We start from the raw sequence: 55,826 nt of genomic DNA, 5'->3' as shown, positions 1-55,826 counted from the left end.
GGATCAGAGGGCCGAGTTTGAGAACATCCCGGCCGATCCGACAACAGGGCTCGACGCCTTAGTGAGCAGGCGCGTCGTGTCGGCGACGTTGCCCCAGAGGATCGACCCAGTGCCGGCGCCCCCGTAGGCGGGCAGACAACCAATGCCCGACCAGTCGGTCACCCACTGGTAGCCGCCGGTCGAAATGGGCGTCAGCCTGTGCCCCTTGATCTGGACGCACGCGCCGCCAAGTGAATTCCCGTCGACGGTGACGGAGTACCCGGCCTTAGTTGTAGAGGTGGTTCCAATCAAGGAACACCCCGCGACCGACTGATTCCAGACGCCGTTGGCGGGCGCAACCCAGTTGGTCCACCCGGTGCACGAGGAGAGGGCCGCGCGTGACTGGGGTCGGCCTGCGGCGCTGTCGGTGGTGATGGAACCATCTGCTTCGATGACGCCGGTCTCCACGCCCTCGTCTGTGGCGATGACGACAGGTCCGCTTTCCGCGAAGCCAGGCATCACCGCGACGGGCACCTCTACACCGTCGATGATGAGGTGGTCCGCGACAGGTTCTTCGATGGGTGGGGCCGCCGCATCGTTGGCCAACGCGAGCGTCGCGGGGAAGAGGGCGAGACCTGCGCTCATCAGAGCAGCCAGGGAAAGGCGTGTGCGGCGTTGCATTAATCTCTCCAGTTCACATCGTGTGCATTCGGCTGAAGGCTTCTGTGTGGGTCTCTCGTGGACCCCAAACGCGCCTTCGCTACCGACCGTACGGAGACTCTTTGAGGGCAGCCACCGAATATAACCAGGAAGGAATTCTGCGACCGACCCGCGCGAAGTGTTTCGGCGCGATGCCTTCGACGGACGCCTATCGGCGGTCGACGACATTCTCGGTGTTGTCCGCGACGCCCCAGGAGCACGTTCCACCCGGGTGGCTGTCGCACTCATCGCGCTCCACCGGGCCCCGACGAGCATCGAGGGCTGATTGACGTTGACGTCAGATGCACCCAGTCCTAGGGCTCGGCGCGTTCGAGTTGTCGCTCGCCGCACCGCTTGTTGGGGTGCTTGTGCCATCGCGGCTAGCTTGGGCACATGCGAGGACGCAGAATCACATGGCGAATCGGTGGCATCGGACTAATCGCATGCGGAGTCGTCGGCGTCCTTCATGGGCCAATGCTCGGTGTCCCGCTCGCGGGGGCCGCCCTCTCACTTCTCGCCGATCTACTTTGGGCTGCCGCGATTCTCGTTCTTGCGATCGGCCTTCGCCCCGAGGGAAGCGTGGTGGCGCGTAGGCCCCTAGGCCTGGCCGCGGCAACGGTCGTCGCCCTTTGGCCAATGGTGGCGACCATCGTCAGCCGGCTAATCACACCGGAGGACGCGGCGGCCGCGTCCGTGGACGGCTGGTTATTCTGGTTGAACCTCTCTATCTTTCTGCCTGCGGCGGCAGGGCTGATCGCCGCAGTCCAAGTGGGCCGCGCGCGTGTGGTTCCAAGCCCGTGGAACTGGGCCCCCCTGTGGGTGATCGCGGCTCAGGCTGGAGCATGGGTCGCACCACAGCTGTTGAGCGTCGCTGCGCCGACGGTATTGACGGAGACACCCGGACTCTTCAGCACGTTCAGCACCCTCGCCTTCCTCGCTGGCACGCTCGGGATGGGAATCCTCGCTCTCGTGTTGGCCAGCCGTACTGCCGCCGGAACCGTCGCCGTCTTTGATTCGTCGGCGTCTGAAGACGCCTAGACGTGGTGCGGTCCCCCCGGGCCGAGGTGTGGGCAGTCACCCATCCGTGCAGCAGTCCCCACGACACCAGTCTCGGAGATTCAGTGCAACGGGCTCGGATGCTGGGTGGCGAAGACGCTCACTGTAGAGGCGGTAGTCGACTACCGCAGCCTGGGTGCAGGGAAGCTGACGTATGGGGTGGTGACGACGTACTGCGTCGGGGTCGCCGGTGCGTGCCCATCCTGGGTCAAGAACGCGATCAACGCCTGACACCAGAAGGCTGGGTCAATATGTCCGAGGGCACATTCCTATACCAACTGGCGCGCGTCGAGGCTGCAGTCGTGCCCGAAGGCATCATTGTCGAGCGCATCGAGTTCGAACCGGAACTGCAGGTCTCGAGACGTGGCCATTCCATGCTCGAGCTCGAGCTCGAGTGGTCGCGTTTCGAGCTTGCTGAGGCGTTCCGGCAGTCCTGGGGAGTGGAGATCGACGACTTACTCCTCCAACAGGAAGAGGAAGCGCCGACTGGCACCGGGCTTGCCGTGAGATGGCGGGAGCTCCATAGAGGACTCGTACTCGCGGGCCGGCTACAGCAGTTCGACCAAGAGGCACGACTGACCACGGTGGAACTTGACGCCGACGCCCTGAAAGCCCGCGTAACGGCTCGCTTCAGAGAGGGGCCCGTGACCGTGACGGTTTCGCTCGGAGATGAGACCGACCACTCGTGGGACACGGTGGAGATGCTCGTCGACGCCGGCCTGGCCCTCCCGCGGGACGACGACTAGTACCTGCTTGCGCAGGGGAACGGGTAAGGGTGGGCCGGCTGAGAGTCGCAGTCGGCCCACCCTTCCTTGATAGTCCGCTCGGAGCAATCGGCGCAGCGCGGCCGCGGGGGGCGCGTTCGCTAAACGATCGATGAGAAAACACTGGAGAGCGGAACCGGCGCTCCAAGCGACCCACAGCCCGTTGTATGAATCGGCCTGACTTTCGTTTCCGTTCTTCAAGCAAGGATGGAACTCGATGAACAGGAAGTACTCGCCGGAGATGGCGTGAGCGGGCGTTGCGGATGCTCGCGGAGGCGCGGCCGGAGCACGCGACGATGATGGCCGCGATCCGGCACGTCGCTGGGCTGCTCGGGATGAGCCCCGGAGACGCTGCGCCTGTGGCAGCGGCGCTACGAGGTCGACGCTGGCGTGAAGCCCGGTGGGCCGCGAGACGGATGTTGCACGTTCACCTGACAGCGTCGCCAGACACGGTCCATCTCATCCGACGAACGCGAAGGAGTTCACCCGCCCGAGAACGGTCGCACGCTGACTCGGCTCAGGGCGGCTCTCGACGACCATCGCGACGGCTAATGCGCTCGTCCCGCAAACCACGCCGTGGCCATCGCGCTCACCCGACGGGCAGCACCGAGACGTCGCACCGGAGCTGCTATCGGCGGGAAGGAGATCCCGACCTACGTTGGCGCGCGAGCCCACCGTAAGGAGAGTCGCCGACGTTGAGTTGGTCATCCTGGACGCCGACAGCTCCGCCGACTAACGCAGAATCCCGCGAATGCTGAGGGAAGTTCGCTCGGCCACTTTCCCGCCTGTGTGTGTCTCAGTTGGACGATCGAAGCGTGAACCGCTCCTGGAGCGTGGACCGATGTGGGCAAACGATGGTCAGAGCAAAAAGAAAACCCCTGCTGAACAGGGGTTTTCATGGCGGTGACGGTGGGATTTGAACCCACGGTAGGGGGTTACCCTACACAACTTTTCGAGAGTTGCACCTTCGGCCGCTCGGACACGTCACCGCCGACAAGCTTACGACACGTCGGCGGATGCCGCGAATCGGCGCCTCAGCCGCGCTCGATCGCGCCGCGGATGACGTCGACGACGCGCTCGGGCTCGTCCATGCCCACCGCGAACACGTACGTCGCGGTGAACCCGATCCCCTCCAGCGATTCGGCGATCCCGGCGAGCCCCTCGGCCGTCGACTCGGGCGTGATCGCCACCATCGCGGTCTTCTCGATGTCGTCGTAGTCGCGCCCGACGGCGTCGCAGTGCCCGCGCAGCACGTCGAGCTTGTGCGTGGGCAGTTCGTCGCGCACACCGAGGTTGCAGGCATCCGCATACTGGGCCACCAGCCGCAGGGTCTTCTTCTCGCCGCCGCCGCCGATGAGCAGGTACGGATGCGGGCGGGTGATCGCCTGCGGCGAGTCGAGCGTGCGCTCGAGCTGCCAGATCGCGCCTTCGTAGGGCTCCTCGGAGTCGGACCACATCTGCAGGCAGATCTGCAGTGTCTCCTCCAGCTCGCGGAACCGCTGTGCGACGGGTGGGAACGGGAATCCGAGTCCCCGGCACTCCTCCTCGTTCCACGCGGCGCCGATGCCGAGGCCGACGCGCCCGCCCGAGAGCACGTTGAGCGTCGTGACCTGCTTGGCCAGCAGCGACGGATGCCGGTAGATCACACCGCTGACCAGCGCGTGCAGCATCGCCTTCTCGGTGTGCGCCGCGATGAACCCCAGCGTGGCGTACGCCTCGAGCATCTCGTGCTCCACGGGTCCGAGACCCGGCAGCTGCCAGAAGTGGTCCATCACCGTGATGCGACGGATGCCGGCGGCCTCCGCGTTGCGCACGTGCCCCGCGAGCGCGGGCCCGAGCTGCGCGGCGCCGCTGCGCCAGGTGAAGTCCGCGATGTGAAGTCCGAAGTCCATCCGAGACACCCCGTTCCGTGCGGCTGGGTCCGCAGCAGTTCAGGCTAGTCGTGGCCCGCGGGATGGACCAGTGCGGGACCCGGATCGCCTTCTCCGACGATCGCGGCCCCGATGTCGCGAGGCGGGTCTAGCGTGGGGCAGGTGACCGATGACCCGTCCGTGCCGAAGACTCCCGCGCACGAGGCCGCGGTGCCCGCGAGCGCGACGGGCATGAGTACGACCCAGCGGTTCGTGCTGTGGATCGCGGTGCTCGGGTCGTTCGTGGCGTTCCTCGACGGCACCATCGTCAACGTCGCGCTCCCCGCCATCAGCGAAGAGCTCGGCGGGGGAATCACGACCCAGCAGTGGGTCGTCGACGCCTACCTCATCACGCTCGGGGCGCTGATCCTGGTGGCCGGATCGGTCAGCGACGCCTACGGGCGGGTGCTCGTCCTTCGCATCGGGCTCATCGGCTTCGGCATCGCCTCCATCGCGATCGCCGCGGCGCCGACCGCCGAGTTCCTCATCGTGGCCCGCGCTGTGCAGGGCGCCGCGGGTGCGTTCCTCGTCCCGAGCTCGCTCGCCCTCATCACCTCGAACTTCAGCGGGGCCGCGCAGAGTCGCGCGATCGGCATCTGGACGGCGATGACGACGTCGGCGATGATCGTCGGCCCGCTCCTGGGCGGCGTGCTCGTCGACCTGGCCTCCTGGCGCCTCGCCTTCCTCATCAACGTGCTGCCCATCGGCGCGACCCTCGTGCTGCTGGCGCGCGGCGGAATCCGCGACACCCGGCATCCGAACGCCTCCGTCGACTGGCTCGGCGCCGTCCTGTGCACGCTCGGACTCGGCGGCATGGTCTACGCCCTCATCGAACAGCCGAATCAAGGATGGTCGTCGCCCGCGATCTGGATGCCGCTCCTCGGCGGCGCCGCACTGTTCGCCGCCTTCCTCCTCCGGCAGCGCTCCGTGCGCAGCCCGATCCTGCCGCTCGACCTGTTCCGGGTGCGCAACTTCTGGACCGGCAACGTCGCCACCGCGTTCATCTACGGCGCGCTCGCGCTGAACGGCCTCGTGGTGGTCGTGTACCTCCAGGAAGGTGCAGGCCTCAAGGCGACCTTCGCGGGGCTGGCGAGCCTGCCGATGACGATCCTCATGATCCTGTTCAGCTCCCGCGTCGGCGCGCTCAGCGGAAAGTGGGGTCCGCGCTTGTTCATGACGGTCGGGCCGATCACGATGGGTCTCGGCGCCCTGCTGCTCCTGACGGTCGGCACCGAGTTCTCGTACTGGTGGCAGGTGCTGCCCAGCATGATCGTCATGGGCGCCGGTCTCGCGCTGACGGTCGCGCCGCTCACCTCGGCGATCCTCGGCGCCATCGGGCCGGAGCGCTCGGGCATCGCCTCCGCCGTGAACAACGCCGTCGCGCGTGTCGCCGGACTCATCACCATCGCCCTGCTCGCCACGATCGTCGGAGGCGAGCTCGACCTCGACGGGTTCCATCGCGCGGCCCTCGTCACGGCGGCCCTCATGATCGCCGGCGGCATCACCTCGTTCCTCGGCATCCGCAATCCCGAGCGCGACGCGACGGGTTCTCCCGGCGCATGACCCTGTCCTCGGGCACCGGTCCCCTGCCAGACTGACGGCATGGCCGTCATCGAGAACTCGAAAGTCACCGTCGTCGGAGCCGGCAGCGTCGGCTCGAGCGCCGCGTACGCGGCGCTCATCCGCGGCTCCGCCCGCCACGTCGCGCTCTACGACATCGCCACCCAGAAGGTCGAGGCCGAGGTGCTCGACCTGGCGCACGGCACGCAGTTCACCGGGGCGAGCGACATCATCGGCGGCAGCGACCTGTCGGTCGTCGAGGGTTCGCACGTGGTGGTCATCACCGCGGGCGCGAAGCAGGACCCGGGCCAGACGCGCATCGAGCTCGCGGGCGTGAACGCCCGCATCATGAAGACGATGATGCCGCAGCTGCTGAGCGTGGCACCCGACGCCATCTACGTCATCGTGACCAACCCCTGCGACGTGCTCACGGTGCTCGCGCAGGAGGAGACGGGCCTCCCGCCCGAGCGCATCTTCGCCTCGGGCACGGTGCTCGACACCTCCCGACTGCGCTGGAAGCTCGGCGAGCGTGCCGGCGTGTCGACCTCGAGCGTGCACGCCTACATCGTCGGCGAGCACGGCGACACCGAGTTCCCGCTGTGGTCGAAGGCGACGATCGGCACCGTCCCGATCCTCGAATGGGTCACCCCGCGCGGCGACCGCATGTCCGTCGAGGAGCTCGACCAGATCGCCATCGACGTGCGCGACGCCGCCTACAAGGTCATCCAGGGCAAGGGTGCCACCAACTACGCGATCGGGCTGTCCAGCGCCCGCATCATCGAGGCGATCCTCGGCGACCAGCACGCGGTGCTGCCCGTCTCGCCCGTGCTCCGCGACTTCCACGGGGTCGACGGCGTCGCCCTGTCGGTGCCGTCGGTCGTGAGCGCCGCCGGCGCGACGCCGATCCGCGAGACGCAGTTCGACACGCGTGAGCTCGAGCTCTTCCACGCCTCGGCCGACGCCCTGCGTCAGGTCGCGGACTCGCTGCGTGGCTGACTCTTGAAATGAGCGGATGCCGCGGCGCTCCGCTCCCCTGCTGAGCACGCACGGCCCGGCGCCGGGGCGGTGTCGGGTCCCCGCCGTACGCTGGGGACATGGCCGCAGCCCGACGCCCGACGCAGACCGCGCCCTATCGGTGCACCGAGTGCGGCTGGACCAGCATCAAGTGGGTCGGGCGCTGCGGCGAGTGCCAGCAGTGGGGCACCGTCGTCGAGTCGGTCGAGCAGACCGGCATCCTTCGTTCGGTGACCCCGGTCTCCCCCGGCGCCGCGCGCGCGGCGCAGCCCATCACTCACATCGACACATCCGACGCACCGCGCCGCACGACCGGCGTCGGCGAGTTCGACCGCGTGCTCGGCGGGGGCCTGGTCCCCGGCGCCGCGATCCTGCTCTCCGGCGAGCCCGGCGTCGGCAAGTCCACGCTCCTGCTCGAGGTGGCCGCCCAGTCGGCGCGCGAGGGCCGGCGCGTGCTGTACGCGAGCGCCGAGGAGTCCACCGCGCAGGTGCGGCTGCGTGCCGAGCGCACCGGCGCGCTGCACGACGAGCTCTACCTCGCGAGCGAGACCGACCTCGCGACGATCCTCGGCCACGTCGACGAGGTCCGGCCCGACCTCCTCATCGTCGACTCGGTGCAGACGGTGTCGTCCGCGCTCTCGGAGGGCATGGCGGGCCACCCGTCGCAGGTGCGCGAGGTCGCGGCCACCCTCATCCGCATCGCGAAGGAGCGCGGGCTGCCCACGATCATCGTCGGACACGTCACGAAAGACGGCTCGATCGCCGGTCCCCGCATCCTCGAGCACCTGGTCGACGTGGTCTGCCAGTTCGAGGGCGACCGGCAGACGTCGCTGCGCTTCGTGCGGGCGCTGAAGAACCGCTTCGGCCCGACGGACGAAGTCGGATGCTTCGACATGACCGGCGCCGGCATCGCCGAGGTGGCCGATCCCAGCGCCCTGTTCCTGGGCCACGGCAGCACCGAGCCGGGCACCTGCGTGGCCATCGCGCTCGAAGGCAAGCGGGCGCTCCCCGTCGAGGTGCAGGCGCTGACGATCGACAGCAAGTCGCCGAACCCGCGGCGCATCGTCAACGGCGTCGACGCGGCCCGCGTCGCGACGGTGCTCGCGGTGCTCGAGAAGCGCGTCGACATCCGCACGTCCGACAAGGACGTCTACGTCTCCACCGTCGGCGGCGTACGGTTCACCGAGCCTGCCGCCGACCTGGCGATCGCCCTCGCGGTCGCCGGCGCTGTCATGGGGTGGACGATCCCCCGGCACATCGCCGCCGTCGGCGAACTCAGCCTCGCGGGCGAGGTGCGCCCGGTCACGCAGGCCGCGCAGCGCCGCACCGAGGCCGCCCGTCTCGGCTATCGCGACCTCATCGACGACCGCTCCGGCCGCCTGCGCGGAGCGCTCGACGACGTCCGCACGCGATCCAAGGGTCGTCCCGGCGAAGACATCCCGGAGTTCTGAGCCCGATTCGTCCGCTCAGCGACGCCGCGGCCGCCGCCGCCGCGCGGTGTCGGTCAGCCCCAGTGCGATGGGGATGACGAGTCCGACCGCGCACACGATGCCCACGAGCAGGTAATCCACCCCGTGAGTCTGCCCCGCCGGTCCGCGGCCGGTCGGCTCCACTGCGGAGTGTCTGAAAGGTCCGCGGCCGGCTCTCGGGTCAGGCGTCGAGTGCGGCGATGAGGTCGGCGGGCGCCGCCTGCAGCGGGTGGGGGCCCGCGATGTCGAAGAAGACCGTCGTGATCTCGTCCTGGTGCGTGCCGAGGAACGCCCGCAGCCAGCCCGGCGACTGCAGGGCGACTCCCGGCGGCAGGGTCGCCGGCTTGTGCGCGGCGTCGCTGAACAGCAGCAGCGCGACATCCCCGGTGTTCGGGTCGCGGTAGGTCCACACCTCGCCCACGTCGAGCGGGTTGTCGCGGTGCCCCGGGCGCATCAGCGGCACGACCGTCGGGCCGTGGCGCAGCGCGAACGCGACGGCGGCCATGTCCTGCGTCTGCAAGGCGTCGCCCAGCTGCGTGTTGCGGAACTCCAGAGGTTCCTTCGCCTTCTTCACGCGCTTCTTGCCTGCCACCCGTCCAGCGTAACGGCCCGCGTCGTCCGTCCTTCAGGCCAGGAAGCCGCGCAGCAGGGCCTCGGATCCGGCCAGATGGTCGAGGATGGCCGCCTCGGCGGCATCCGGCCTCCCGGCGAGGATCGCCGTCACGATGTGCTCGTGCTGCGCGTTGGAGTGCTCGATGTTGCGCGGCAGCAGCGGGAACGTGTCGAGCCATTCGTTGACGCGCGCGCGGTTCTCGGCGGCGAGCGCGACCAGCGACGGGATGCCGGCGAGCTCGGCGATCGTCAGGTGCAGCAGCGTGTCGAGCCGGCGGTAGTCGACGGCGGATGCCTCCCCCACCGCTTCGTACCGCGCCCACAGCTCGTCGCGGGCCCCGGCGTCCAGGGCGCGGGCGGCGGCGGCCCGTGCGGCGCCCGCCTCGAGGACGCGGCGCAGCCCGAGGACGTCTTCGAGCTCGGCCTCGGAGACGTCGCGGGGATGCGGCGGTTGCGGCAGCGGATCGGCGACGAACGTGCCGCCGTAGCGACCGCGCCGGCGCACCAGGTAGCCGGTGTCGGCGAGCTCGCGGATCGCCTCGCGCACGGTGTCGCGGCTGACCGCGTACAGCACCGCCAGCTCGCGTTCAGAGGGCAGCGACTCCCCGGGCGCCACGACCCCCAGACGGATGGTCTGCACCAGGCGCGCCACGGTGTCTTCGAGCGCGTTGCCCTCGCGCACCGGCCGGTACACGGCCCGGCGCACCTCCTGCAGCGGGGCATCGGTCATAGCGCGACCTTACAGCGGCGTGACGTACGCGTTGGTGATGCCGCCGTCGACCACGAACGCGGTCGCGGTGATGAACGACGCGTCGTCCGAGGCGAGGAAGGCGACCGAGGCCGCGAGCTCCTCGGGCTCGGCGAACCGGCCCATCGGCACGTGCACGAGCCGGCGCTGCGCGCGCTCGGGGTCCTTGGCGAACAGCTCCTGCAGCAGCGGGGTGTTGACCGGTCCGGGGCACAGCGCGTTGACGCGGATGCCCTGACGTGCGAACTGCACGCCGAGCTCGCGGGTCATCGCGAGCACGCCGCCCTTGGAGGCGGTGTACGAGATCTGCGACGTCGCCGAGCCGAGCAGCGCCACGAACGACGCCGTGTTGATGATCGATCCCTTGCCCGCCGGCACCATGTGGCGCAGCGCCGCGCGCGAGCACAGGTACACGCTCTTGAGGTTGACGTCCTGCACGCGATCCCAGGCGGGCAGCTCCGTCGTTTCGATCGAGTCGTCGTCGGCGGGCGAGATGCCGGCGTTGTTGAACGCGATGTCGATCCTGCCGAACTCCGCGGCGACACCGTCGAAGACCTCGTCGACCTGGGCCTCGTCGGCGACGTTCACCTTGCGGAACACGCCCTCCACCTCGGCGGCGGCGCCCTCGCCGGTGACCGGGTCGAGGTCGGCGATCACGACCTTCGCGCCCTCCGCGGCGAACCGCCGCGCGGTGGCCAGACCGATCCCGGACGCGCCGCCCGTGATGATGGCGACCCGGTCCTTGAGTCGTTGCGTCAGATCCATGGCATTCCTCTCCCGTTCCCCGCTCATTCCGTCGCGAAGAACACGTTCTTGGTCTCGGTGAAGTGCTCGGCGGCGTCGGGGCCGAGCTCGCGGCCCAGGCCCGAGGCCTTCATGCCGCCGAACGGCGTCCAGTACCGCACCGACGAGTGCGAGTTGACCGACAGCACACCGCTCTTGACACCGCGCGACACCCGCACGGCGCGGCCGAGGTTCTCGGTCCAGATCGATCCGGCCAGGCCGTAGACCGTGTCGTTCGCGAGCCGGATCGCGTCCGCCTCGTCGTCGAACGGCAGCACCGCGACGACCGGACCGAAGACCTCCTCACGCGCGATGCGGTCGGTGCGGTCGGCGAGCACCACCGTCGGCGCGAACCAGAAGCCGTCGCCGTCGGGCGCCGACCCGCGGAAGGCGACATCCGCGCCGTCCAGGAAACCCGCGACGGTGGAGCGATGGGATGCCGAGATCAGCGGTCCCATCTCGGTCTCCACGTCTGCGGGGTCGCCGACGCGCCAGGCCCGCACCGCCGGTTCGAGCAGCTCGAGGAACCGGTCGTACACCGAGCGCTCGACGAGGATGCGGCTGCGCGCGCAGCAGTCCTGCCCCGCGTTGTCGAACACGGCACCGGGCGCGGATGCCGCGGCCTTCTCGAGGTCGGCGTCGGCGAAGACGATATTGGCGCTCTTGCCGCCGAGCTCCAGGGTCACGGGCTTGAGCTCGCGTGCGCAGCCGGCGGCGACATCCGTTCCCACCGAGGTGGACCCGGTGAACACGACCTTGCGCACGTCCGGGTGCGAGACGAACCGCTGCCCGACGACGGATCCGGAGCCTGTGACCACCTCGAACAGCCCGGCCGGGAGCCCGGCCTCGAGCGCGAGCTCGCCGAGCCGCATCGCGGTCAGCGGCGTGAGTTCGGCGGGCTTGAGCACGACGGCGTTGCCGGCGGCGAGCGCGGGGGCGAACCCCCACGAGGCGATCGTCATCGGGAAGTTCCACGGCACGATGATCCCGACGACCCCGTACGGCTCGTGGAACGTCACGTCCAGCCCGCCGGCGACCGGGATCTGCTGCCCGCTCAGCCGCTCGGGTGCCCCTGCGTAGAAGTTCAGCACCTGGGCGACGTGCGACGCCTCCCACCGGGCCGACCCGATCGGGTGCCCGGAGTTCAGCACCTCGAGCTGCGCGAGCTCCTCGACGTGCGCCTCGACGACGCGCGCGAACGACCGCAGCGCGTCGGCCCGCGCCACCGGTGGCAGTGCCGCCCACGACCGCTGCGCGACGACGGCGCGCGCGATCGCGGCATCCGTCTCGGCCACACCGGCCCGGGCGATCTCGCGGATCGGCTGCGCGGTCGTCGGGTTGATGACGGTGAAGGTGGCGCTCATGCGGGCTGCACTCCTCGGGACGCGTAGACGGATGCCTCGGCCACCAGGCCCTCGAACAGCCGGCGGTCCTCGTGGTTCTCCTCGGGGTGCCACTGCACGCCCACGAGGTAGCCGTCGCCGTCGGACTCGAACGCCTGCACCAGCCCGTCGTCGGTGCGAGCAGTGACCACGAGCCCCTCGCCCACCCGGTCGATGCCCTGGTGGTGGTAGCTGTGCACGCCGAACCCGCCGGGGCCGACCAGCCCCGCCAGCCGCGAGCCCTCCTCGACCTCGACCTCGTTGACCGCGAACTCGCCGCCGCCGATGCGGTAGCGCTCGGTGCCGAGCGCCTCGGGCAGGTGCTGGTGCAGGGTGCCGCCGCGGGCGACGTTGACGAGCTGGAGCCCGCGGCAGATCGCGAGCACCGGCATCCGTCGCTCCTCCGCGCCGCGGAACAGGGCGAGCTCCCACGCGTCACGGTCGGGCCGGGCGGGGTCGGTGAGCGGATGGCGCTCCGCCCCGTACAGCTCGGGCTGCACGTCGAGCCCCCCGGTGAGGATGAGACCGTCGAGCCCCTCGAGCACCGCCGCGGCCGCCGCGTCGGCGTCGGGCTGCGGCGGCAGCAGCACGGCGATGCCGCCGGACGCCGTCACGGCGTCGAAATACTGCTGCGGCAGGAACGCCGCGCGGACGTCCCACACCCCCTGCTTCGCCTGCTCGAGGTAGGTCGTCAGGCCGATCACCGGCTTGCGATGACGCTTCGTCTCGTCGCTGCGCTCCTCGCCCAGCGACCGGGAAGCCCCGGTCGCTGAGCGAGCGAAGCGAGACGAAACGCGGTCAGAGGCGTTCGAAGCCACGCACCCTCTCCCAATCGGTCACGGCGGCGTCGTAGGCCTCGACCTCGATGCGCGCCTGGTTCAGATAGTGCTCGACCATGTCGTCGCCGAAGGCGGCGCGCGCGATGGCCGACTCGTCGAAGAGCTGCGCCGCCTCGCGCAGCGTCGTGGGCAGGTGGTCGACGCCCGCGGTGTACGCGTTGCCGTCCAGCCGGTCGGGCAGCGGCAGTTCGTGTTCGATGCCGTGCAGCCCGCCCGCGATGATCGCCGAGATGCCGAGGTACGGGTTGACGTCACCACCGGGAACCCGGTTCTCCACGCGAAGCGAGTGCCCGTGACCGATCACGCGCAGCGCGCAGGTGCGGTTGTCGACGCCCCATGCGATGCCGGTCGGCGCGAACGAGCCCTTCGCGAACCGCTTGTACGAGTTGATGTTCGGCGCATACAGCAGGGTGAACTCGCGCATGGTGGCGAGGATGCCGGCGATCCAGTGCTCCATGAGCGGGCTGAAGCCGTTGTCGCCCTCGCCCGCCATGACCGCGTCGCCCGACTCGGAGCGCACCGAGAGGTGGATGTGGCAGCTGTTGCCCTCGCGCTCGTTGAACTTCGCCATGAAGGTCAGCGACTTGCCGTGATTCTCGGCGATCGCCTTCGCGCCGTTCTTGTAGATGGCATGCTGGTCGGCCGTCTCCTGCGCCTCGGCGTAGCGGAAGGCGATCTCCTGCTGACCGAGGTTGCACTCGCCCTTGACGCCCTCGGTGTAGAAGCCGGCCCTGTCCATCGACAGCCGGATGTCGCGCAGCAGCGGCTCGAGCCGCCCCGACGCGAGCAGGTCGTAGTCGACGTTGTAGTCGGTGGACGGCGTGAGGTTCCGGTAGCCCTTGGCCCAGGCATCCCGATACCCGTCGTCGAAGACGATGAACTCGAGCTCGGTGCCCGAGTAGGCGACCAGGCCGCGTTCGGCGAGCCGCTGCCGTTGGCGGTTCAGGATGTCGCGGGGCGACTGCACGACGGGGTCGCCGTTCTCCCACGTGAGGTCGGCGATCACCAGCGCCGAGCCCGGCAGCCACGGGATGCGGCGCAGCGTCGTGGGATCGGGGCGGAGCATCATGTCGCCGTAGCCGGTCTCCCAGCTCGACATCGCGTAGCCGTCGACGGTGTTCATGTCGACGTCGACCGAGAGCAGGTAGTTGCAGGCCTCGGCGCCGTGCGGCAGCACCTCCTCCTGGAACAGCCGCGCCGAGACGCGCTTTCCGACCAGGCGGCCCTGCGCATCGGCGAAGGCGACGACGACAGTGTCGATGTCCCCCGCGGCGATGGCGGCGGTCAGCTGCTCGACGGTGAGGTTGCCCGGCATCCGTCCTCCTCGTGTCCTCGACGTGCGGCGAGAGTGGTGAGCGCGGTCCAGCGAACCGCGCTCACGCGGACACTCTAACCAAATTCCGCTCCAAAGGTAGACACAGCCGACCAATAGGCGCCACAATCGGCGAAAAGCGCATGAGCGCGACCCGAGCGCACCTTCCTTCGTGAATCCTTGGAGAACCGATGTCCCAAGCGAGCAGTGCACCCCAGCCGGACTCTCCGGCATCATCCAACGGCGGCTCCGCCAAGGTCGCAGGAGCGACCTATACACGGGCCGGGCAGGACTACTTCGAGAAGCGCGGCCTGAAACGCAGCGCCGGCGTATGGGGCCTGTGGGGCCTCGCCGTCGCCGCCGTCATCTCGGGCGACTTCTCGGGGTGGAACTTCGGCATCGACTTCGCCGGCTTCGGCGGCATGCTGATCGCCTTCGTCATCCTCGTCGCCATGTACTACGGCATGATCTTCTCGATCGGCGAGATGGCCGCCGCCATGCCGCACACCGGCGGCGCCTACTCGTTCGCGCGTTCGGCGATGGGCCCGTGGGGAGGCCTGGTCACCGGCGCCGCCGAAACCATCGAGTACGTCGCGACCACCGCGGTGATCGTGTACTTCTCAGCCAGCTACGCCGACCACATCACGAGCATCCTGCTCGGCTTCTCGATGCCGGCGTGGGTGTGGTGGGTCATCCTCTACGCGGTGTTCATCGCCCTCAACGCGGCCGGGGCGAGCATCTCGTTCAAGTTCGCGATCGTGGTCTCGATCATCGCCATCGGCGTCATCCTGGTGTTCTCGGTGATGGCGATCTTCTCCGGCCAGTTCAGCTGGGACAAGCTGTTCGACATCGCACCCGACCCCGGCCAGTCGGCGTTCCTGCCGCACGGCGTCATCCCGATCCTGTTCGCCCTGCCGTACGCGATGTGGTTCTTCCTCGGCATCGAGGAGCTCCCGCTGGCCGCGGAGGAGTCGCACAACCCCGTGCGCGACATCCCGCGCGCCGGATTCATCGCACGCACGACCCTCATCGTCACCGGCCTGCTGGTGCTGTTCCTGAACACGGGCGTGGTCGGCGCGGAGGCGACCGGCGTCGCCAGCGAGCCGCTGCTGGACGGCTTCCGGGCGATCGTCGGCGACGAGCTCGCCGCCGTCCTCGCGCTGTTCGCCCTCATCGGCCTGCTCGCATCGCTGCAGGGCATCATGTTCGCCTACGGCCGCAACATGTACTCGCTGTCGCGGGCGGGCTACTACCCGAAGTTCCTGTCGCTCACCGGCAAGCGGGCGACCCCGTGGGTCGCGCTCGTCGTCGGCGCCGTGATCGGCTTCATCGCACTGGTGCTGGTCGACTCGCTCGGCGGAGCCACCGGCGTCGCCGGCGCGATCGTGCTCAACATCGCGATCTGGGGCGCGGTGATCGCCTACACGCTGCAGATGGTGTCGTACGTGATCCTGCGCAAGAAGTTCCCGAACGCGAACCGCCCCTACCGGAGCCCCTGGGGCATCCCCGGCGCGGTCATCGCCGGCGCCGTGTCGGTGCTGATCTTCTTCGGCTTCTTCATCAACGAGCCGGCCCGCCCCGCGATCGTGGCGATCGCGATCGTCTACGTCGTGATCCTCATCGGCTTCGCCATCTACTTCCGACACCGTCTGGTGCTCTCCCCCGAGGAGGAGTACGCGATCTCCGGCGGCACGCACGGCGATCCGCAGTCGGAGGGCTACGACGCGATGGAGACCGAGGTCTTCGACGACAAACCGTAGGTGTCGGTCACACACCCTGTGCGGGGGCGCGGAGCGGGGCGGTCCGGGGGGACGCCCCGCTCCGTCGTGTCACCGGGGTGAGAGCATGAGTGCGTGGAGCCCCTTCGTCGCGTGGTCCTCGTCGTCGCGCTGCTGAACCTCTCCTACTTCGGCGTCGAGTTCGCGGTCGCCCTGTCGATCGGGTCGGTGTCGCTGTTCGCGGACTCGGTGGACTTCCTCGAGGACGGGCTGATCAACATCCTCATCTTCGCCACACTGCCGTGGCCGGCTCACCGCCGTCGCGTCATCGGATCGATCCTCGCGTTCGTGATCCTGATCCCCGCGCTCGCGACGATCTGGACGGCCGTCGTGAAGATCCTCGACCCTTACCCGCCGGCACCGATACCGCTCACCCTCACCGCGACGGGCGCGCTCGCGGTGAACCTCGCGTGCGCGGCACTGCTGGTGCGCCACCGCCATCACGCCGGCAGCCTCACCAAGGCGGCCTGGCTGTCGGCGCGCAACGACGCGATCGCGAACCTGGCGATCATCGCCGTCGGGATCCTCACGGTGTGGTTCGCCACCGGCTGGCTCGACATCGTCGTGGGCGTCGCGATCGGCATCCTCAACGCCGACGCAGCTCGCGTGGTGTGGCTCGCCGCCCGCCGCGAGGTCGATCCGACGCCGTGATCCTTCCGATCGAACGCGACCATGGTGGATCGAGTCCAAGAACCAAACGCTTTGTAGGCAGCCTCTCGGGCCCCTAAGGTGGGGATCAAGCCGAGCTCGCGCTTGAACAGTTCGATCGTCACGACGGCATCCCCAGTGCCCAAGCCTGTCCCCAGCGGGCGTGTGACGACACCGAGCAAAGCCCACGCCCTCGGACGCCGCAGCACCTATCTGCAGCGTCCGAGGGCGATCCGCGCACGGGGGGAGTGCGCGAGGGAGTCAGTGGTCCCAGCCCCAGAGATCCCCAGCAGGCGCGTCGCGGAGGCAGTGCTCCCCAGGTCCGCGCGCGCGCCCAACGCAACGATAGCTTGTCCCCCAAAAGGGGGACAAGTGGGAGATTCGTTTCTCACACGATGTTCATAGGATCAGCACCCGCGATGCCCGCTCGCGGCGAGGGGCGGCGGGTGCTCGCGGCATCGTCCGCGTGGATTCAGTAGAGCAGGAACTGCTTCGGCTGCGTCGAGGGGATGCCGCCGATCTCGACGGCGAGGTGGTACGACGCGCCGCCGCCGGGAGCGCGGGGACGCGTGGCGTCGGCGCACGTGCCGACCGCGGAACGGGTGCGATCCCACGTGAGCGGTGCGGCGCTGGAGACCGTCTGGCCCGCGGCGATCAGCACCACCATGTCGCTCGGCTCGCTCTGGCAGTCGGTCGACCGCCACCACACGTCGTCTCCGCTGGACACGGTGTACGACTGCGCGCTCGTGCCGACGTTCAGGGTGCAGTCGGCGCCGTTGTTGGTGAGCTTGATCGAGAACTGCGGGTTCTGGTCGCCGGCGTAGGTGTCGGCGGTCGTGACGGGCTCGACGACGATCTGGCTCGCAACGCACGGCTGCGCGGTCGGCGTCGCGCCGGGCGTCGGCGTCTGGCCCTGCACCACGGCGCCCTCGACGGCACCGGCATCGGTCGCGCCGCCGGTCGCCTGCGACTGCGGAACCGGCAGCGAATCGGCCGTGTTCTGCGCCTGCGGCTTGTCGTCGCCGTCCTTGGGCTCGTTCGCCGACCCCGCCCACGGCTGGGCGATCAGCAGCCACACCACACCGGCGATGACGAGCAGCGCGAGCAGCAGCACGACCAGACGCCGGCGACGGTACACCGCCGGGGAGTGGCGGCGTCGCGGAGTGGAGCCGGTCATGCTGACAGGCTAACCGCGGGCGCGGCCTTCGCCGGTCGGCGCGCCCCGGATGCCGCCACCTCGCCGGCTGCCGACCTCAGAGTCGCTTGAGCATGCGGGTGTTGCCGAGCGTGTTGGGCTTCACGTGCGCGAGGTCGAGGAACTCCGCGACACCTTCGTCAGGCGAGCGGATCAGCTGCGAGTACACGTCGGGGTCGACCACCTGCTCGCCGATCTGCTCGAAGCCGCGGCGGGTGAAGAAGTCCACCTCGAAGGTGAGGCAGAACAGGCGCGTGAGCCCGAGCACCCGGGCGTTCTCCTCCAGGCGCTCGACGATCGCGCGGCCCACGCCGTGGTGCAGCCATCCGTCAGCGACGATGAGCGTGCGGACCTCGCCGAGGTCCTCCCACATGACGTGCAGCGCGCCGCACCCGATCAGGTCGCCGTTCTCGTCCTCGGCGACCACGAACTGCTGCGTCGCCTCGTACAGGACGACGAGATCCTTGCCCAGCAGGATGCGCCGCTGCACGAACGGCTCCAGGAGCGCTTGGATGCGAGGGACATCGCGCGTGCGCGCCGGCCGGACGGTGAACTCTGCCACCCGTCAAGCGTAGAGCCGCACACGACCCCGACGACCACGAAGAGCGGATGCCGCCGGCATCCGCTCTTCGTGTCGTGACGTTGTTACGCGTTGGCCGCGAGGTCGGGCGTCGCGGTGATCTCGCCGTTGTGCACGACGCCGATCGCCACCTTGTCGCCGCGCGGTCCGTGCTCGAAGACGAACTCGCCGTCCACGGCATCCACCTTCACGTGGTCGCCCGCGTCGAGCTCGCCGTGCAGGATCTTCTCCGACAGGCGGTCCTCGACCTCGCGCTGCATCGCACGACGCAGCGGCCGGGCGCCGAGCGCCGGGTCGAAGCCGATCTCGATCAGCTTGTCCTTGGCGGCATCCGTCAGCTCGATCGTCATGTCGCGGTCCAGCAGACGCTCACCGAGGCGCTTGGTGAACAGGCCCACGATCTGGCGCAGCTCGTCCTTGTCGAGCTGCGGGAAGACGATGATGTCGTCGACGCGGTTGAGGAACTCGGGCTTGAAATTGCGCTTGAGCTCCTCGTTGACCTTGCCCTTCATCCGCTCGTAGGTCGTGCCGGCGTTGCCCTCGACCTGGAAGCCCACGGGGCCTCCGGCGATCGCCGACGAACCGAGGTTCGTCGTCATGATGATCACCGTGTTCTTGAAGTCGATGACGCGACCCTGACCGTCGGTCAGGCGACCCTCTTCGAGGATCTGCAGCAGCGAGTTGAAGATGTCGGGGTGCGCCTTCTCGATCTCGTCGAAGAGCACGACCGAGAACGGCTTGCGGCGCACCTTCTCGGTGAGCTGGCCGCCCTCTTCGAACCCGACGAACCCGGGAGGGGCGCCGAACAGACGAGACACGGTGTGCTTCTCACCGAACTCCGACATATCGAGCGAGATCAGCGCGGCCTCGTCGTCGAAGAGGAACTCCGCGAGCGCCTTGGCGAGCTCGGTCTTTCCGACACCGGTGGGGCCGGCGAAGATGAACGAGCCCGACGGGCGCTTCGGGTCCTTGAGGCCCGCACGCTGGCGACGGATCGTCTTGGAGAGGGCGGCGATCGCCTCCTCCTGGCCGATGACGCGCTGGTGCAGCGCCTTCTCCATGAAGACGAGGCGGCTCGACTCCTCCTCGGTCAGCTTGAAGACCGGGATGCCGGTGGCCTGCGCGAGCACCTCGGCGATCAGGCCCTCGTCGACCACGGCGTGGGTGGCGACGTCGCCCGAGCGCCACTGCTTCTCCAGGCGCAGGCGCTCGGCGAGGAGGGACTTCTCCTCGTCGCGCAGCGATGCGGCCTTCTCGAAGTCCTGGTCCTCGGAGGCGCGCTCCTTGTCCTCACGGACCTTGGCGATCTTCTCGTCGAACTCGCGCAGCTCCGGCGGGCTGGACAGGATCGACAGGCGCAGGCGGGCGCCGGCCTCGTCGATCAGGTCGATGGCCTTGTCGGGGAGGAAGCGGTCCGAGATGTAGCGGTCGGCGAGGTTCGCCGCCGCGACGATCGCGCCGTCGGTGATCTGCACCTTGTGGTGCGCCTCGTAGCGGTCGCGAAGCCCCTTCAGGATGTTGATCGCGTGGGGCAGGCTCGGCTCGGCGACCTGGATCGGCTGGAAGCGGCGCTCGAGCGCGGCATCCTTCTCGAAGTGCTTGCGGTACTCGTCGAGCGTGGTCGCACCGATCGTCTGGAGCTCGCCACGGGCGAGGAGGGGCTTGAGGATCGACGCGGCGTCGATCGCGCCCTCGGCGGCACCGGCACCCACGAGGGTGTGGATCTCGTCGATGAAGACGATGATGTCGCCGCGCGTGCGGATCTCCTTGGTGACCTTCTTCAGACGCTCCTCGAAGTCGCCGCGGTAGCGGGAACCGGCGATGAGCGAGCCGAGGTCGAGCGAGTAGAGCTGCTTGTCCTTGAGGGTCTCGGGCACGTCGCCCTTCACGATGGCCTGTGCGAGGCCCTCGACGACCGCCGTCTTTCCGACACCGGGCTCGCCGATGAGGACGGGGTTGTTCTTGGAGCGGCGCGACAGGATCTGCATCACGCGCTCGATCTCCTTCTCGCGCCCGATGACCGGGTCGAGCTTGTTGTCGCGCGCGGCCTGCGTGAGGTTGCGGCCGAACTGGTCGAGCACCTGCGAGCCGCCGGCCGTCGTGCCCTGGGTCTGCTCGCCGGCGCCGGAGGCGACACCCGCGGGCTCCTTGCCCTGGTAGCCCGAGAGCAGCTGGATGACCTGCTGGCGCACCTTGTTGAGGTCGGCGCCGAGCTTGACGAGCACCTGGGCGGCCACGCCCTCGCCCTCGCGGATGAGGCCGAGCAGGATGTGCTCCGTGCCGATGTAGTTGTGGCCGAGCTGCAGCGCCTCGCGGAGGCTGAGCTCGAGCACCTTCTTGGCGCGCGGGGTGAAGGGGATGTGACCGGTCGGCTGCTGCTGGCCCTGGCCGATGATGTCCTGCACCTGCTCGCGCACGGCGTCGAGCGAGATGCCGAGGCTCTCGAGGGCCTTGGCGGCGACGCCTTCACCCTCGTGGATCAGCCCGAGCAGGATGTGCTCCGTGCCGATGTAGTTGTGGTTGAGCATCTTCGCCTCTTCCTGGGCGAGGACGACCACACGACGGGCACGGTCGGTGAATCTCTCGAACATCGTTCACTCCTCCTGGGCGGTGCGGGTCTGCTGAGCCCGCCTCGCCTTACATCGAGGGTAACGACGCGGTGCGCAGCGTACGGCCGTGTTCGCCGTGGGCATAGCGCCTCCCGCATGACGTGTTCTGGTGGCGGATGCCTTGACCTCCGGCATCCATCCGACATATCGTTTTTCGATACCAACGTTTATCGATATGGAGCGGGTACATGCCGTGGAGTTTCCTCGCACTCTGGGTCGGGCTGCCGATCCTCGTCGCGACGATCGTCGTCACCGTCATGGTGCGCAGCAGACGGGGCGACCGCGCCACCGCGCTGTCACGCGTGGAGGAATGGGTCGTCGCATTGGTCGGCACCGGGGCTCTCCTGGTCGCCGGGGGCAGCGCGGTGTTCCTCGTCATGGCGGGGACGCAGGCGTTCTCGGCGGAGCCGTCGCGGGTGGCAGGCTTCCCCGTCGCGAACGCGCCGGTGCCGGGCTTCACCGAGAAGTCCGACGCCATCGTCGGCGCCGGCTACGAGTCGGTGTGGCTCGAGGTGGCGGGGCTCCCGGCCGGCACTCGCTGGCTCCTGTACCTGGAGGTGGCGCTTCCGCTGATCGCAGCGCTGTCGATCGGAGTGGCGGTGATGTGGCTCGCGATCGCCCTCCTGCGCGGGCGTCCGTTCGTGCGGTCGCTCCCGAATGTCGTCGGCGTCGCCTCGATCGCGGTGCTCGTCGGCGGACTGGGCTCGCAGGTGCTCGCGAGTGCCGCCCAGGCATCGGTGGTCACGTTCCTCGGCGAACGCGAGATGACCGCCGGCGACAGCGGCGACGGACCCTACGAAGGGTTCATGGCGTGGAGCCTCAGCCTCGACCTGGCGCCGGTGGGCTGGGCGCTCGGCCTCGCACTGGTCGCGGCGGCGTTCCAGATCGGCGTCCGCATGCAGAAGGACACGGAGGCACTGGTGTGATGAACGTCGGATGGGGAGATCCGGCCGGCGTCGCGATCGCGGCGCTCGTTGCCCTCGCGATCATCGCCGGTGCGCTCAGCGTGCTGGTGTGGGATGCCCGCCGCCGGCGCGTCGCTTCGGTGGTGTTGGACGTCACGGGCGCGGTGGCGCGCGTGTGGGTCGCCATCGTCGCCCTCGGCGCGGTCGCCGGGGTGGTGGCGTTGTTCCTCTCGCCGACGACGACGATCACGGGCCTGCCTGTGAGCGTCGAATGGCCGCTCGCGCTGCCGTGCCGGCAGCCGGGCAGCTCCGGGTTCGCCGAGCCGACGCTGTACTGCGCGACGATCCCCACGGCGACAGCCGAGATCAGCGCGCTGTCGGCCGGGGTGAAAACGATCCTGCTCTCCGGCAGCCTGTTCGCTTGGGTGCTGGCGGCGGTCCCGGGACTCCTCGTCGCGATGCTGTGCCGGCTGGCTGCGGCCGGCAAGCCGTTCGCCGGGGCCGCATCGCGCTGGCTGATGATCTCGGCCGTCTCGGTGCTCGTGGCGGGCATCACTTCCGAGGTGCTCTTGATCGTGGGGCGCTACCTCGCCGCGCACGAGGTGTTCCCAGGCTCCTGGACGGGCGAGGCGGCCACGGCACCCTCGGGCTTCACCATGACGCTGCCGCTGTGGCCGATCGGCGCGGCGCTCGCCCTCGCGGCGCTGGCAGTGATCTTCCGCCACGGTGCCCGCCTGCAGCGCGAGACGGACCTGATGGTATGAGCCCCGCCGACGACGAAGGCCCCTCCGGCGTCCACTGCCGCCTCGACGAACTGCTCGAGGAGCGCGGCATGACGCTCACGCGGCTGTCGGAACTCGTCGGGGTGTCGGTCGTGAACCTGTCGATCCTGAAGAACGACCGGGCCCGCGCCATCCGCTACTCGACGCTGTCGGCCATCTGCCGCGCGCTGGACTGCGAGATCGGCGACCTGCTGGTGCGGGCGGACTGAGGGATCCCGGATGCCGCGGCCCGCGGCATCCGGGATCACCCTCGTCAGTCGTGGCCGATGATGGGGATCCGCACGTTGTCGAACTCGGCGCCGGTGAGGATCGCGAAGGTCTCGACGTCGTCGTCGAGGTCGGCGGTGACCTGCGCGACGGTGCCGCGCGGGGCCATGTCCATCGTGCAGACCTGGTCGGCGGGCGGGGTCGCGAAGGTCACGGTGACCTCGGTCGTGCTCGTCGCCTCGACGTTCTCGATCACCGGCGGGCAGGACGACGAACCCCACGTGACGATCACGAACTGGCCGTTGTCGGCCCAACCTGCGCTCGGGAGGTAGTCGGTCTCGGCGTCGGCCGTCAGTCCCGTCACGCCGTCGAGGTCGGTGTCGCCGGTGTAGGCGCCCGTCACCCGGATCTCGAGATCCTGCGCCGGGTCGACGCCGTCCGGGAGCCCCACGAGCGTCGCACGCGGCACCATGTCGCGGGTGCAGGCGGTGTCGCCGGGCGGGTCGGCGAGCTCGACCTCGAGCACGCCGTCCGCGTAGGACACGTCGGAGGCGATCGGAACGCACGTCGACGACCCCTGCGTGACCAGGGCGACCATGCGGCCGTTGTCGACCCAGGCCGCGTCGACCTCGATCTCGGTACCCGCGCCGGAGGACGTCTCCGACCCCGACGGCGCCGGGGTACTCCCCGATCCGGCGGGCGTGGCGCAGGCGGTCAGGATGCCGGCGGCCAGGAGCGCGAGGCCGAGACCGGCGACCAGTGAACGAGAGCGAACGAGCATGCGAGCCTCCTCGGTGTCGCGGATGCCATCCCCCCGGCATCCGTCATCCCTATCGTGTCGCAAAAGGACCCGGAATCTCATCAGGCCGATCACGCGGAGGTCACGATCCGCCGGGAGATCGCCCTACTGCAGCGCGGACGTCAGACGCGCGAGGTTGTCGAGGACGGTGGAGCGCAGCGGCTGCTTCTCCCACTCCTCGAGGGTGAGTTCACGCGACAGCGATCGGTAACGGTCTTCGACCGCGCGCATCTCGCGCACGAACTCCTCGCCGCGCACGAGCATCGAGATCTCCATGTTGAGACCGAACGAGCGCATGTCCATGTTGCTGGAGCCGACGATCGCGACCTCGTCGTCGATGGTGAGGCTCTTGGTGTGCAGGATGAACGGCTTCTTGTACATCCAGATCTTCACGCCCGCACGCAGCAGCGCCTCGTAGTAGCTGCGCTGCGCGTGGTAGACGATCGCCTGATCGCCCTCCTCCGACACGAACAGCTCGACGTGGATGCCGCGCTGGCACGCCGTCGTGATCGCCAGCAGCAGCGCCTCGTCGGGGACGAAATAAGGGCTGACGACGATGATCTTGCGCTGGGCGGCGTACAGCAGGGCCGCGAACAGCTTGAGGTTGTTCTCGAACTCGAACCCGGGACCGGACGGCACGATCTGGCAGTCGAGATCGCCCGGGCCGCTGGTCACGTCGAACAGCTCGATGTCGTCGGTGAGCACCTCGTCGGTCTCGCTGTACCAGTCCGACAGGAAGACCGCGTTGACGGATGCCACCACCGGGCCCTCGATGCGGGCCATCAGGTCGACCCAGTGCAGGCCGCGCTTGATGTTCTTCTTGAGGTTGTACGTCGAGTCGGTGATGTTCTGCGAGCCCGTGAACGCGACCTTGCCGTCGACGACGAGGAGCTTGCGGTGGTTGCGCAGATCGGGTCGCTGGTACTTGCCCTTCAGCGGCTGCACCGGGAGCATCAGGTGCCACTGCGCGCCCATCGCGGTCAGACGCCGCAGGGTCCGCTTGTAGAACGGCTTGCCGCGATTGGCCCAGTGGTCCAGCAGCACCCGCACCGGCACGCCGCGTGCGGCGACCTCTTCGAGCGCACGGAAGAGGTTGTCGGTGGAGGCATCCGACTGGAAGATGTAGAACTCGACGTGTACGTAGCGCTGCGCCCGGCGGATCTCGTCCGCCATCGCGTCGAGACTCTCCTGGTAGTCGGGGATGAGGTGCGCCGCATTGTCGCCGGCGAGGGGCATGGCGCCGAGATTGCGGTTGAGGGTGACCAGCGAGGTGAACCAGAGCGGGGCGTGCGGGCGCAGCGTCCCGAAGTCCAGCGACGCGCTGGTGTCGTGGATGTAGTCGTTGATGCGCTCCTGCTTGCGCCGGCGCTTGCGCGGCAGGCGCGGGTTGCCGATCAGCAGGAACAGGAACACCCCGATGATCGGGATGAAGTAGATGGCCAGCAGCCACGCCATCGCCGCGGTCGGGCGCCGGTTGCGGGGCACCACGATGATCGCGGTGACGCGGATCACGATGTCGACGATGAAGACGAGCACCAGCCACCACGTCGCATCGATCGTGATGGTGAACATCTGCCGGTGCCTCTCGAGGGTGCCGACCGGACGGGACTACGGCCGGTCGGGCAGTGAGCCCCAGCGTAACGGGGGCGATGGACGCCGGGACGGAACCGCGACACGGGCGCGGCGGATCCGACCCGCGAAAGGCCTGATCAGCGGTCGGCGGATGCCGCGTCCGGGGTTGCCGGGGGCAGTCCGCGCTTGGCGCGTTCCTGGGCCTCGATCTTCGCGTACACGCGCCGTTCGGTGCGGTCCGCGCGCATCACGCTGCGCACGACGAAGACGAAGATCCCGAGGACCACGACGGTCGGCAGGATCGTCCAGAACGCCGCGACCCAGTAATCCATGCCTCCAGGATACCGCCCCTCCTCCCCAGGCCGACCCGCGCGCGGGGTTCGCGCGCTCACCCGCGACGGCTCCCCGTCGGCCGGCCGGCCTGGCGAGAGTCGTCGGCATGACCTCCACCGTCGTGAAAGCCGCGGATGCCGCGCAGTTCCTCACCGTCGTGCCGCGGATGCTGGGCTACCGGCCGGCGCGCAGCCTCGTCCTGATCCCGTTCCGCCGCGGCCGCAGCCTCGGCGCCATGCGATTCGACCTGCCCGACCCCGGCCCCGGCGCGGCCGCCCGCGTCGCGGCCACGATGATCGGCATGGCGTGCCGCGTGCCGGACGCCGATGCCGTCGCCGCGATCGCGTACACCGACGCCCGCTTCGCGGACGGCGAGCGGATGCCGCACCGCGACCTGCTCGATGCGCTCGCCCGCCGCGCCGACGCCTGCGGTCTGGGCGTCACCGATCTGCTGTGCGTCGGCGCCGACGCGTGGGGATCGGCGCTCGACCCCGACTGTCCCGCGGCGGGAAGACCACTCGACGACCTGGACGACGGACACCCCGCACTCCCGGGGCCGGCCGCACCCGCGGGCGACCAGGCGAGCGGCGCGGAGCTGCCGGAGTGCACGGACGAGGAGCGCGAGCACGTGTCGGAGGCGCTCCAGACGCTCGCCCAGGCGATCGCCGCACTGTGCGGTGCGGATGACGTGGGCGGGACGGCGTCGCGCACGGCGCAGGCCAGCCGTCGCGCGTGCGTCGCCGACCTCGGGCCCGTGCCCGGGCCGATCTCGGGTGACGCCGCGGACGCGGCATCCGCTCTCGACGCGGCCGAGCGCGTCGACCCGAGGGCTCTGGCCGCCGTCAGCCGGCTCGACGACCTGCCGGCGTTCTACGAGGAGGTGCTGGAAGGTCGTCCCGGCACACCCGACGCGTACGACACCGCGGTGCTGATCTGGTGCCTCTCACGGCCGTCGCTGCGCGACGTCGCATTGCTGCAGTGGAGCGGCAACCTCGCGCACGGCGACGAGGCCTTCGACGCGCAGCTGCGCTGGGAGTCGGGCGAGCCCTACCCGGAGCACCTCGGGGTGCGACTGTGGGGCGAGGGCGAGCAGCCCGATCCCGACCGGCTCCAGCGGGCGCTCGAGCACGCGCGGCACGCCGCCGCCGCCGCTCCGCGCGACGTCGCACCCGGGCCGCTGGCGCTGTGCGCGTGGCTGTCGTGGGCGCTGGGGCTGTCCACCCACGCCGCGGCCTACGCCGGGCTCGCGTGCGAGATCGAACCCGCGCACGGACTGTCGCAGATCGTGCTGTCGTTCGTGCACGCCGGCCACCTGCCGGACTGGGCGTTCCAGCGTGCGGGCGGCCGCTGAGGTGGCGACCCGCTTACTTGACGAGCGGGAAGAGGATCGTCTCGCGGATGCCGAGGCCGGTCACGGCCATGAGCAGACGGTCGATGCCCATGCCCATGCCGCCGGTGGGCGGCATGCCGTGCTCGAGCGCGCGCAGGAACTCCTCGTCGATGCGCATGGCCTCGAGGTCGCCCTTGGCGGCGAGCTTCGCCTGCTCGACGAAGCGCTCGCGCTGGATGACCGGGTCGACCAGCTCGGAGTACCCCGTCGCCAACTCGAAGCCGCGCACGTACAGGTCCCACTTCTCGACGACACCCGCGATGGAGCGGTGCTCGCGCACCAGCGGGCTGGTGTCCACCGGGAAGTCCATGACGAAGGTGGGCCGCACGAGGCCGGGCTTCACGAAGTGCTCCCACAGCTCCTCGACGAGCTTGCCGTGGATCGCGTGCGGGGGGAGGTCCACGCCTTCCGCCTCGGCGAGCGCCACCAGATCCTCGAACGGCGTCTCGGGCGTGATGGTGCGTCCGGCCGCCTCCGACAGCGAGCCGTACATCGACAGCCGGTCCCACTGCCCGCCCAGGTCGTATTCCGTGCCGTCGGCCCACGTCACCGTCGTCGAGCCCGCCACCGCGATCGCCGCGTTCTGGATGAGCTCCTGCGTGAGGTCGGCGATCCCGTTGTAGTCGCTGTACGCCTGGTAGGCCTCGAGCATCGCGAACTCGGGGCTGTGCGTGGAGTCGGCGCCCTCGTTGCGGAAGTTGCGGTTGATCTCGAAGACGCGGTCGATGCCGCCGACGACCGCCCGCTTGAGGAACAGCTCCGGCGCGATGCGCAGGTACAGGTCGGTGTCGAACGCGTTCGAGTGCGTGATGAAGGGGCGGGCGGATGCCCCACCGTGCTGCACCTGCAGCATCGGCGTCTCGACCTCGACGAAGTCGTGCGCGGCGAACGTCTCGCGCAGGCTCGCGTTGACCTTGGCGCGGGAGATCACCGTGTCGCGAGCGCGATCGCGAACGATGAGATCGAGGAAGCGGCTGCGCACGCGGCTCTCCTCGCTGAGCTCGGAGTGCAGGTTCGGCAGCGGCAGCACGGCCTTGGACGCGATGCGCCAGTCCGACACCATGATCGACAGCTCGCCGCGGCGGCTGGAGATGACCTCGCCCGCCACGAAGACGTGGTCGCCGAGATCGACGAGCTCCTTCCAGGCCTGCAGGGACTCGTCGCCGACGGCCGCCAGCGACACCATCGCCTGGATGCGGCTGCCGTCGCCGGACTGCAGCGTCGCGAAGCAGAGCTTGCCGGTGTTGCGGCTGAAGACGATGCGTCCCGCGACCGCCGCAGTGACGCCGGTCTCGGCACCCGCCTCGAGATCGCCGAAGCGCTCGCGCAGCGCCGGGATGGTGTCGGTGATCGGCAGGCTCACCGGGTACGCGCCGCCCGCGGCATCCGCCCGCTCCGCGATCAGCCGCTCGCGCTTGGCCAGACGCACGGCCTTCTGCTCGAAGACCTCTTCCTCGGTCGGCTCTTCGGGCGCGGCTGCGGGCGTGTCGGTCACGGGGTGGGCTCCTCGGTGGAATCTGCTCCGCGGGGAGCGGGCCCCACGATTCTACCGAGAGGCGTCTGCGCTCTCACCGGGGGGCTCTTCGCGCTGCGCGGCTCAGTCCTCGACGGCGAGAGCGGCCCGCAGTTCATCCCCGGCGCGCCGCATGGTCGCGAGCACGTCGTCGCGGGCGGCGCGCTCTCGCGGCCAGTTGACCAGGACCGCGTAGGCGATCCGTCGGGTCGGCGACATCACCAGGCCCATGTCGGCGCGCACCGTCGAGATCGTGCCCGTCTTGTTCCACAGCCAGACGTCGCGGTCGAAGTAGTAGTGCGCGAGCGGATCGAGCCCGAACGCCGCGGCGACCATCGACAGGTCCATGCCTGCACCCAGCCACCGTTGCAGCGTGTCGGCACTGGCGGGTGCGAGGTCCTCGGCTGTCGCGGTGCGACCGACGAAGCGCACGAGCTCCGTCGCTGTCGCATGCGACAGCGTGCGCGGCGCGCCCGGCGGAAGCGGCCAGCGCACGATGTCGTCCAGGCCGGAGTCGCGGTAGCCGAGCGCCCGCGTGTGCTCCTGCACCACAGGCAGGCCGATCACGCGGCCCAGGGTGTTCGTGGCGGCGTTGTCGCTGACCGCGCCGATGAGCGCGGCGACGTCGTAGAGCGAGAGCGTGTCGGCCTGCAGCAGGTACCAGAGGCCGGAGTTGTCCATCCACTCCACGGGGCGCCGCGTGACGCGGTCCTCGAGGCTGCGGGTGCCGGCATCCGCCTCGGTGAGCAGGCGATGCAGGAGGAAGATCTTGCCGACGCTCGCCGTGTCGAGCACGGTGTCGGCACCGTGGCGGAACAGCTCGACGCCGGAGTCGACGTCGACCGCCAGCGCCGACACCTGCAGTCCCGGGTACGAGGCCTCCAGCTCGTCGAAGCCGATGCTCATGCGTCCACCCTCTCTCCGCGGGCGAAGGCACCGAGCCGCCCTGCCCAGACCTCGCCCGCGCCCTGCACCAGGATCCGGTCGGCGGCGGTGTCGACGACGGTCGTCGCGAACGTCCAGAGGTCGTCCGTCCTGTTCAGCACTCCCGGGGCGCGCAGCCCTCGGAGGATGTCGTCCGCCCCGGTCGGCCGCGGGCACGCGGTGGCCAGAGCCGCGATGCGGCCGCGGCTCTCGGCCAGCCACGGATCGTCGTCGGAGACGGCGAGTCCCGGCCGCGTGCCGTCGACCAGCCGCAGGTGGTTGGTGTGCCGCACCGAGCCGCTCGCGTCGACCGCGACGAGCCCGGCGGCGTTCTCGATGAGGTCGACGCGGCCCTGCGCATCGGCGACGTCGAAGGCGAAGCCGCCGGCGCACGGCACCTCGGCGAGCGCCGACCGGGCAGCGCGGCCGTCGGCCTGGCGCTGCGCGTGCCGCGCCACGAAGTGCCGCCCCGCACCGTCGGTCTCGGCCGACACCACCGGCACGTGGTCCATGCCGAAGCTCAGCCCCACGGAGGTCGTGACGAACGAGTTCGACGGCAGCATTCCGGGGTACCAGACGACCGTGACCGACGGGTCGCCGTCGATGTCGAGCGTCACGAGCCGGATCGCGTCGCGCAGCTCGCCGTCGCCGTCCTCGTTGTGGCCCATCGCCACGCCGTCCTCGGTGCGGACGGCGAGGTCGCTGCATCCGGTGCCGTCGCGCCCGAGGTCGCCGCGCAGGTTGCACGCCCACAGCTCGCGTTCGGGCACCCCCGCCCCCTCGGCGATCCAGGCGAGCTCCTGCGACTCGAGCGGAAGACGCCGCCGCGTCGCGGCGAGCACCGCCTCGAAGCGGTCGCGCGCCGCGCCCTCGGCCCGGCGCACGTGTGCGCGCCACCCGCCGTCCTCCTGGTCGCGCCACGCGGCGATGGCATCGGCGTGCTCGTGGCCGAGCCCGCGCATCACCTCCTCGCGCGACCCGCGCAGCACGGTCCACTCCAGGCCCGACACCGCCTCCGGGCGCTCCACGACGAGGCTCACGCCGGCTGCTCCGCGCGCGCGAGGCCCGTGATGTGGCCGCGGATCGTCTCGCCGATCGCCCACATCGCGTCGATCACCGGCGCCCGCAGATCGTCGGGGCGGTCCTTCCAGTTCGCGGCCACCGCGTACGCGACGGTCGCGGCCGGACCCTCGACGTGACCGATGTCGATCCGCGCGAACGACGTGCTGCCGGTCTTGTGGCGCAGCACGATGTCCTGGTACTCCGGCTCGACGTGCGCGAGCGGATCGACCAGGAACGATGCCGCCGCCATCGACGTGTCGGTGTCGGCCGCCAGCCACGTGAGCACCTGCGCGCTCACCTCGGGCGAGATCACATCGCCCGCTCCGAGCCGCCGCATCAGGTCGGCCAGCTCCGCCCCGGTGCCGTACGACGGCGTCCACGGCAGGTCGGGAGTCCGTTCGTTGCGGATGTAGTCGTGCAGCGACGTGTCGCGATACCCGAGCGCGGGGGCGACCGCGCGCACCTCCTCGAGTCCGCACAGATGCAGCAGGGCGTTGGTGGCGAGGTTGTCGCTCACCGCTCCGACCAGCAGCGCCGCATCGGCCACCGTCACCCGCTGATCCCGCATGCGGTACAGCAGTCCCGAGTCCTCGACGCGATGCTCCTCGGGGATCTCGATGCGCGCGTCGGGCGACAACTCCCCTTCGCTCAGGCGCCGGGCGACCTCGATGAGCAGGAAGACCTTGCCGATCGACGCCGTCTCGCACACCGTGTCGGGCGCGTGCTCTGCGAGCACGGTGCCGTCGGTCGCATCGACGATGCTGATCGACCACGTCACCCGCGGATCCAGCGAGGGCAGCGCGAGTGCGCTCATCCCTCCGCCCCCACCTCGAACCGCACGGCCGCCGCCCCGCCGACGCGCGGCGCCTCCAGCACGCCGTCGACGTTGAGCGGCACGCTGAGGGCGTTCGGGTCATGACCGAAGCCCTGCTCCCACAGCACCGGCACACCGAGATCCTGCAGGTACTCCGACATCAGCGCCCGGATCTCGGGCAGCTCGCCGCAGCGGTACCACGACCCGAGCACGATCGCGGATGCCGCGTCCAGGCGTCCGCCGCGCTGCAGCTGCACCATCAGCCCGTCCAGGCGGTACAGCTCCTCGTCGATGTCCTCCAGGAACAGGATGCCGGCATCCGGCGCCGACTCCGGAGCGCCCACCGCCGCGGCAAGCAGGCTGAGGTTGCCGCCGGTGAACCGTCCCGACGCGGTGCCCGGCACGAGCACCTCGGTCAGCGGGCCGACGATCGCCCGGCCCCGCCACGGCTCGAAGAGCCAGCGGTGCACGTCGGTGCGGATCGTGGACGAGTCGCGGAAGACGTCGTTGCCCGCCATCGGGCAGAACAGCGTCGGCACGTCCAAGTGCACGCGGAACGCCTCGTGCAGCGCGGTGATGTCCGACGAGCCGGTCAGCAGCTTCGGACGGCCGTCGCGACGCGCGGCAGCGGCCCGCATCGCATCCCAGTCGATCTCGTCGAGCAGACGCATCGCACCGTACCCGCCGCGGATGCAGATCACCGCGTCGACCTCGGGATCGAGCCACGCCTGCACCAGGTCGTCGCGCCGCAGCGCGTCCTTGCCTGCCAGATACGACGCTCGGGGGTGCGGCGTCAGCACGTGCGACCCGACGCTCACCTCGAGCCCCCACGCCCGGTAGTACGACACGGCGCGCTCGAGGCTCTCTGCACTGCCCGGCCCGGACGGCGAGACCAGCGCCACCCGGTCGCCGGGGCGCAGTGGGGCCGCGTCGAGATAGGCGTGACGGTCGATGGTGGCGGGGGCGGCGGTCATGCTCATGCGAGGCGCCTTTCGATGCTCGGTGCGGCGGCCAGCAGCCGCTTCGTGTAGTCGTGCTGGGGATCCAGGAGGACGCTCTCGGTGGGCCCGTACTCGACGATCGAGCCCTCCACCATCACCGCGACCGTGTCGGCGATGTTCCACGCGAGCCCGAGGTCGTGGGTGATCACGAGCGCGCTGAGGCCCAGGCGGTCCCGCAGCGACAGCAGCAGCGCCAGGATCTCGCCGCGTGCCGACGCGTCCAGCGACGCCACGGGCTCGTCGGCGACGAGCAGCTGCGGCCCGACGGCGAGCGCCCCGGCGATGACGACGCGCTGACGCTGCCCGCCCGAGAGCTCCTGCGGGATCGCGCCGAAGAATCGCTCCGGCGGCGTGAGCTCGGCATCCGTCAGCGCCTCCGCCACGCGCGTGCGCTCGTCGCCGCGGAAGCGCTGCACCCGCAGGCCCTCCGCTACGAGCTCGTAGACGCTGAGCTTGGGGTTGAGCGCCGCGGCCGGATCCTGCAGCACCATCTGCACCTCGCCGCGGAAGGCGCGCAGCTGGCGTGGCTTGGCGGGCAGCGGCTCGCCGCGGAACCGGATCTCCGATCCGGGGTCCGGCCGCTGCAGGCCCACGAGGGTGCGCGCCAGCGTGCTCTTGCCCGATCCCGACTGGCCGACGAGCGCCACGATCTCGCCCTCGTGCACCGCGAGGTCGACGTTGCGCACGGCGCGCAGCCCCTTCGAGCGGCCGTGGTAGGTGACGTTGAGGCCCTTCGCCTCGAGCACGACGCGGTCGGACGGCGTGCGCGGCTCGGTGCTGCGCGGCTCGCTCCCCCGCCGCGACACCGGATTCATGCGCGACTGCGGGTCGCCGATCGTCGGGAACGCCGAGGCGAGCTGCTGCGTGTACGGATGCTGCGGATCCGTGCACACCTCGAACGCGTCGCCCACCTCGACGACCTCGCCGTCCTTCATGACCGCGATGCGCTCGCACGCCGTCGCGAGCACCGAGAGGTCGTGACTGATCATCAGCATCGAGATGCCGCGGTCGGCCACCAGCTGCGCGATCATGTCGAGGATCTGCTTCTGCACGATCACGTCGAGGGCCGTGGTGGGCTCGTCCGCGATGATGATGTCGGGTTCGCACGCGAGCGCCATGGCGATCATGACGCGCTGCTTCTGACCGCCCGACAACTCGTGCGGGTAGGACTCCGCCTTGCGCGCGGGAAGGTCGACGGCCGCCAGCAGCTCGACCACGCGCGCCTCGCGCGCCTTCTCGGTCTTCCACGCCGAGGTGACGTGCAGCTCGAGCGCCTCGCGGATCTGCTGCCCGACGGTGCGCACCGGGTTGAGCGAGTGCATCGCGCCCTGGAAGACGATGGATGCCTCCGCCCAGCGCAGTGCGCGCAGCTCGCCGAAGCTGAGGTCCATGACGTCGGTGTCGCCGATCGCGACGCGACCGGTGACCGTGGCGTTGGCCGGCAGGAGGCGCAGCACGCTCATCGCGAGCGTCGACTTGCCTGAGCCGGACTCGCCGGCGACGCCGAGCGTCCCGCCGGCCGGAAGGGTCAGCGAGACGCCGCTGACCGCGGCGACCTCGCCGCGGTCGCCGCGCCGCGACGTCTGGTAGGTGATCGAGACGTCCTCGAAGGTCAGATCGGGCACGAGGTCACCGCTTCCTGAGGGTCGGGTTGGTGATGTCCTCCACGGCACGGCCGACGAGGGTGAACGACAGCACGACGACGAGGATCGCGATGCCCGGTGCGAGCACGTACCACCAGTAGCCGCTCGTGGCGGCGGACACGTCCATCGAGTTCTTCAGCACCGTGCCCCACGACTGCAGCGTCGCATCGCCCAGCCCGAGGAACGACAGCGTCGACTCCGCGATGATCGCCGAGCCCACGGTGAGCGTCGTGTTGGCCAGCACCAGCGGCAGCACCGCGGGGAGCACGTGCTTGCCGATGATGTGCCAGTCGCCCGCGCCGAGCACGCGCGAGCGCTCGATGTAGTCGCGCGACTCGACCGACAGCGTCTGCGCCCGTACGACGCGCGCCGTGCCCGCCCATGACGTCAGGCCGATCGCGATCACGATCGTCCATACCCCGCGGCTCAGCACCGACGAGAGCACGATCGCGAGGATGAGCGACGGCAGCACGAGGAAGAAGTCGATGACGCGCATGAGCAGTCCGCCGCCGAAACCGCGGAAGTAGCCGGCGGCCATGCCGATGACGGTGCCGATGATCATCGACATCGCCGTGGCGGCGAACCCGACGATCAGCGAGACCTGTGCGCCCCACACCATGCGGGCCCACAGTTCGCGGCCCTGGTGGTCGGTGCCGAGCGGATGCTCCCACGACGGCGGTGCGAAGGGCGGTGCCGTCACCTTGGTGACGTCGAGCATCTCGACCGGCGCGAGGACGGGGGCGAGGATGCCGACGCCGACGATGACGACGAGGATCACCAGGCCCGCCATGCCCGACCGGTGGTGCGAGAACTCCTGCCAGAATCCGGCGAGCGCGCGGCCGCGGCGGGCCCACGCGACGCCCCTCGGGGAGATCGTGACGGTGTCGGTGGCCATCAGCCGCGCCTCACTCTCGGGTCGAGCTGACGGTAGACGAAGTCGGCGACGAGGTTCATCGCGATGATGATCGCCGAGAAGACGACGAACGTGCCCTGCAGCAGCGGGAGGTCGGGCCCGTTGATGGCCTCGTAGGTGAGCTTGCCCAGGCCCGGCCAGGAGAAGACGGTCTCGACCGTCACCGCGCCGGCGATGAGCCCGCCCAGGTGCAGGAACACGAGCGTGACCGTCGGCAGCAGGGCGTTCGGAACCGCGTGGCGGCGCCGTACGAGGTCGTCGCGAAGACCCTTGGCCCGTGACGTCGTCAGGTAGTCGGCGCTCTTCTCCTCCATGAGCGAGGCGCGCATGACCATGAGGTACTGGGCGTAGACGACGGCGACCATCGTGGTGACCGGCAGCACCATGTGCGACACGACATCGAGCACCTGCCCGAGGAAGTCCGGCGGCGGATCGGGCGAGGTCATGCCACCGGTGGGGAACCAGTGCAGCGTGCCGCCGAACACCATCAGCAGCAGCAGCCCGAGCCAGAACGTCGGCACCGACCAGAACACCAGCGCCGTGGCCGACGCGGTCCGGTCGAAGTGCGAACCGGGTCGCCAGCCCGCCTTCTGACCGAGCCAGAGGCCGAGGGCGATCGAGAGGATCGCCGACGTGCCGGTGAGCAGGATCGTGGGCCAGAAGTACTGCGCGATCAGCTCCGACACGGACGTCTTGTACACGTAGCTCACGCCGAAGTTCAGCGTGAAGACGTTGACCAGGTAGTCCACGAACTGCTGGAACAGCGGCTTGTTCAGCCCCATCTGCTCGCGCAGCTGATCGAGCTGCTCGGAGCTCATCGGCCGCTGCCGGGCGATGGCGGCGACCGGGTCGCCAGGGAGGATCTTGAAGGCGAAGAATCCCAGGAGGATCACCATCACCAGGCTGATGGCCGCTCCGCCGAGCTTGGTGAGGAAGAACGTGAGCGCCGGCATGCTGCGGGGCGTCTCGGCGCCGACCTCCTCGAGGATCACCGCCTCGGTGGGGGGCACGACATTCGTCATCTGTGGACTCCTAGGTGTGGCGACGCGGTTCGTCGCGGCGGGGATGCCCCCGCCGCGACGAACCGTGGATCATTCGACGTCGCCGGACTTGCGGCGTCGGACGACGAAGAAGATCACGCCGCCGATGACGATGACCGCGATGACGACGCCGAGCACGATGAGACCCACGTTGGGGCCTGCAGCGGCCTGCGCGTCGTCGTCGCCTGTCACCGGCTCGACAGTGAGGAAGCCCCAGTATCCCGCCTGGTTGGCGATGATGCCGCCGTCGGCCGGCTGCAGCGTCCATCCCGTGAACCGGTCGGAGCGGTACGCCTCCAGCGAGTTGCCGTACCACGTGGCGATCTGCGCCGTGTCGGTGTAGTTCAGCTGCAGCATCTGGCGGACGATCTCCTGGCGCTTGGCCTCATCCGTCTCGGAGCGCTGCTGCGCGTAGAGCTCGTCGAACTCCGGGTTGCAGTAGCCGTCCTGCGTGGTGCCGCCGGTGCCGTCGGTGTTGGTCGGCAGGTTGGCGCAGGTGTTGATGCCCAGCTGGTAGTCGGGGTCGGGGTTGACGCTCCACCCGGACCAGTAGATGTCGTAGTCACCGGCGAACGAGCGCTCCGAGATGGTGTCGGAGTCGGTCGACTCGACGACCAGCTCGACGCCGATCTCCTTCATCCACGGCACCATGTACTCCGACGCCGACTGCTCGGTGATGTCCTCGGCATCCACCATCAGACGCAGGCTCAGACGGTTGCCGTCCTTGGCGCGGATGCCGTCGGCGCCGGCCACCCAGCCGTCCTCCTCCAGCAGCGCCTTCGCGGCGTCGGGGTCGTAGCCGACGATGACCTCGTCGTCGTCGGGCAGGTGCCACTTCGCGAAGGACGACGGGATGAAGCTCGTGGCGAGCACGCCCTGGTCGGCGAGGACCTTCTCGAGGAGGGTCTGCGCGTCGGTGCCCAGGCGCAGCGCCTGGCGCACCTTGACGTCCTGGAGGGCCGCGTTGCCGGTGCCGAACGGCACGCCGTCACGCGTCTTCATGCCGACGTTGATGCTGTACGAGCTGTAGCGGCGGCCGGTGCCGGAGTTCGTCGTGACGCCGTCCACGCCGGCGAGGGCGTCGAACTGCGTCGGGGTGAGGCCGGTGACGAGGTCGACCTCGCCCGAGCGCAGCGCCTGAACCTGGGCGTCGGAGTTCGTGTAGTACACGTACTGGATGCGGTCGACCTTGGGGGCGCCGCGCCAGAAGTCGGGGTTTGCCTTCAGCGTGATCGACTGGTTGGCCTTGTAGGTGTCGAGCAGGAACGGGCCCGATCCGACGACATCCGAGTCGTTGGCGTACTCGGCGGGGTTGTCGATCTTCTCCCAGATGTGCTTGGGCACGATCGGGATCTCGCTGCCCGGGTTGGGGGCCTGCGGGGTCTTGAGGTTGATGACGACGGTCTTCTCATCCGGCGCCTCGACCGACTCGAAGTTCGACACGAGGTTGCCGTTGGCCACGGCGAGCTCGGGAACGTTCATCATCTGCTCGTAGGTGTAGACGACGTCGGCGGAGGTGATCGGCTCGCCGTCGGACCACGTGAGGCCGTCCTGCATGGTGAAGACCCACTGCTGGCCGCCGTCCTTGGCCTCCCAGCTGTCGGCGAGGCCCTTGGTGGGCGAGCCGTCCTCGGCGTCGTTCTGCACCAGGTACTCGTACACGTACCGGAGGATGTTGGTGGGCAGCAGGTAGATCGAGATGAACGGGTTGAAGGTGTCGACGAAGCCCGACGTCGCGATGCGGAGCGTGGTGGCGTCGGCTTCAGTGGGGGTGGCGGATGCCGCCACCGCGCCGCCGGCCGCCTTGGGGGCCGCCTGCGCCATGCCGGCGGGCAGACCCACCATCAGAGCGACGGCGGTGGTCACCGCCAGGGTTCTCAGCATTCGGGTGCGATAACGGGTTCGCATTGGGGGTTCCTTCCCGTCGTGACCGACTCCGCCGTTGGAGCCTGGTGGATGGAGTACATAGAACAGCATGGGCTGGGATGCGTCAACGTATTTGAATCAGATGTTCCCTGCTGGAAACAAAACTGTCCACTGATCACGCAGACTGCGCCATATCGAGGCTCATTATTTGATACGGATCGTCGGCAAGTACCGCCGCGAGCAGGTCGATGCGCTGCCACAGCGAGGCGAGGGAGACGTGCTCCGAGAGCGCGTGCGCCCCGCCGCCGCGGGGGCCGAAGCCGTCCACGGTGGGGATGCCGAGGCTGCCGAGGGTGTTGGCGTCGCCCGCGCCGTCGGCTGGGCGCGCCGCGACCTCCTGCCCGATCGCCTGCGCGACATCGGCGATGCGGTCGACGAACACGGTGTCGCGGCCCGACGCGCTCCAGGTGGGCCGGCTGCTGAGCGTCTCGACGGCGATCACCGCGCCGGGCCTGACCGCCTCGAGCCCGGCGATGCGCGCGAGCACCTGCGTCTCGGTCGCCGGATCCGAGAAGCGCAGCCCCACCTCGGCCTCCGCGTGCGCGGGCACCACGTTGGCGCGGGTGCCGCCGCGGACCGAGCCGACGTTGCAGAGCACCGTCCCCGCCGCCTCCCCGTCGCCCACGATGCGGCGCAGCGCCACGAGCTGGTCGACGAGCTCGTCCACCGCCGACACCCCCGCGCCGGGGTCGAGCGCGGCATGCGCCGCCCGCCCCGTGACATCCAGCCGGAGTCGCGTGCTGCCGCGCCTCCCGACCTTGAGCGCGCCGTCGGGGTGGGGCGACTCGAACCCGATCGCCGCCGCGACGCCGTCGGCGCAGGCGCGGATGAGAGCACCGGAGTGGGGCGACCCGATCTCCTCGTCGCTCACGATGACCACCCGCACCGCGCGGCGCCGGCGCGCGCCGAGGCGCTCGACCGCGGCGAGCATCACGACCAGCCCCGCCTTCATGTCGTAGACGCCGGGGCCCCGCACGATGTCGCCGTCGACGCTCCACGGCAGTTCGCCCTCGAGTGCTCCGCGCGGCCACACCGTGTCGGAGTGCCCGATCAGCAGCAGCGGAGCGCCCTCGCCGTCGAGATCGGCCACGAGGTCGGTTCCGGATGCCGTGGCCTCGACGCGCACGCGCGCACCCGCGGCATCCCACCATCCGGCCAGCAGCTCCACGATCGCGCGACTGGCGGAGGCGTCGCCCGACGGCGTCTCGACGCCCACGAGGCGCTGGAGCCGATCGAGCGCCCGCGCGCGGTCGGGGGTCAGGTCGTCCATGCCCTCAGAATGCTGAATTCCACGAACATATGCAACCTATGTTGGGGTTGATATCGCGGAACTCCTGCTCTATCTTCAGGATTCATCCCCCGCTGGTCGCAAACATCGGATACGTATCTTGACAGAACAGTCTGCGCCTCGGCATCCCGCGCAGCCTTTCACGCCGCAGACGCTGGACACCGAGTCGGCATTCCGCGCGGCAGGCGCCCTCTACTCACGGGTCTTCGGGTATCACGAACGGGAGTACTCGCTCAACCCACACCTGTTGAGCGCGCTTGTCAAGAACGGCGGCTCGGCTGTCGGAGTATTCTCCGATGCGGGGGAGCTCGTGGGGTTCGTATACGGCTTCGCCGGGCGAGACCGCGCTGGTCAGGAGTACCACTACTCGCAGGCGGCGGTCGTCGACCCGGCGTTTCAGGACCGCGGCATCGGCGGTCTGCTCAAGGCGCATCAGCGCAAGGTCGCGCTGAGCTGGGGCCAGCGCCGCATGCGGTGGACGTTCGACCCCATGCTCACCCGGAACGCGCACTTCAACCTCTCGCGCCTGCACGCCGAGGGCATCGCCTATGCCGACGACTACTACGACCGCCCCGGCACCGACCGGCTCGTGGTCGAGTGGCGGCTGGACCGCACCGCCGACCCCTACGCGGCGTTGCGGCGGGCGACCCCGCCTGAGCTGACCGCGCAGGACTGGGGCCGCGCGATCGCGGACACCGTCGCGGGGCGGGATGCCGTGTGGCTGGCGCTGCCCGCTCAGGCGGCGGCGCCCCGAGCGGCCGTCGCGCCGTCGGTCGGCGCCGCGACGCGCGATGCGCTGCGGGCCGCCCTGGCCGAAGACCGTGTGCTGGTCGCCTGCGCGCGGACCGGCTCCGACACCGCGGCGTACCTCGCCGTGAGCCGATCCGTCCCCGAGGAGGGATGATGTCCGAGCACGACGACGGCATCGACGAGAGCGAACTCGACCGCAGCCTGGTCTCCCCGCACGAGCGGTACGGCGAGCGCTTCCGCACGAACACCTCGGCCGAGGCCCTGCAGACCCAGATCATCGAGGCCGAGACGCGCTCGCTCGCCAAGGCGCTCGAAGAGGTCGCGCAGAGCGGCGGCGTGCTGCACGCGGCCACGCTGATCCTCGGCGCCCGCCGCCGGTACATCACCGGCAGGGGCAAGGGCGGGGCCTATGCGGCGCTGCTGGCGGCGGACCTGTCGGCGACCCTGTCGAACGTCTTCGTCGTCGACGGGCGCGCGCTGGACGCCCTCACCGTCCTCACCGACGTGCGCGCCTCGGACGTGCTCGTGGTGTTCTCGATGCGCCGCTACCGCGAGGAGACCGTCCGGTTCGGCGAGCTCTTCCACGAGGCCGGCGGGCAGCTGGTCGTGATCACCGACGCCGAGGACGCCCCGCTGGCGTCCCTGGCGGCGGCGCTCATCCGGGTGCGGACGAGCTCGGCGTCGTACGCGGACTCCCCCACGGCCGTGGCCGCGGTGTGCCATCTCCTCAGCACCCTGACCACCGCGAGCGCGAAGGGCGCACGGCGCCGGCTCTCGGTGCGCGATCAGCTCTCGGCCGACCTGGGCCTGTACCACCCGGACCAGGGCAAGGATCCTCGCGCATGAGGATCGACCGCATCCGCCTCTTCCACGTCGCCCTCCCCCTCGTCCACGGCTTCGAGACGAGCTCGCACCGCAAGACCCACCTCGAGCACATCCTCGTCGAGGCGACGGATGCCGACGGCCGCACCGGGTGGGGCGAGATCGCCTCGCCGAGCGCGCCCTACTTCTGCTCCGAGACCACGGCGACCGCCTGGATGATCGCGCTCGACTACCTCGTGCCGGCCGCGCTCGGCGCCGAGTGGGACGCCCCGGAGGAGCTCGAGGAGCGCTGGTCCCGGATCCGCGGGCACGAGTTCGCGAAGGCCGGCTTCGTCGGCGCCACGTGGGACCTGTACGCGCGCACCGAGCGCCTGAGCCTGGCCGCCGCGCTCGGCGGCACGCGGGCCCAGGTGGCCGCCGGGGTCTCGCTCGGGATCGAGCCGACGATCGACGCACTGCTGCAGGAGGTCGAGCGGCAGCTGGCGGCGGGGTACCGGCGGGTGAAGCTCAAGATCGCGCCCGGATGGGACCGCGAGCCGGTGCGTGCCGTCCGGTCGGCGCATCCCGACCTCGACCTGCACGTCGACGCCAACGGCGTGTACCTCGACAGCGACGAGACCACCGCCCTGTTCCGCTCGTTCGACCGGGAGCGGCTCACCATGATCGAGCAGCCGTTCGCCCCGCGCGAGCTCATGGCGCACGCCCGGCTGCAGCGCGTGCTCGAGACGCCGATCTGCCTCGACGAATCGGTCGTCGCGCTGGGCGACCTGCGCACCATGATCGAGGCCGACGCCGGCCGGGTGCTCAACATCAAGGCGTCCCGCATGGGCGGGCTGTCCGTCGCGCGCCGTGCGCACGACCTGGCGGCGGATGCCGGCATCCCGGTGTGGTGCGGCGGCATGCACGAGTTCGGCGTCGGCCGGGCGGCCAACGTCGCACTGTCGTCGCTGCCGAACTTCACGCTGCCCTCGGACGTCTCGGGCTCGGACAAGTACTACGCGCAGGACGTCGTGGTGCCGCCGGTGACCGCGGTGGCCGGCCTCGTGGACGTGCCGACCACCCCTGGGATCGGCCACGATGTCCGGCTCGAGCAGGTGCACGCGCACGCGCTGCGTACGTTCGACTCCTCGATGGCGGATGCCGCCGCCCTCCGCTGAACCGAGAACCCCGCTCGCCCTCGCCGTCAGGATTCGTCTGTGGAACCGCTTCTCCTCTACGTGCTCGACCTCTCCCCGGCCGCCGACCCCGCCACCGGTTGGACCCGGCGCGACCCGCGGACGGCGATGCTCACCGCCAGCGACCTCGGGGCCACCCGCGGCGACGGCGTGTTCGAGACCGCGGTCGTGGTCGACGGCGTCCCGCAGGCCCTCGACGCGCACCTCGACCGGTTCGCACGGTCGGCCGCGCTGATGGACCTGCCGGTCCCCCGCCGGGAGCAGTGGCGGGCCGCCGTCACTGCGATGGCATCCGAGCTGTCCGATCCCGACCGGCGCCGCGCGATCAAGTTCGTGATGACCCGCGGCGACGAGGCCGGCGACGGCACGCCGAGCGGCTGGCTGCTCGGGTTCGCGCCCGGCGCCGGGCCCGCGGCATCCGTCCGCGACAGCGGGGTCGCCGTCATCCTCCTGGACCGCGGCTACCGGCACGACGTCGCGCAGACCTCGCCCTGGCTGCTGCAGGGCGCCAAGTCGCTGTCGTACGCGGTCAACATGGCGGCGCTGCGCGAGGCGCGGCGCCGGGGCGCCGACGAGGTCGTCTTCACCAGCATCGACGGGTTCGTGCTGGAGGGGCCGAGCTCGACGGTCATCGCGCGCATCGACGGCCAGTACGTGACGCCCCCGCCGGAGTTCGGCATCCTCGAGGGCACCACGCAGGGGGACGCGTTCGACGCCCTGCGCGGGGCCGCCGCGCGGGTCGCGACGCGGCCGGTCCTCGTCGACGAGCTGGAGCGCGCCGACGCGGTGTGGCTGTGCTCGAGCACGCGAGGCGCCGTCCCGGTACGGTCGATCGACGGCGCCGCGCGGACGATCGACCACGAGCGCACCGCGTTCATGAACGCGCACCTGGACGCACGGAAGGCGTGAGCATGATCCCGATCATCGACGGACACAACGACCTGGCCTGGGCCGCCCGCGAAGGCCTGGCCTACGATGCGGCGCCGCTGGCGGCATCCGTCCCCGGCCTGCACACCGACCTGCCGCGGCTGACCGCCGGCGGGGTCGGCGGTCAGTTCTGGTCGGTGTGGGTCGATCCGGCGCTGGGCGGTGCGGAGCAGGTCACCGCCACGCTCGAGCAGATCGACTTCGTACAGCGCCTGATCGAGGCGCACCCCGACCGGCTGGTCGCTGCGCGCACGGCCGATGACGTGCGGGCGGCGTTCGCCGACGGGCGGATCGCGTCGCTCATGGGTGCCGAAGGAGGCGCTCAGCTGGGCGGCTCGCCCGCGGTGCTGCGCCAGTACGCGCGGCTCGGCGTCCGGTACCTGACGCTCACGTGGTCGTTCACGACGTCCTGGGCCGATTCCGCCACCGACGCGCAGCGGCACGGCGGACTGACCGACTTCGGGCTCGAGGTGGTCCGCGAGATGAACCGCATCGGCGTGCTCGTCGACCTCGCCCACGTCGCCCCGTCGACGATGCGCGACGCGCTGGCGGTGAGCACGCGGCCCGTGCTCGTCACGCACTCCGGGGCCGCCGCGCTGTGCGACCACCCCCGGAACGTCCCCGACGACGTGCTGGCCGCGATCGGCGCGGCGGACGGCGTCGTCATGGTGGCCTTCGTGCCGTCGTTCCTGTCGCAGGCCCGTCGCGACTGGGTCCTCGCCGGCGAGACCGGCACGCCGCCGGAGGTGGGCATCGCCGACGTCGCGGACCACATCGACCACGTGCGGCGGGTCGCGGGCGTGCACGCTGTGGGCCTGGGCGCCGACTACGACGGCACCGACGCCATGCCGACGGGCTTGGGCGACGTCTCTCGCTACCCTGACCTCCTCGCGGAGCTGCGCCGCCGCGGCTGGACGGAGGACGAGCTCGAAGGGCTCGCCCACCGCAACGTGCTGCGCGTGCTCGAAGCGTCCGACCCGGACTACCGCGCCTTCCTCGCGGGCACGGCGCAGCCGCCAGCGACGGCGGCGCTGCGTCCGGCGATCGATCCGGCGACCGGGCGTGCCCGCGTGCTCGTCGTGGTGAACTCGGACGCCTCCGGCCCGCGGCGGTTGGCCGACTGGCTGCGCTCCGAGGGGATCGAGCCGCACGTCGTGCGCGGCGCGGACGGGCTTCCCGCAGACCTGTCGGGCTACCGGGGGCTGGTGCTCCTCGGCGGCGGGCTCATGCCCGACGACGACGAGCGCGCCCCGTGGCTCGCGCAGGAGCGCGTGCTCGCGACGCAGGCGATCGCCGCCGACCTCCCGACGCTCGGCATCTGCCTCGGCGGCCAGCTGCTCGCCCACGTCGCCGGCGGCGAGGTGCGGGCGGCGTTCGGTCCTGAGGAGCGCGGCTCCACCGCGATCACGACGACGGCGGACGGGCACGACGACGCGGTGCTGCGCACGTTCGAGGGCGGCGCGCCCATGATCCAGAACCACCAGGACATGATCACCGTCCTGCCGCCGGGGGCGACCCTGCTCGCCTCGAGCGAGGCGGTGGCCAACCAGGCGTTCCGCCTCGGGAACCACGTGCGCGGCCTGCAGTTCCACCCCGAGGCATCCGTCGCCGACGTCGCACGCTGGAGTGAGGACGTCCACGGCACAGAGGGTCTGCGCGCGCTGATCGACGCGGCCGAGCGCGACCACGACCACAACACCCGCGTCAGCCGGGCGCTGGTCGGCGCGTTCGCCGCCGAGGTCGAGGCAGCCGCCGAGTGGACCGCGTCGTGACGGCCGACCCGCCCGCCGGCTTGACAGAGGCCGCTCAGGCGGCGCTGGCCGGACGGATGGATGCCGCCACCACACGCCTGGCGCCGGGCTGGCTGGCCGCCGTCACCTGGCGGGGCGAGGTGCTCGCGATCGCGACCGGCGGCTCACCGCGGCACGACGGCCGTCCCACGGCGCCCGACACGGTGTTCCGCATCGCGTCGATGTCGAAGAGCTTCCTCGCGGCGACGGCGCTGGCGTTGCGCGACGAGGGGTTGCTCGACTTCCACGCCCCCGCCACCGATTACGTCCCGGCGCTCCGATCGGCGCGCTTCGAGGGCCGGCCGGTCGACCTGACGCTGGACGAGCTGCTCTCCAACCGCGGCGGACTCGCCGAGGACAACCCCTGGGGCGACGAGCACCTCGGCGCCTCGCGCGAGGAGATCGGCGCCGAGGTGGCGGCGGGACTGCGGCTGTCGGCATCCCCCGGCACCGAGTACCAGTACTCGAACCTGGGCATCTCGTTGGTCGGGCGCGCGATCGAGGCCGTCACCGGGCGAGCGGTCGAGGAGGAGGTCCGCGACCGGATCCTCGCCCCGCTCGGCCTGCACGACACGCGGGCTGCTGCCGAGCTGTACCCCGAGGGGACCGATCTCGCCCAGGGGTTCCGGACGTTCGACGGGGGCGAGACCTTCGCGTTCGAGCCGTACGTCGGGTCGGGCGCCCTCGCCTGCATCGGCAGCCTCTTCAGCACCGCCGCAGACATCGCCACGTGGACGCACTTCCTCGGGTCGGCCTTCGGCGTCGACGCCGTGGCCGACGGCGTCCTCGCCGAGCGGACGCGCCGCGAGATGCAGACCGCGCGCACGCTCATCCCCCTCGGCGCCGACGGATTCCCCGGGCGCACGCTCGACGGCGCCGGATACGGCTACGGCCTCGTCGTCGAGCACGACCGGCGGTTCGGGCGCGTGCTCCAGCACGCCGGCGGGCTCCCCGGGTTCTCGTCCCACATGCGCTGGCAGGTCGCGAGCGGACTGGGCGTGGTCGTGTTCGGCAACTCCGACGGCTTCGGCGCCGGGCGCATCGCCGTCGACATCCATCAGGCGCTCCTCGGCGCTGTCGACGCGCCCGCCGCCGTCGTGCGCCCATGGCCCGAGGTCGTGGACGCCGCGCGGCGCCTCGACCACGTCGTGCGCTGCGGCGGTTCGCTGGCGGATGTCGGACGGCTGCTCGCTCGGAACGTCCTGCGCGACGTCCCGCTCGAGGTGCGGGAGCGCCGGGTGGCCGAGGCGCTCGCCGAGGTCGGTCCGCCGGTGGCGTCCCCTCCGCGGTTCGAGGACCGTGTGCGGTCGGCATCCGACGCGTCGGCGCTGCGGTGGACGATCCCGTGCGAGCGCGGCACGCTGGTGTGCGACGTGCAGGCGATCGGTCTGGCCGCGCCGCTGGTGCAGGCGTTCTCGGTGCGCGTGGCCGGGCCCGACGGGCGCACGCCGACAGAGGACGGCGAACAGGTCGACGACCGGCAGATCGTCGCGGGGCTCTGACACCCCGTTCCGGCGCGCCGGAGTTCAGGGCACCTCGATCGGCACGCCCAGGGGCGCCCAGCGCACCCGGTCGCGCACCGTGACCGGGGCGTCGGCGAAGACGCGCGCGGCCGCCTCCTCCTGCTGCGAGAAGTGGCTCCAGCCCTCCACGTGCACCGGCACGGCCGTCGTCGGCTCGGCGATCGCGATGAGCTCGACGGCGTCGTCGGCGTCCATCGTGTAGGCGAGCGGCCCGGTGAGCGGGAACTTCACGGCGCCGATATGGACGAGCGCGACCTCGGGCCGCATGCGCGCGGCCGCGCGCCGCAGGGCGCCGTACATCACCATGTCCCCCGTCATCCACAGCCCCGGCCGTGCTGCTCCCGCGAGCGAGAGCGAGAAGCCGATGACGGGGCCGACGATGGGGCGGGCGAACGCGGCCCCGTGACGGCAGGGCGTCGCCGTCACGACGAGGTCCGGCCTGCCCTCTGCGGTCAACGTGGTCCCCTCGCCGGCCTTCAAGCCCCGGGCGTCGGGGTGCCCGTTCCCCGCCAGCTGCTTGGCGCCGGCGACCGTCGTCAGCACCGTGCGAGCCGACGACAGGCCGGCGCGCCCGGCGTCGTCGAGGTTGTCGGCGTGCTGATGGTGACTGAGCAGCACCGCGTCCACGTCGCCGATCTCCGCCAGGGGGACGGCCGGGCCCGTGGTCTTGCGCGAGGTCGTCCCGAGGGCGAAGGAGTACGTGCGCCCCGGCGGGTCGAAGGTCGGATCGGTGAGGATGCGCCAGCCCCGCCATTCGACGAGCACCGTGGGACCGCCGATCCGCGTGACGTGCATGTGCCGTCTCCCTTCAGGAGCGGTCAGCCGAGGTAGATCTCGGCGTTGTCGATGAATCGGTGGCCGGCCACCGAGGCGGCGATGAGCGCCAGCGCCGGGCCCCGACGCCCCTCGTCGACCGGGAGGAACGTCGCCGGGTCGACGACGCTCAGGTACTCCAGCCGGATGCGCGGTTCGCCCATCAGCGCCGACTGCGCTGCCGCGATGCAGGCGTCCACACCCCGATCGGCGTTCGCCGCGGCCGCGTCCAGCGCCGCGGGGAGCAGGGCGGCCGCGGCGAGGTCGTTCTCCGCGAGCATGCCCACGCGCGTCGAGATCGGAAGGCCGTCGTCGGAGCGCACCGTCTCCACGGTCGCGACGTCGACGTCGAACAGGAGGTCGCGAACCATGCGGCGCACCAGGAACACCCGCTGCCGGTCGCGCTCGCCATAGACCGCGACGTCGGGACGCACCAGGTGGAACAGCTTCGCCTCGACGGTCAGCAGCGCGTCGAAGTAGAACGGGCGCGCGCGCCCCTCATAGCGCAGGCCCAGATCGCCGGCCGAGATCTTCGTCGTCGCCGCGCCGTCGGGAAGCAGCTCCTCGGCGGCGGGCGCGAACACGACCTCGACACCGAGGGACTCCAGCAGCGCCGCATCCTCGTCGGGGGTGCGCGGGTACTCGGCGAACTCCGCCGCGGTGGCGAAGCGGAGCGGATTGACGAACAGCGACACGACGACGACGTCGGCGACCTCGCGAGCGCGGTGGATCAGGTCGATGTGCCCGTCGTGGAGCGAGCCGATCGTCGAGATGAGCGCGACGCGGGCACCGGGCGCGGCGGCGCGGACCTCGTCCAGGCGGGCGCGCAGCCCGTCGATGGTGCCGATCATCCTTGGATCGTAGCGGCGGGATCCCCTCCGGGGCCGGAACCCGCCTCGGCGAGCGCGCGGTCGACTGTCGTGTGCACGAGCATGGAGAGGAACGCACCCGGGTTGGCGACCCCCGCCGTGGCGAGAAGCCCTGTCGCCTGCTGCACGATCGAGCGGGAGAAATGCGTCGCCGTGGCGATCGCCTCCGCGTAGGCGGGGCGGGCTGCCTCGTCGACGACGACGGGTTCGCACCCCATCTCGACGGCGAGCGCCTGCGCGATCGGCAGCACCGGTGCGGGCGCGGTGACCGCGGCGAACGCCCCGGCGAGCTGGCGGAGGTCCATCGACGTGCCGGTGAACGACAGGGCGGGGTGCACCGCGAGCGGGATGGCCCCCTTCGCGACGGCAGGAGCCAGGATGCCGGTCCCCCACGCCGCGTCGGTGTGCAGGATGAGCTGCCCCGGCTGCCACGCGCCGACCGCGGCGAGCCCAACCACCAGCCCTTCCAGCTGATCGTGCGGCACGGCGACGATGACCAGCTCGCTGCGGCGCGCGACCTCGGTGGCATCCAGCGTCGGGACGCCCGGCAGGATCGCCTCGACCCGCTCCGGGTCGGAGCCCGCCGTCACACCCACCAGCGCGTGCCCGGCGCCGCCGAGAGCAGCGCCCAGCACCGGTCCGACACGGCCGGCCCCGATGATCCCGACCCCGAGACGCCCGTCGCGGCTCATGCGCGGTCCTCCTCCGAGCGGGTGCCGGGAACACCCGGCACGGCGGCGGCATCGGGCGTCGGCACGGCGGGCACTTCTACGCCCGGCACGGCGGCCGCATCGGGCGTCGGCACGGCGGGCACTTCTGCGCCCGGCACGGCGGCGGTGGGTTCGGCCGGGGCCGCGGTGGCGGCATCCGGCTCCTGTGCCCAGCGATGGGTGCGGTCGGCCGAGGCCGCGGCGACGGTGGCATGCGCGACGTCGTCGAACAGCCGCAGCGCCGTGTCGCGGTCGACCGCGGCGAGGAACGGCGACACCGGCCCGGCGACGACGTGGGCGCGCACGTTCGTCACGCCGGTCAGGCGGTCCAGCGGCCCCTGGTAGAGGCCGAAGCTCTGCATGCGGGCCAGCGGCACACTGACCAGCTTGCGCCACACGACACCTCGGCGCACCAGCAGCGCGTCGTCGGTGAGACGGAACCCGTTGCGCCGGTACGACAACGGCCGGATCCACCAGGCGCGCTTCGGGGTGTTGGTGAACAGGTCGCCCTCGCCCGGCCCGAGCATGCCCTGCTCGACCATGAGCGCCCGCTCCGCGTCGGACATCGCCGGCTGCAGCAGCCGCAGCACGCGGTCCACGTCGGCGGCGGTGCCCACCGGCAGCACGGTGGTGAACTGGTCGGTGCTGGAGTCGGAGGCGCTGCGGCCGGTCAGACGGTTGATGCGCACCGTCCACCACCCGGCCGGACGCCACAGGATCGGCTGGGTCACCTCGACGGCGTGCACGCGGCCCGGCGGCACGATCTCGGTGATGGTCGTGAACAGGCCGAAGGTGATGCGCACGCCGTCGGGCGTCGGGGCGATCGAGTACCGCAGCGACCGGAAGATCGAGCGCACCCAGTACGCGACCAGACCGATGATCGCCGGCACGAAGCCGAGCAGCAGCCAGGTGACGCCCTGCGTCACGCCGATCACGATGGCCACGAACGCGAAGAGGACGGCCACCGTCGACATGCTGAGGAGATGGGATGCCACCAGCCGGCCGACCGGGATGTTCACGACCGACTCGGGCTCGGCCACCACCGCTTCCGGGCCCTCGATGAGGCCGGTGATGCCGACGCCCACGGTGCGACTGAGCGCCGCCACGCGTCCGCCCGGCAGCGGAGGGGCCCCCGCGGTGTCGGCCCGCGCGGCAGCCGCCGCGAGACGCTGACCGGACGCGAGCCGCAGGATGTCGGCGCGCACCGCCTCGGCGTTGGCCGTCGACAGGTATTCGAGCTTGACGTTGGCGTCGGTGCCGGCGCCGACGACCTCGAGCTTGGCCATCCCGAGGAGCCGCGCGATCATCGGCCGGGTGAGGTTGACGCCCTGCACCCGGTCCAGCGGTGCGCGACGCTGCGTGCGGAACAGCACACCGCTGCGCACCTCGACGTCGTCCTCGGTGATGCGGAACGTGTGGAAGCGCCACGACGTGTAGAACACCGCGAGGAGGATGAGCAGCACGGCCAGCACCGCCAGGGCCGCGAGCACGTACAGATTGTTGGCGATGATGAAGTCGACGGGGTCGCCGCCGGCGTTCTCCCACTCCACGACCTCGTCGCCCACGCCGGGCGCCAGCCACGGCAGGAAGATGTACACCAGGCGATCGCGCAGGTTCGCGAACACGATGCCGATCACCACGATGAGGAACAGACCGCCGCGCAGCAGTGCGGTCAGCGGGTGCAGGCGGTGCCACTCGCCGTCGCTGAGAGGCGAACGCGCCGGCTGCGGCGGGACCGTCGGCCCGCCGAGGGGACCAGGAACCGACGTCATAGACCCGTGCGCCTGCTCTCGGCGACCTCGACGAGGTGGTCGCGCAGCGTCTCGGCGGTGGACTGCTCGAGACCGGGGATCACGACCCCGGTGGCCGCGGCGGCCGTCACGAACTTCAGCTGTGCGATCCCGAACCCGCGGTCCAGCGGTCCGTGCGTGATGTCGATCAGCTGCATGCGCCCGTAGGGGACCGCCACGAAGCGCTGCCACAGGATGCCGCGACGGAACACCAGGTCGTCGGCCCGCAGCTGGTAGCCGATCGACCGTGCCTGCCGGGGCAGGATCGCGAGCGTCCATACCAGGATGACGGTGAGGATGCCGCCGGGGATCCACGCCCACAGCTGATGCATGAGCTCGGTGAGCACGAGGGTGCCCGCCACCACGAGGACGAGCATCGATCCCGTGGAGATCAGCTGCACCGTGACGTACTTGCGCGAGATCTGGTGCCACACGCCGCCCTCGAGGGCCAGCCGGTTCTCGGAGCGCGGCTCGACGAGCCTCCCGAACGTCGAGCCCGCGTCAGTGGTTGTGGATGCGGGGTTCGAGTCCGGGGTCGTCGCCTCCGGGCTGTTCGTCATCGTCGTCCTTCCGGATCGTGCACAGGTGCTCCGCGACCAGACCGGCGGCGACCAGCAGGGCGCCGCACACGGTCGTCGCGATGACCGTTCCCAACGAGCCTAGCGAGGGCGGGACCGGCCGGGTCGCGAGGAAGATCCACAGTCCCGCGCCGAGTCCGCCGAGCGCGGCGCCCACGATGCTCGACGCCTTCGCGAGCATCGCGATGCGCACCGCCCGGAAGGGGTTCACGTGCGTCCTGCCGGCACCGTGGGTGGCCCGGCGGATCGGGACCGCGAGCCCGATGACCACGGCGCCGAGCACCACGAGGAGGATCGGGAGCGTCACCGCGGGGGTGAACGTCGGGCGACCGCCCGAGGTCAGCAGCTGATCGACGAGGAACCCGGCGGCGACCCCGAGCACCGCCGAGAGCAGGAGCACGCCGGCGCCGGTGCGTTTCATCGTCCGCCTCTCAGCCGGCGCAGGGCCTCGTCCACGCGGCCGACCCCGGGCAGCACGGCGTCGGGATCGACCACGAGCCACGGCCCGAGCACGAAGTCGCGCTCGACGGCACGCGGATGCGGCAGCAGCAGGCGCGGGTCGCCGCTCTCCAGGTCGCCGTACGCGATGAGATCCAGGTCGAGGGTGCGATCCTCCCAGCCGGGCTCGAGCGCGGAACGCTCCGTCCCGCGGACGCGGCCGTGGCGGCGCTCGATCGCGTGCAGGTATCCCAGGAGCACCGACGGCGCCAGGCGCGTGGTGAGGATCGCGACGGCGTTCAAGTACGCCGGGGCGGAGGCATCCGGGCCGTCCGGCTTCAGGGCGACCGACTCGATCGGCTCCGAGGCCCGCACCGCGTCGACCAGCGGCAGGCGTGCCAGCTCGGCGATCGCGGCGGCCATCACCTCGGCGCGATCGCCGAGGTTCGCGCCGAGCGCCACGACGGCCTCGACCGCCTCGCGGGGGTGCGCCGCGACGTCGCGGTCGAATCCCTGCGCGAGCCGGCGGTTCATGCCCGCACCCGCGATCCGGCCTCTTCGCGGCCACGGCGGACCGTCACCGACACGTCGGAGAACGGCACCGTGATCGGCGCGTGGGGCTTGTGGACGGTGACGGCGACCCTGTGCACGCCGTCGCGGGTGAGCAGGTCGTCGGCGATGCGTGCGGCGACGCCCTCGATGAGGTTGAGCGGGTCGCTGCCCACCAGTTCGACGATGCGCTCGGCGACCTCCCCGTAGTGGACGGTGTCGGCGACGTCGTCCGAGGCGACGGCGGGCGCGGTCTGGACGTACAGGGTCGTGTCGACCACGAACTCCTGGCCGTCGCGGCGCTCCTCGGCGAACACGCCGTGGTGGCCGTAGGCGCGCACGCCGGTCAGCGTGATCTCGTCGAAGACGTCCATCGGCTTCCCTCCTGCCAACCGCGCGCGACGAGGAGAGCATCGCGCGTACCTGCGACATCGTGCACCCGCACACCCCACGCACCGGCCTGGGCGGCCAGTGCGCTGGTCACCGCGGTCGCGAGGTCGCGCCGCGCCTCGTCCGCGTCCGCCGGGTCCTCGGCGAGCGCCTCCGCGAGGAACCGCTTGCGGCTGGTCCCGACGAGCACGCGCGGGCCGAGGCCCACGAGCCGGTCGAGCCTGTGCAGCACCGCCCAGTTCTGGGCGCCCACCTTGCCGAAGCCGATGCCGGGATCGAGGATCACGCGCGAGGGCGCGATGCCGGCGGATGCCGCGACCTCGACGCGGGCGCGCAGCTCCGCGATCACCTCGTCGACGACGTCGTCGTACTGGGCGCGGGCGTACATGTCGGTCGAGTGTCCGCGCCAGTGGCCGAGCACCACGTCGGCGCCGGTCGGAGCGACGGCCGCGAGCAGCTCCGGGTCGGCGAGCCCGCCGGACACGTCGTTGACGATCCGGGCGCCGGCCTCGACGGCGGCGACCGCGGTGTCGGCGTTCATCGTGTCGATGCTGATGGTCGCGCCCGCGCCGGCGAGCGCCGCCACGACCGGGAGCACGCGCTCCTGCTCGACCCGCGGCGCGACGCGCTCCGCACCCGGGCGCGTCGATTCGCCGCCGACGTCGAGGATGCCGGCGCCCTGCTCGCGCAGGTGCAGTCCGTGGGCGACCGCGGTCTCGGCATCCGCATACCGCCCGCCGTCGCTGAACGAGTCGGGGGTGACGTTGACGATCCCCATGATGAGCGTGGTCATGCGCGGCCGGCTCCGATCAGCGAGATCAGCTCGGCCCGCGCGGCCGGCTCGGCCAGGTCGCCGCGCGCGGCGATGGTCACGGTCGAGGCATCCGTCTGCCGGCCGCCGCGCATCGTGACGCACTCGTGGGTCGCATCGAGCACGACCAGCACTCCGCGGGCGTCGAGGGATGCCGCGATGACGTCGGCGATCTGCTCCCCGAGCCGCTCCTGCACCTGCGGGCGCGAAGAGAGGATCTCGACGACCTTCGGCAGTGCGCCGAGGCCGACGACCTGCTCACCGGGGAGGTAGGCGAGGTGCGCGTGACCGCGGAACGGCAGCAGGTGGTGCTCGCACACCGACCGGAAGATGATGTCGCGCAGGATCACCGCGCCCGACGGCAGCGTGTCGGGCGCCGGTCCGCGCGAGACCGAGATGGTGTGCGCGAGCGGAGCCGCGGCATCCTCTCCGACACCCGAGAAGAACTCGGCGTACGCGTCGGCGACGCGCCCCGGCGTCTGCTTCAGCCCGGGGCGTTCGGGGTCTTCGCCGATCGCCTCGAGCAGCTCGCGCACGAGCGCGGCGACGCGCTCACGATCCACGGCCACAGGCCGAGCCTACGCGGTCGCGGGGCGCGCCTGCCCGCTCGGGCGGCGCTTGGTCGCCTTCTCGGCGGCCGGCTGCTCGGCCTCGACGCTCGCCGCGAGCCCGGCCTCGTCGCGTCGCTGCGGCACGTCGATCGGGGGCAGCGTCGACGGGGGACGCTGCTCGCTCGACAGCCACTGCGGGCGCGGGGGAAGTCGCTTGACGTCCTTGAAGATCTCGGCGAGCTCCAGGTGGTCCAGCGTCTCGTTCTCGAGGAGGGCCAGCGCGAGCTTGTCGAGCACGTCGCGGTTGGCGTTGATGACCTCGTAGGCCTCGTTGTGCGCCTGCTCGATGAGGTCGCGCACCTGCACGTCGACGCGCTCGGCCACACGCTCCGAGAACTCTCGGCCGTGGCCCATGTCGCGGCCCATGAACACCTCGCCGGAGGACTGGCCGAGCTTGACCGGGCCGATGTCGCCGGTCATGCCGTACTCGGTGACCATCTTGCGGGCGATGTTGGTCGCCTTCTCGATGTCGTTGGAGGCGCCGGTGGTCGGGTCGTGGAACACGATCTCCTCGGCGACACGGCCGCCCATGGCGTACGTGAGCTGGTCCTGGAGCTCGTTGCGGGTGACCGAGTACTTGTCGTCCAGCGGCAGCACCATCGTGTAGCCGAGCGCCTTGCCGCGGGGCAGGATGGTGACCTTGGTGACCGGGTCGGTGTGGTTCATCGCCGCCGCCGCGAGCGCGTGGCCGCCCTCGTGGTACGCGGTGATGAGCTTCTCCTTGTCCTTCATCACACGCGTGCGGCGCTGCGGGCCGGCGATGACGCGGTCGATGGCCTCGTCGAGCGCGCGGTTGTCGATCAGCTGCGCGTTCGAGCGGGCGGTCAGCAGAGCCGCCTCGTTCAGCACGTTGGCGAGGTCCGCACCGGTGAAGCCGGGCGTCTTGCGCGCGACGATCTCGAGGTCGACGCCGTCGGCCAGCGGCTTGCCGCGGCCGTGCACCTCGAGGATCTTCGTGCGGCCCTTGAGGTCGGGCGCGTCGACGCCGATCTGACGGTCGAAGCGGCCCGGGCGCAGCAGCGCCGGGTCGAGGATGTCGGGGCGGTTGGTGGCCGCGATGACGATGACGTTCGCCTTCGGGTCGAAGCCGTCCATCTCGACGAGCATCTGGTTGAGGGTCTGCTCGCGCTCGTCGTGTCCGCCGCCCATGCCGGCGCCGCGGTGGCGGCCGACGGCGTCGATCTCGTCGATGAAGATGATGGCGGGCGAGTTCTCTTTGGCGTTGTTGAAGAGGTCGCGCACGCGGCTCGCGCCGACGCCGACGAACATCTCGACGAAGTCCGAACCCGAGATCGCGTAGAACGGCACGCCTGCCTCTCCCGCGACTGCGCGCGCGAGGAGCGTCTTGCCGGTTCCGGGAGGGCCGTACAGCAGCACGCCCTTCGGGATGCGGGCGCCGACGGCCTGGAACTTCGACGGGTCCTTGAGGAAGTCCTTGATCTCCTCGAGCTCCTCGATCGCCTCGTCGGAACCCGCGACGTCCTGGAAGGTGACCTGCGGCATCTCCTTGGTCACGAGCTTCGCGCGGGACTTGCCGAACTGCATGACCTTGCTGCCGCCGCCCTGCGCGCTCGAGAGCAGGAACCAGAACAGCAGACCCAGCAGCAGGATCGGCAGGAGCAGCGAGATGAAGCCGTCGAACCACGTGGCGCGCGGCACGGCGTCGTTGAAGCCGTCCTTCGGGTCGGCCGCGTTGATGGCGTCGACGACCTCGTCGGCGCGCGCGGAGACGTAGTAGAACTGCACGTCGCTGGCGCCCTCGTAGTCCTTCGAGAGCTTCATGTCGACCCGCTGATCGCCGTCGGTGTTGACGACCTCGGTGACCGTGTCGCCCTTGAGCAGCTCGAGGCCCTCCTGCGTGGAGATCTGCTTCGCGCCGTTCAAGCTCGAGATGAGCGAGAACCCCACGATGAGGAAGACCCCGATCAGCAGGACGTAGAAGAGCGGGTTGCGGGTGATCTTCTTGAAGTCCATGGTGCGGGCGAGAGCCCGGTCCCTTTCGTCGACGTGCCGCCGCGGACAGGAAATCGCCCGTCGACGGTGGAATCAGGGTATCGCGCGCTTCCTAGGCGCCGACTGTGCATTCGCCCCGGGCGTAATCCGAACCCGGACGCTCGCAGTCAGGAGTAGACGTGCGGTGCCAGCACCGCGACATCGCGCAGATTGCGGTACTTCTCGGCGTAGTCCAGGCCGTAGCCGACGACGAACTCGGTGGGGATGTCGAAGCCGAC

The 55,826-nt window shown here is 70.7% G+C and carries 53 protein-coding genes and 1 tRNA gene (1 of these 54 running past the window's edge); 17 read left to right on the top strand and 37 right to left on the bottom strand.

Translation table 11 applies throughout. The features are described from left to right. Window positions 1-3: 3 nt before the first annotated feature. Window positions 4-660, bottom strand: a complete 657-nt coding sequence (locus AC1DDU_RS09360; protein WP_477433299.1) for a hypothetical protein — start codon at window positions 658-660, stop codon at window positions 4-6. Between the two features lie 654 nt (window positions 661-1,314). Between AC1DDU_RS09360 and AC1DDU_RS09355 the strand changes: the two genes are divergently transcribed. Further along, window positions 1,315-1,716, top strand: coding sequence for a hypothetical protein (locus tag AC1DDU_RS09355; protein ID WP_477433297.1), 402 nt, complete (start codon window positions 1,315-1,317; stop codon window positions 1,714-1,716). Window positions 1,717-1,985: 269 nt separating this feature from the next. Then, window positions 1,986-2,480, top strand: coding sequence for a hypothetical protein (locus tag AC1DDU_RS09350; protein ID WP_477433295.1), 495 nt, complete (start codon window positions 1,986-1,988; stop codon window positions 2,478-2,480). 916 nt (window positions 2,481-3,396) lie between these two features. Here the strand turns inward: AC1DDU_RS09350 and AC1DDU_RS09345 are convergent. Further along, a tRNA-Ser gene (locus tag AC1DDU_RS09345) sits at window positions 3,397-3,487 on the bottom strand. A 45-nt stretch (window positions 3,488-3,532) separates the two neighbouring features. Next, window positions 3,533-4,390 carry an LLM class F420-dependent oxidoreductase gene (locus AC1DDU_RS09340; RefSeq protein WP_477433293.1) on the bottom strand — a complete coding sequence of 286 codons (858 nt, stop codon included), beginning with the start codon at window positions 4,388-4,390 and terminating at the stop codon, window positions 3,533-3,535. 210 nt (window positions 4,391-4,600) lie between these two features. On the opposite strand from AC1DDU_RS09340, the gene AC1DDU_RS09335 reads away from it, so the two are divergent. The 3 genes from AC1DDU_RS09335 (at window position 4,601) to radA (ending at window position 8,433) form a co-directional block, all read left to right on the top strand. Further along, complete coding sequence (locus AC1DDU_RS09335) at window positions 4,601-5,971, top strand: MFS transporter (protein ID WP_477433478.1); 1,371 nt, start codon at window positions 4,601-4,603, stop codon at window positions 5,969-5,971. Between the two features lie 39 nt (window positions 5,972-6,010). Further along, entirely contained in the window at window positions 6,011-6,964 is a 954-nt protein-coding gene (locus AC1DDU_RS09330; RefSeq protein WP_477433292.1) for an L-lactate dehydrogenase, read from the top strand. A gap of 98 nt (window positions 6,965-7,062) precedes the next feature. Beyond that, window positions 7,063-8,433 carry a DNA repair protein RadA gene (gene radA, locus AC1DDU_RS09325; RefSeq protein WP_477433290.1) on the top strand — a complete coding sequence of 457 codons (1,371 nt, stop codon included), beginning with the start codon at window positions 7,063-7,065 and terminating at the stop codon, window positions 8,431-8,433. 199 nt (window positions 8,434-8,632) lie between these two features. Here radA and AC1DDU_RS09320 read toward each other — a convergent pair whose 3' ends face one another. From AC1DDU_RS09320 to AC1DDU_RS09295, 6 genes are all read right to left on the bottom strand, one after another. After that, the gene (locus AC1DDU_RS09320; RefSeq protein ID WP_477433288.1) at window positions 8,633-9,043 is read right to left on the bottom strand and encodes a dehydrogenase; all 411 of its coding nucleotides are present in this window, start codon (window positions 9,041-9,043) and stop codon (window positions 8,633-8,635) included. Window positions 9,044-9,076: 33 nt separating this feature from the next. Then, the gene (locus AC1DDU_RS09315; RefSeq protein ID WP_477433286.1) at window positions 9,077-9,793 is read right to left on the bottom strand and encodes a FadR/GntR family transcriptional regulator; all 717 of its coding nucleotides are present in this window, start codon (window positions 9,791-9,793) and stop codon (window positions 9,077-9,079) included. Window positions 9,794-9,802: 9 nt separating this feature from the next. After that, window positions 9,803-10,576: a 3-oxoacyl-ACP reductase gene (locus tag AC1DDU_RS09310; RefSeq protein WP_477433284.1), complete on the bottom strand. Its 774-nt coding sequence runs from the start codon at window positions 10,574-10,576 to the stop codon at window positions 9,803-9,805. A gap of 23 nt (window positions 10,577-10,599) precedes the next feature. Beyond that, the gene (locus tag AC1DDU_RS09305) at window positions 10,600-11,958 is read right to left on the bottom strand and encodes an aldehyde dehydrogenase family protein (RefSeq protein WP_477433282.1); all 1,359 of its coding nucleotides are present in this window, start codon (window positions 11,956-11,958) and stop codon (window positions 10,600-10,602) included. After that, window positions 11,955-12,680 (bottom strand): gamma-glutamyl-gamma-aminobutyrate hydrolase family protein, encoded by a 726-nt coding sequence (locus AC1DDU_RS09300; RefSeq protein WP_477433476.1) that lies wholly within the window; start codon window positions 12,678-12,680, stop codon window positions 11,955-11,957. Before AC1DDU_RS09300 ends, AC1DDU_RS09305 begins: the two co-directional genes overlap by 4 nt. 94 nt (window positions 12,681-12,774) lie before the next feature. After that, window positions 12,775-14,130, bottom strand: a complete 1,356-nt coding sequence (locus tag AC1DDU_RS09295; protein WP_477433281.1) for a glutamine synthetase family protein — start codon at window positions 14,128-14,130, stop codon at window positions 12,775-12,777. A gap of 188 nt (window positions 14,131-14,318) precedes the next feature. On the opposite strand from AC1DDU_RS09295, the gene AC1DDU_RS09290 reads away from it, so the two are divergent. After that, window positions 14,319-15,887, top strand: a complete 1,569-nt coding sequence (locus AC1DDU_RS09290) for an amino acid permease (RefSeq protein WP_477433279.1) — start codon at window positions 14,319-14,321, stop codon at window positions 15,885-15,887. Window positions 15,888-15,980: 93 nt separating this feature from the next. Then, complete coding sequence (locus AC1DDU_RS09285) at window positions 15,981-16,556, top strand: cation efflux transmembrane domain-containing protein (protein ID WP_477433278.1); 576 nt, start codon at window positions 15,981-15,983, stop codon at window positions 16,554-16,556. A 469-nt stretch (window positions 16,557-17,025) separates the two neighbouring features. Here AC1DDU_RS09285 and AC1DDU_RS09280 read toward each other — a convergent pair whose 3' ends face one another. The 3 genes from AC1DDU_RS09280 to AC1DDU_RS09270 form a co-directional block, all read right to left on the bottom strand. After that, on the bottom strand, window positions 17,026-17,730 hold the full coding sequence (locus AC1DDU_RS09280; RefSeq protein ID WP_477433276.1) for a hypothetical protein: 705 nt from the start codon (window positions 17,728-17,730) through the stop codon (window positions 17,026-17,028). 76 nt (window positions 17,731-17,806) lie between these two features. After that, a complete protein-coding gene (locus AC1DDU_RS09275; RefSeq protein WP_477433274.1) occupies window positions 17,807-18,310 on the bottom strand; it encodes an amino-acid N-acetyltransferase in 504 nt (167 codons plus the stop codon). Window positions 18,311-18,393: 83 nt separating this feature from the next. Then, a complete protein-coding gene (locus AC1DDU_RS09270; protein ID WP_477433272.1) occupies window positions 18,394-20,919 on the bottom strand; it encodes an ATP-dependent Clp protease ATP-binding subunit in 2,526 nt (841 codons plus the stop codon). 206 nt (window positions 20,920-21,125) lie between these two features. Between AC1DDU_RS09270 and AC1DDU_RS09265 the strand changes: the two genes are divergently transcribed. Genes AC1DDU_RS09265 through AC1DDU_RS09255 form a run of 3 tightly spaced genes read left to right on the top strand, consistent with a single transcriptional unit; the run spans window position 21,126 to window position 22,833 of the window. Further along, a complete protein-coding gene (locus AC1DDU_RS09265; protein ID WP_477433270.1) occupies window positions 21,126-21,863 on the top strand; it encodes a hypothetical protein in 738 nt (245 codons plus the stop codon). Then, complete coding sequence (locus AC1DDU_RS09260) at window positions 21,860-22,606, top strand: hypothetical protein (RefSeq protein ID WP_477433269.1); 747 nt, start codon at window positions 21,860-21,862, stop codon at window positions 22,604-22,606. Before AC1DDU_RS09265 ends, AC1DDU_RS09260 begins: the two co-directional genes overlap by 4 nt. Beyond that, window positions 22,603-22,833, top strand: a complete 231-nt coding sequence (locus AC1DDU_RS09255) for a helix-turn-helix domain-containing protein (RefSeq protein ID WP_477433267.1) — start codon at window positions 22,603-22,605, stop codon at window positions 22,831-22,833. Before AC1DDU_RS09260 ends, AC1DDU_RS09255 begins: the two co-directional genes overlap by 4 nt. 44 nt (window positions 22,834-22,877) lie before the next feature. Here the strand turns inward: AC1DDU_RS09255 and AC1DDU_RS09250 are convergent, their stop codons facing one another. The 3 genes from AC1DDU_RS09250 to AC1DDU_RS09240 all read right to left on the bottom strand — a co-directional run bounded on the left by AC1DDU_RS09250 (window position 22,878) and on the right by AC1DDU_RS09240 (window position 25,534). Beyond that, window positions 22,878-23,612 carry a hypothetical protein gene (locus AC1DDU_RS09250; RefSeq protein ID WP_477433266.1) on the bottom strand — a complete coding sequence of 245 codons (735 nt, stop codon included), beginning with the start codon at window positions 23,610-23,612 and terminating at the stop codon, window positions 22,878-22,880. A gap of 123 nt (window positions 23,613-23,735) precedes the next feature. Further along, complete coding sequence (gene cls / locus AC1DDU_RS09245; protein WP_477433264.1) at window positions 23,736-25,202, bottom strand: cardiolipin synthase; 1,467 nt, start codon at window positions 25,200-25,202, stop codon at window positions 23,736-23,738. Window positions 25,203-25,339: 137 nt separating this feature from the next. Continuing rightward, a complete protein-coding gene (locus AC1DDU_RS09240; protein WP_477433262.1) occupies window positions 25,340-25,534 on the bottom strand; it encodes a hypothetical protein in 195 nt (64 codons plus the stop codon). Window positions 25,535-25,641: 107 nt separating this feature from the next. On the opposite strand from AC1DDU_RS09240, the gene AC1DDU_RS09235 reads away from it, so the two are divergent. Further along, on the top strand, window positions 25,642-26,886 hold the full coding sequence (locus AC1DDU_RS09235) for a DUF4192 family protein (protein WP_477433260.1): 1,245 nt from the start codon (window positions 25,642-25,644) through the stop codon (window positions 26,884-26,886). 13 nt (window positions 26,887-26,899) lie between these two features. Here AC1DDU_RS09235 and lysS read toward each other — a convergent pair whose 3' ends face one another. From lysS to AC1DDU_RS09185, 10 genes are all read right to left on the bottom strand, one after another. After that, on the bottom strand, window positions 26,900-28,420 hold the full coding sequence (lysS, locus tag AC1DDU_RS09230) for a lysine--tRNA ligase (protein WP_477433258.1): 1,521 nt from the start codon (window positions 28,418-28,420) through the stop codon (window positions 26,900-26,902). Between the two features lie 102 nt (window positions 28,421-28,522). Then, entirely contained in the window at window positions 28,523-29,344 is an 822-nt protein-coding gene (locus tag AC1DDU_RS09225) for a serine hydrolase (protein WP_477433256.1), read from the bottom strand. Continuing rightward, window positions 29,341-30,402, bottom strand: coding sequence for a C45 family autoproteolytic acyltransferase/hydolase (locus AC1DDU_RS09220; RefSeq protein ID WP_477433254.1), 1,062 nt, complete (start codon window positions 30,400-30,402; stop codon window positions 29,341-29,343). Before AC1DDU_RS09220 ends, AC1DDU_RS09225 begins: the two co-directional genes overlap by 4 nt. Continuing rightward, complete coding sequence (locus AC1DDU_RS09215; RefSeq protein ID WP_477433252.1) at window positions 30,399-31,238, bottom strand: serine hydrolase; 840 nt, start codon at window positions 31,236-31,238, stop codon at window positions 30,399-30,401. Before AC1DDU_RS09215 ends, AC1DDU_RS09220 begins: the two co-directional genes overlap by 4 nt. Then, the gene (locus tag AC1DDU_RS09210; RefSeq protein WP_477433250.1) at window positions 31,235-32,218 is read right to left on the bottom strand and encodes a S66 peptidase family protein; all 984 of its coding nucleotides are present in this window, start codon (window positions 32,216-32,218) and stop codon (window positions 31,235-31,237) included. Before AC1DDU_RS09210 ends, AC1DDU_RS09215 begins: the two co-directional genes overlap by 4 nt. Beyond that, window positions 32,215-33,864: a nickel ABC transporter ATP-binding protein NikE gene (nikE, locus tag AC1DDU_RS09205; RefSeq protein ID WP_477433248.1), complete on the bottom strand. Its 1,650-nt coding sequence runs from the start codon at window positions 33,862-33,864 to the stop codon at window positions 32,215-32,217. The genes AC1DDU_RS09210 and nikE overlap by 4 nt, the downstream gene beginning before the upstream one ends. 4 nt (window positions 33,865-33,868) lie before the next feature. After that, complete coding sequence (locus tag AC1DDU_RS09200; RefSeq protein ID WP_477433246.1) at window positions 33,869-34,777, bottom strand: ABC transporter permease; 909 nt, start codon at window positions 34,775-34,777, stop codon at window positions 33,869-33,871. After that, window positions 34,777-35,817 carry an ABC transporter permease gene (locus tag AC1DDU_RS09195; RefSeq protein WP_477433244.1) on the bottom strand — a complete coding sequence of 347 codons (1,041 nt, stop codon included), beginning with the start codon at window positions 35,815-35,817 and terminating at the stop codon, window positions 34,777-34,779. Before AC1DDU_RS09195 ends, AC1DDU_RS09200 begins: the two co-directional genes overlap by 1 nt. Window positions 35,818-35,886: 69 nt before the next feature. Next, entirely contained in the window at window positions 35,887-37,719 is a 1,833-nt protein-coding gene (locus AC1DDU_RS09190; RefSeq protein ID WP_477433242.1) for an ABC transporter substrate-binding protein, read from the bottom strand. Window positions 37,720-37,876: 157 nt separating this feature from the next. Further along, a complete protein-coding gene (locus AC1DDU_RS09185; protein WP_477433240.1) occupies window positions 37,877-39,031 on the bottom strand; it encodes a M20/M25/M40 family metallo-hydrolase in 1,155 nt (384 codons plus the stop codon). Between the two features lie 118 nt (window positions 39,032-39,149). On the opposite strand from AC1DDU_RS09185, the gene AC1DDU_RS09180 reads away from it, so the two are divergent. From AC1DDU_RS09180 to AC1DDU_RS09155, 6 genes are read left to right on the top strand one after another with little or no spacing between them, the layout of a single operon-like run. Next, a complete protein-coding gene (locus tag AC1DDU_RS09180; RefSeq protein WP_477433238.1) occupies window positions 39,150-39,953 on the top strand; it encodes a GNAT family N-acetyltransferase in 804 nt (267 codons plus the stop codon). After that, window positions 39,953-40,645: an SIS domain-containing protein gene (locus AC1DDU_RS09175; protein WP_477433236.1), complete on the top strand. Its 693-nt coding sequence runs from the start codon at window positions 39,953-39,955 to the stop codon at window positions 40,643-40,645. Before AC1DDU_RS09180 ends, AC1DDU_RS09175 begins: the two co-directional genes overlap by 1 nt. Further along, window positions 40,642-41,778, top strand: a complete 1,137-nt coding sequence (menC, locus tag AC1DDU_RS09170) for an o-succinylbenzoate synthase (protein ID WP_477433234.1) — start codon at window positions 40,642-40,644, stop codon at window positions 41,776-41,778. Before AC1DDU_RS09175 ends, menC begins: the two co-directional genes overlap by 4 nt. Window positions 41,779-41,817: 39 nt before the next feature. Continuing rightward, the gene (locus AC1DDU_RS09165; RefSeq protein WP_477433232.1) at window positions 41,818-42,705 is read left to right on the top strand and encodes an aminotransferase class IV; all 888 of its coding nucleotides are present in this window, start codon (window positions 41,818-41,820) and stop codon (window positions 42,703-42,705) included. A 2-nt stretch (window positions 42,706-42,707) separates the two neighbouring features. Further along, on the top strand, window positions 42,708-44,495 hold the full coding sequence (locus tag AC1DDU_RS09160; RefSeq protein ID WP_477433230.1) for a membrane dipeptidase: 1,788 nt from the start codon (window positions 42,708-42,710) through the stop codon (window positions 44,493-44,495). Beyond that, window positions 44,480-46,015 (top strand): serine hydrolase domain-containing protein, encoded by a 1,536-nt coding sequence (locus AC1DDU_RS09155; RefSeq protein WP_477433228.1) that lies wholly within the window; start codon window positions 44,480-44,482, stop codon window positions 46,013-46,015. Before AC1DDU_RS09160 ends, AC1DDU_RS09155 begins: the two co-directional genes overlap by 16 nt. Window positions 46,016-46,039: 24 nt before the next feature. On the opposite strand, the gene AC1DDU_RS09150 is transcribed toward AC1DDU_RS09155, so the two are convergent. The 12 genes from AC1DDU_RS09150 to hpt form a co-directional block, all read right to left on the bottom strand. After that, complete coding sequence (locus tag AC1DDU_RS09150; protein WP_477433226.1) at window positions 46,040-46,831, bottom strand: MBL fold metallo-hydrolase; 792 nt, start codon at window positions 46,829-46,831, stop codon at window positions 46,040-46,042. 23 nt (window positions 46,832-46,854) lie between these two features. Beyond that, complete coding sequence (gene panC, locus AC1DDU_RS09145) at window positions 46,855-47,667, bottom strand: pantoate--beta-alanine ligase (RefSeq protein ID WP_477433474.1); 813 nt, start codon at window positions 47,665-47,667, stop codon at window positions 46,855-46,857. A 29-nt stretch (window positions 47,668-47,696) separates the two neighbouring features. Further along, window positions 47,697-48,410 carry a DUF2520 domain-containing protein gene (locus AC1DDU_RS09140; protein ID WP_477433224.1) on the bottom strand — a complete coding sequence of 238 codons (714 nt, stop codon included), beginning with the start codon at window positions 48,408-48,410 and terminating at the stop codon, window positions 47,697-47,699. Next, window positions 48,407-50,200: a PH domain-containing protein gene (locus tag AC1DDU_RS09135; protein WP_477433222.1), complete on the bottom strand. Its 1,794-nt coding sequence runs from the start codon at window positions 50,198-50,200 to the stop codon at window positions 48,407-48,409. Before AC1DDU_RS09135 ends, AC1DDU_RS09140 begins: the two co-directional genes overlap by 4 nt. Then, entirely contained in the window at window positions 50,197-50,778 is a 582-nt protein-coding gene (locus AC1DDU_RS09130) for a PH domain-containing protein (protein ID WP_477433220.1), read from the bottom strand. Before AC1DDU_RS09130 ends, AC1DDU_RS09135 begins: the two co-directional genes overlap by 4 nt. Further along, window positions 50,720-51,217, bottom strand: a complete 498-nt coding sequence (locus AC1DDU_RS09125) for a DUF3180 domain-containing protein (protein WP_477433218.1) — start codon at window positions 51,215-51,217, stop codon at window positions 50,720-50,722. Before AC1DDU_RS09125 ends, AC1DDU_RS09130 begins: the two co-directional genes overlap by 59 nt. Further along, window positions 51,214-51,768 (bottom strand): 2-amino-4-hydroxy-6-hydroxymethyldihydropteridine diphosphokinase, encoded by a 555-nt coding sequence (folK, locus tag AC1DDU_RS09120; RefSeq protein ID WP_477433216.1) that lies wholly within the window; start codon window positions 51,766-51,768, stop codon window positions 51,214-51,216. Before folK ends, AC1DDU_RS09125 begins: the two co-directional genes overlap by 4 nt. Beyond that, entirely contained in the window at window positions 51,765-52,157 is a 393-nt protein-coding gene (gene folB, locus AC1DDU_RS09115) for a dihydroneopterin aldolase (RefSeq protein ID WP_477433214.1), read from the bottom strand. The genes folK and folB overlap by 4 nt, the downstream gene beginning before the upstream one ends. Beyond that, window positions 52,130-52,966, bottom strand: a complete 837-nt coding sequence (gene folP / locus AC1DDU_RS09110) for a dihydropteroate synthase (protein ID WP_477433212.1) — start codon at window positions 52,964-52,966, stop codon at window positions 52,130-52,132. The genes folB and folP overlap by 28 nt, the downstream gene beginning before the upstream one ends. Next, complete coding sequence (gene folE / locus AC1DDU_RS09105; protein WP_477433210.1) at window positions 52,963-53,553, bottom strand: GTP cyclohydrolase I; 591 nt, start codon at window positions 53,551-53,553, stop codon at window positions 52,963-52,965. The genes folP and folE overlap by 4 nt, the downstream gene beginning before the upstream one ends. 9 nt (window positions 53,554-53,562) lie before the next feature. Continuing rightward, complete coding sequence (ftsH, locus tag AC1DDU_RS09100; protein WP_477433208.1) at window positions 53,563-55,569, bottom strand: ATP-dependent zinc metalloprotease FtsH; 2,007 nt, start codon at window positions 55,567-55,569, stop codon at window positions 53,563-53,565. A gap of 146 nt (window positions 55,570-55,715) precedes the next feature. Continuing rightward, on the bottom strand, window positions 55,716-55,826 hold the end of the coding sequence (gene hpt, locus AC1DDU_RS09095) for a hypoxanthine phosphoribosyltransferase (RefSeq protein WP_477433206.1). It continues 441 nt past the right edge of the window; the window shows 111 of its 552 coding nt (coding positions 442-552); its start codon lies beyond the right edge, outside the window; its stop codon occupies window positions 55,716-55,718.

It is taken from the genome of Microbacterium sp. 05T445, from assembly GCF_056395865.1.
The sequence above is the reverse complement of the archived record's forward strand: the minus strand, read 5'-3'. Positions and strand labels throughout refer to the sequence as shown.

Excerpts from the sequence above, each read along its gene's own strand:
- AC1DDU_RS09305 (WP_477433282.1), bottom strand. The coding sequence starts at position 11,958 with ATGAGCGCCACCTTCACCGTCATCAACCCGACGACCGCGCAGCCGATC.
- ftsH (WP_477433208.1), bottom strand. The coding sequence starts at position 55,569 with ATGGACTTCAAGAAGATCACCCGCAACCCGCTCTTCTACGTCCTGCTG.
- AC1DDU_RS09195 (WP_477433244.1), bottom strand. The coding sequence starts at position 35,817 with ATGACGAATGTCGTGCCCCCCACCGAGGCGGTGATCCTCGAGGAGGTC.
- folB (WP_477433214.1), bottom strand. The coding sequence starts at position 52,157 with ATGGACGTCTTCGACGAGATCACGCTGACCGGCGTGCGCGCCTACGGC.
- AC1DDU_RS09290 (WP_477433279.1), top strand. The coding sequence starts at position 14,319 with ATGTCCCAAGCGAGCAGTGCACCCCAGCCGGACTCTCCGGCATCATCC.
- AC1DDU_RS09185 (WP_477433240.1), bottom strand. The coding sequence starts at position 39,031 with ATGGACGACCTGACCCCCGACCGCGCGCGGGCGCTCGATCGGCTCCAG.
- AC1DDU_RS09140 (WP_477433224.1), bottom strand. The coding sequence starts at position 48,410 with ATGAGCCGCGACGGGCGTCTCGGGGTCGGGATCATCGGGGCCGGCCGT.
- folK (WP_477433216.1), bottom strand. The coding sequence starts at position 51,768 with ATGAACCGCCGGCTCGCGCAGGGATTCGACCGCGACGTCGCGGCGCAC.
- AC1DDU_RS09350 (WP_477433295.1), top strand. The coding sequence starts at position 1,986 with ATGTCCGAGGGCACATTCCTATACCAACTGGCGCGCGTCGAGGCTGCA.
- menC (WP_477433234.1), top strand. The coding sequence starts at position 40,642 with ATGAGGATCGACCGCATCCGCCTCTTCCACGTCGCCCTCCCCCTCGTC.
- cls (WP_477433264.1), bottom strand. The coding sequence starts at position 25,202 with ATGTTCACCATCACGATCGATGCGACGTGGTGGCTGGTGCTCGTCTTC.
- AC1DDU_RS09125 (WP_477433218.1), bottom strand. The coding sequence starts at position 51,217 with ATGAAACGCACCGGCGCCGGCGTGCTCCTGCTCTCGGCGGTGCTCGGG.
- AC1DDU_RS09215 (WP_477433252.1), bottom strand. The coding sequence starts at position 31,238 with ATGAGCGCACTCGCGCTGCCCTCGCTGGATCCGCGGGTGACGTGGTCG.
- AC1DDU_RS09135 (WP_477433222.1), bottom strand. The coding sequence starts at position 50,200 with ATGACGTCGGTTCCTGGTCCCCTCGGCGGGCCGACGGTCCCGCCGCAG.
- AC1DDU_RS09175 (WP_477433236.1), top strand. The coding sequence starts at position 39,953 with ATGTCCGAGCACGACGACGGCATCGACGAGAGCGAACTCGACCGCAGC.
- AC1DDU_RS09235 (WP_477433260.1), top strand. The coding sequence starts at position 25,642 with ATGACCTCCACCGTCGTGAAAGCCGCGGATGCCGCGCAGTTCCTCACC.
- AC1DDU_RS09340 (WP_477433293.1), bottom strand. The coding sequence starts at position 4,390 with ATGGACTTCGGACTTCACATCGCGGACTTCACCTGGCGCAGCGGCGCC.
- AC1DDU_RS09335 (WP_477433478.1), top strand. The coding sequence starts at position 4,601 with ATGAGTACGACCCAGCGGTTCGTGCTGTGGATCGCGGTGCTCGGGTCG.
- AC1DDU_RS09295 (WP_477433281.1), bottom strand. The coding sequence starts at position 14,130 with ATGCCGGGCAACCTCACCGTCGAGCAGCTGACCGCCGCCATCGCCGCG.
- folP (WP_477433212.1), bottom strand. The coding sequence starts at position 52,966 with ATGACCACGCTCATCATGGGGATCGTCAACGTCACCCCCGACTCGTTC.
- AC1DDU_RS09225 (WP_477433256.1), bottom strand. The coding sequence starts at position 29,344 with ATGAGCATCGGCTTCGACGAGCTGGAGGCCTCGTACCCGGGACTGCAG.
- AC1DDU_RS09160 (WP_477433230.1), top strand. The coding sequence starts at position 42,708 with ATGATCCCGATCATCGACGGACACAACGACCTGGCCTGGGCCGCCCGC.
- AC1DDU_RS09190 (WP_477433242.1), bottom strand. The coding sequence starts at position 37,719 with ATGCTGAGAACCCTGGCGGTGACCACCGCCGTCGCTCTGATGGTGGGT.
- AC1DDU_RS09360 (WP_477433299.1), bottom strand. The coding sequence starts at position 660 with ATGCAACGCCGCACACGCCTTTCCCTGGCTGCTCTGATGAGCGCAGGT.
- AC1DDU_RS09130 (WP_477433220.1), bottom strand. The coding sequence starts at position 50,778 with ATGACGAACAGCCCGGAGGCGACGACCCCGGACTCGAACCCCGCATCC.
- AC1DDU_RS09200 (WP_477433246.1), bottom strand. The coding sequence starts at position 34,777 with ATGGCCACCGACACCGTCACGATCTCCCCGAGGGGCGTCGCGTGGGCC.
- AC1DDU_RS09270 (WP_477433272.1), bottom strand. The coding sequence starts at position 20,919 with ATGTTCGAGAGATTCACCGACCGTGCCCGTCGTGTGGTCGTCCTCGCC.
- AC1DDU_RS09210 (WP_477433250.1), bottom strand. The coding sequence starts at position 32,218 with ATGAGCATGACCGCCGCCCCCGCCACCATCGACCGTCACGCCTATCTC.
- AC1DDU_RS09355 (WP_477433297.1), top strand. The coding sequence starts at position 1,315 with ATGGTGGCGACCATCGTCAGCCGGCTAATCACACCGGAGGACGCGGCG.
- AC1DDU_RS09280 (WP_477433276.1), bottom strand. The coding sequence starts at position 17,730 with ATGACCGGCTCCACTCCGCGACGCCGCCACTCCCCGGCGGTGTACCGT.
- AC1DDU_RS09330 (WP_477433292.1), top strand. The coding sequence starts at position 6,011 with ATGGCCGTCATCGAGAACTCGAAAGTCACCGTCGTCGGAGCCGGCAGC.
- AC1DDU_RS09315 (WP_477433286.1), bottom strand. The coding sequence starts at position 9,793 with ATGACCGATGCCCCGCTGCAGGAGGTGCGCCGGGCCGTGTACCGGCCG.
- AC1DDU_RS09265 (WP_477433270.1), top strand. The coding sequence starts at position 21,126 with ATGCCGTGGAGTTTCCTCGCACTCTGGGTCGGGCTGCCGATCCTCGTC.
- AC1DDU_RS09150 (WP_477433226.1), bottom strand. The coding sequence starts at position 46,831 with ATGCACGTCACGCGGATCGGCGGTCCCACGGTGCTCGTCGAATGGCGG.
- AC1DDU_RS09310 (WP_477433284.1), bottom strand. The coding sequence starts at position 10,576 with ATGGATCTGACGCAACGACTCAAGGACCGGGTCGCCATCATCACGGGC.
- AC1DDU_RS09255 (WP_477433267.1), top strand. The coding sequence starts at position 22,603 with ATGAGCCCCGCCGACGACGAAGGCCCCTCCGGCGTCCACTGCCGCCTC.
- radA (WP_477433290.1), top strand. The coding sequence starts at position 7,063 with ATGGCCGCAGCCCGACGCCCGACGCAGACCGCGCCCTATCGGTGCACC.
- AC1DDU_RS09250 (WP_477433266.1), bottom strand. The coding sequence starts at position 23,612 with ATGCTCGTTCGCTCTCGTTCACTGGTCGCCGGTCTCGGCCTCGCGCTC.
- AC1DDU_RS09240 (WP_477433262.1), bottom strand. The coding sequence starts at position 25,534 with ATGGATTACTGGGTCGCGGCGTTCTGGACGATCCTGCCGACCGTCGTG.